Origin of the sequence: Lactobacillus kullabergensis (assembly GCF_000967195.1) — a bacterium.
GTDB classification, from domain to species: Bacteria; Bacillota; Bacilli; order Lactobacillales; family Lactobacillaceae; genus Lactobacillus; species Lactobacillus kullabergensis.
The window spans coordinates 966,138-1,023,808 of sequence record NZ_KQ033871.1; the positions used below are offsets into that span (position 1 = coordinate 966,138).

At 34.1% G+C, this 57,671-nt stretch carries 54 protein-coding genes and 1 pseudogene (1 of these 55 only partly in view); 14 read left to right on the forward strand and 41 right to left on the reverse strand.

What is annotated here, in order from left to right:
- Positions 1–16: 16 nt before the first annotated feature.
- From JF76_RS05050 to JF76_RS05085, 8 genes are all read right to left on the reverse strand, one after another.
- The gene (locus JF76_RS05050; protein WP_045928083.1) at positions 17–226 is read right to left on the reverse strand and encodes a DUF3923 family protein; all 210 of its coding nucleotides are present in this window, start codon (positions 224–226) and stop codon (positions 17–19) included.
- 63 nt (positions 227–289) lie between these two features.
- Positions 290–919 (reverse strand): endonuclease III, encoded by a 630-nt coding sequence (nth, locus tag JF76_RS05055; protein ID WP_045928084.1) that lies wholly within the window; start codon positions 917–919, stop codon positions 290–292.
- Positions 920–1,561 (reverse strand): DnaD domain protein, encoded by a 642-nt coding sequence (locus JF76_RS05060; RefSeq protein WP_045928085.1) that lies wholly within the window; start codon positions 1,559–1,561, stop codon positions 920–922. It abuts the gene before it with no gap.
- Positions 1,562–1,635: 74 nt separating this feature from the next.
- Entirely contained in the window at positions 1,636–2,934 is a 1,299-nt protein-coding gene (gene asnS / locus JF76_RS05065; RefSeq protein ID WP_045928086.1) for an asparagine--tRNA ligase, read from the reverse strand.
- 67 nt (positions 2,935–3,001) lie between these two features.
- Entirely contained in the window at positions 3,002–3,484 is a 483-nt protein-coding gene (locus JF76_RS05070; protein WP_045928087.1) for a hypothetical protein, read from the reverse strand.
- Positions 3,471–6,260, reverse strand: a complete 2,790-nt coding sequence (locus JF76_RS05075) for a helicase C-terminal domain-containing protein (RefSeq protein ID WP_045928088.1) — start codon at positions 6,258–6,260, stop codon at positions 3,471–3,473. The genes JF76_RS05070 and JF76_RS05075 overlap by 14 nt, the downstream gene beginning before the upstream one ends.
- 22 nt (positions 6,261–6,282) lie before the next feature.
- Complete coding sequence (gene addA, locus JF76_RS05080; protein ID WP_045928089.1) at positions 6,283–9,927, reverse strand: helicase-exonuclease AddAB subunit AddA; 3,645 nt, start codon at positions 9,925–9,927, stop codon at positions 6,283–6,285.
- 2 nt (positions 9,928–9,929) lie between these two features.
- Complete coding sequence (locus tag JF76_RS05085; RefSeq protein ID WP_045928090.1) at positions 9,930–13,403, reverse strand: PD-(D/E)XK nuclease family protein; 3,474 nt, start codon at positions 13,401–13,403, stop codon at positions 9,930–9,932.
- 75 nt (positions 13,404–13,478) lie between these two features.
- On the opposite strand from JF76_RS05085, the gene mvk reads away from it, so the two are divergent.
- Genes mvk through fni form a run of 4 tightly spaced genes read left to right on the forward strand, consistent with a single transcriptional unit; the run spans position 13,479 to position 17,497 of the window.
- Entirely contained in the window at positions 13,479–14,387 is a 909-nt protein-coding gene (mvk, locus tag JF76_RS05090; protein ID WP_045928091.1) for a mevalonate kinase, read from the forward strand.
- A gap of 5 nt (positions 14,388–14,392) precedes the next feature.
- On the forward strand, positions 14,393–15,352 hold the full coding sequence (gene mvaD, locus JF76_RS05095; protein ID WP_045928092.1) for a diphosphomevalonate decarboxylase: 960 nt from the start codon (positions 14,393–14,395) through the stop codon (positions 15,350–15,352).
- 36 nt (positions 15,353–15,388) lie between these two features.
- Complete coding sequence (locus JF76_RS05100) at positions 15,389–16,471, forward strand: phosphomevalonate kinase (RefSeq protein WP_045928093.1); 1,083 nt, start codon at positions 15,389–15,391, stop codon at positions 16,469–16,471.
- A gap of 9 nt (positions 16,472–16,480) precedes the next feature.
- The gene (gene fni / locus JF76_RS05105; protein ID WP_045928094.1) at positions 16,481–17,497 is read left to right on the forward strand and encodes a type 2 isopentenyl-diphosphate Delta-isomerase; all 1,017 of its coding nucleotides are present in this window, start codon (positions 16,481–16,483) and stop codon (positions 17,495–17,497) included.
- Between the two features lie 58 nt (positions 17,498–17,555).
- Here the strand turns inward: fni and JF76_RS05110 are convergent, their stop codons facing one another.
- Genes JF76_RS05110 through JF76_RS05125 form a run of 4 tightly spaced genes read right to left on the reverse strand, consistent with a single transcriptional unit; the run spans position 17,556 to position 21,438 of the window.
- Positions 17,556–18,341: a Cof-type HAD-IIB family hydrolase gene (locus tag JF76_RS05110; RefSeq protein WP_034979098.1), complete on the reverse strand. Its 786-nt coding sequence runs from the start codon at positions 18,339–18,341 to the stop codon at positions 17,556–17,558.
- Positions 18,342–18,355: 14 nt separating this feature from the next.
- Positions 18,356–19,738: an RsmB/NOP family class I SAM-dependent RNA methyltransferase gene (locus tag JF76_RS05115; RefSeq protein ID WP_045928095.1), complete on the reverse strand. Its 1,383-nt coding sequence runs from the start codon at positions 19,736–19,738 to the stop codon at positions 18,356–18,358.
- Positions 19,722–20,696: a hypothetical protein gene (locus JF76_RS05120; RefSeq protein WP_045928096.1), complete on the reverse strand. Its 975-nt coding sequence runs from the start codon at positions 20,694–20,696 to the stop codon at positions 19,722–19,724. The genes JF76_RS05115 and JF76_RS05120 overlap by 17 nt, the downstream gene beginning before the upstream one ends.
- On the reverse strand, positions 20,686–21,438 hold the full coding sequence (locus tag JF76_RS05125) for a hypothetical protein (RefSeq protein WP_045928097.1): 753 nt from the start codon (positions 21,436–21,438) through the stop codon (positions 20,686–20,688). Before JF76_RS05125 ends, JF76_RS05120 begins: the two co-directional genes overlap by 11 nt.
- Before the next feature lie 85 nt (positions 21,439–21,523).
- On the opposite strand from JF76_RS05125, the gene lepB reads away from it, so the two are divergent.
- Together lepB and JF76_RS05135 are read left to right on the forward strand one after the other, a co-directional pair.
- Positions 21,524–22,102 carry a signal peptidase I gene (gene lepB, locus JF76_RS05130; protein ID WP_034979074.1) on the forward strand — a complete coding sequence of 193 codons (579 nt, stop codon included), beginning with the start codon at positions 21,524–21,526 and terminating at the stop codon, positions 22,100–22,102.
- A 56-nt stretch (positions 22,103–22,158) separates the two neighbouring features.
- On the forward strand, positions 22,159–22,350 hold the full coding sequence (locus JF76_RS05135) for an LBP_cg2779 family protein (RefSeq protein WP_034979071.1): 192 nt from the start codon (positions 22,159–22,161) through the stop codon (positions 22,348–22,350).
- A gap of 299 nt (positions 22,351–22,649) precedes the next feature.
- Here JF76_RS05135 and JF76_RS05140 read toward each other — a convergent pair whose 3' ends face one another.
- The 15 genes from JF76_RS05140 to JF76_RS05210 all read right to left on the reverse strand — a co-directional run bounded on the left by JF76_RS05140 (position 22,650) and on the right by JF76_RS05210 (position 35,586).
- Positions 22,650–23,489, reverse strand: coding sequence for a hypothetical protein (locus tag JF76_RS05140; protein ID WP_045928098.1), 840 nt, complete (start codon positions 23,487–23,489; stop codon positions 22,650–22,652).
- Positions 23,489–24,196, reverse strand: a complete 708-nt coding sequence (locus JF76_RS05145; RefSeq protein ID WP_045928099.1) for an ATP-binding cassette domain-containing protein — start codon at positions 24,194–24,196, stop codon at positions 23,489–23,491. Before JF76_RS05145 ends, JF76_RS05140 begins: the two co-directional genes overlap by 1 nt.
- Positions 24,196–24,561 (reverse strand): GntR family transcriptional regulator, encoded by a 366-nt coding sequence (locus JF76_RS05150; protein ID WP_045928100.1) that lies wholly within the window; start codon positions 24,559–24,561, stop codon positions 24,196–24,198. The genes JF76_RS05145 and JF76_RS05150 overlap by 1 nt, the downstream gene beginning before the upstream one ends.
- Before the next feature lie 150 nt (positions 24,562–24,711).
- Positions 24,712–25,551, reverse strand: coding sequence for a hypothetical protein (locus tag JF76_RS05155; protein ID WP_045928101.1), 840 nt, complete (start codon positions 25,549–25,551; stop codon positions 24,712–24,714).
- Positions 25,552–25,602: 51 nt separating this feature from the next.
- Entirely contained in the window at positions 25,603–26,439 is an 837-nt protein-coding gene (locus JF76_RS05160) for a hypothetical protein (protein ID WP_045928102.1), read from the reverse strand.
- Positions 26,440–26,484: 45 nt separating this feature from the next.
- On the reverse strand, positions 26,485–27,294 hold the full coding sequence (locus tag JF76_RS05165; RefSeq protein WP_045928103.1) for a hypothetical protein: 810 nt from the start codon (positions 27,292–27,294) through the stop codon (positions 26,485–26,487).
- Positions 27,294–27,998 (reverse strand): ABC transporter ATP-binding protein, encoded by a 705-nt coding sequence (locus JF76_RS05170; RefSeq protein ID WP_045928104.1) that lies wholly within the window; start codon positions 27,996–27,998, stop codon positions 27,294–27,296. The genes JF76_RS05165 and JF76_RS05170 overlap by 1 nt, the downstream gene beginning before the upstream one ends.
- A gap of 11 nt (positions 27,999–28,009) precedes the next feature.
- Positions 28,010–28,363, reverse strand: coding sequence for a GntR family transcriptional regulator (locus JF76_RS05175; RefSeq protein WP_045928105.1), 354 nt, complete (start codon positions 28,361–28,363; stop codon positions 28,010–28,012).
- A gap of 76 nt (positions 28,364–28,439) precedes the next feature.
- Complete coding sequence (locus JF76_RS05180) at positions 28,440–29,204, reverse strand: ABC transporter permease (RefSeq protein WP_045928106.1); 765 nt, start codon at positions 29,202–29,204, stop codon at positions 28,440–28,442.
- An 18-nt stretch (positions 29,205–29,222) separates the two neighbouring features.
- A complete protein-coding gene (locus JF76_RS05185) occupies positions 29,223–29,978 on the reverse strand; it encodes an ABC transporter permease (protein ID WP_045928107.1) in 756 nt (251 codons plus the stop codon).
- 5 nt (positions 29,979–29,983) lie between these two features.
- A complete protein-coding gene (locus tag JF76_RS05190; protein ID WP_045928108.1) occupies positions 29,984–30,871 on the reverse strand; it encodes an ABC transporter ATP-binding protein in 888 nt (295 codons plus the stop codon).
- 330 nt (positions 30,872–31,201) lie between these two features.
- Complete coding sequence (pepT, locus tag JF76_RS05195; protein WP_045928109.1) at positions 31,202–32,443, reverse strand: peptidase T; 1,242 nt, start codon at positions 32,441–32,443, stop codon at positions 31,202–31,204.
- Positions 32,444–32,456: 13 nt separating this feature from the next.
- A complete protein-coding gene (locus JF76_RS05200) occupies positions 32,457–33,254 on the reverse strand; it encodes a Nif3-like dinuclear metal center hexameric protein (protein WP_045928110.1) in 798 nt (265 codons plus the stop codon).
- The gene (locus JF76_RS05205; RefSeq protein ID WP_045928111.1) at positions 33,247–33,930 is read right to left on the reverse strand and encodes a tRNA (adenine(22)-N(1))-methyltransferase; all 684 of its coding nucleotides are present in this window, start codon (positions 33,928–33,930) and stop codon (positions 33,247–33,249) included. The genes JF76_RS05200 and JF76_RS05205 overlap by 8 nt, the downstream gene beginning before the upstream one ends.
- A gap of 72 nt (positions 33,931–34,002) precedes the next feature.
- Positions 34,003–35,586, reverse strand: coding sequence for an ATP-binding cassette domain-containing protein (locus JF76_RS05210; protein ID WP_045928112.1), 1,584 nt, complete (start codon positions 35,584–35,586; stop codon positions 34,003–34,005).
- A gap of 180 nt (positions 35,587–35,766) precedes the next feature.
- Here JF76_RS05210 and JF76_RS05215 point away from each other — a divergent pair, with 180 nt between their 5' ends.
- Positions 35,767–36,207, forward strand: a complete 441-nt coding sequence (locus JF76_RS05215; RefSeq protein ID WP_045928113.1) for an 8-oxo-dGTP diphosphatase — start codon at positions 35,767–35,769, stop codon at positions 36,205–36,207.
- Between the two features lie 11 nt (positions 36,208–36,218).
- Positions 36,219–37,424, forward strand: coding sequence for a CPBP family intramembrane glutamic endopeptidase (locus JF76_RS05220; RefSeq protein ID WP_045928114.1), 1,206 nt, complete (start codon positions 36,219–36,221; stop codon positions 37,422–37,424).
- Between the two features lie 184 nt (positions 37,425–37,608).
- Here the strand turns inward: JF76_RS05220 and JF76_RS05225 are convergent, their stop codons facing one another.
- From JF76_RS05225 to rpsU, 11 genes are all read right to left on the reverse strand, one after another.
- The gene (locus JF76_RS05225; RefSeq protein ID WP_052697073.1) at positions 37,609–38,829 is read right to left on the reverse strand and encodes an oxidoreductase; all 1,221 of its coding nucleotides are present in this window, start codon (positions 38,827–38,829) and stop codon (positions 37,609–37,611) included.
- A gap of 263 nt (positions 38,830–39,092) precedes the next feature.
- The gene (gene rpoD, locus JF76_RS05230; protein ID WP_045928115.1) at positions 39,093–40,214 is read right to left on the reverse strand and encodes an RNA polymerase sigma factor RpoD; all 1,122 of its coding nucleotides are present in this window, start codon (positions 40,212–40,214) and stop codon (positions 39,093–39,095) included.
- 13 nt (positions 40,215–40,227) lie between these two features.
- Positions 40,228–42,033 (reverse strand): DNA primase, encoded by a 1,806-nt coding sequence (gene dnaG, locus JF76_RS05235; protein WP_045928116.1) that lies wholly within the window; start codon positions 42,031–42,033, stop codon positions 40,228–40,230.
- A 14-nt stretch (positions 42,034–42,047) separates the two neighbouring features.
- Positions 42,048–44,114: a glycine--tRNA ligase subunit beta gene (glyS, locus tag JF76_RS05240; protein ID WP_045928117.1), complete on the reverse strand. Its 2,067-nt coding sequence runs from the start codon at positions 44,112–44,114 to the stop codon at positions 42,048–42,050.
- Entirely contained in the window at positions 44,107–45,024 is a 918-nt protein-coding gene (glyQ, locus tag JF76_RS05245; protein WP_045928118.1) for a glycine--tRNA ligase subunit alpha, read from the reverse strand. Before glyQ ends, glyS begins: the two co-directional genes overlap by 8 nt.
- Positions 45,025–45,265: 241 nt before the next feature.
- Positions 45,266–46,021, reverse strand: a complete 756-nt coding sequence (gene recO, locus JF76_RS05250) for a DNA repair protein RecO (protein WP_045928119.1) — start codon at positions 46,019–46,021, stop codon at positions 45,266–45,268.
- A complete protein-coding gene (gene era, locus JF76_RS05255) occupies positions 46,022–46,930 on the reverse strand; it encodes a GTPase Era (protein ID WP_045928120.1) in 909 nt (302 codons plus the stop codon).
- Complete coding sequence (gene ybeY, locus JF76_RS05260) at positions 46,930–47,451, reverse strand: rRNA maturation RNase YbeY (protein WP_045928121.1); 522 nt, start codon at positions 47,449–47,451, stop codon at positions 46,930–46,932. The genes era and ybeY overlap by 1 nt, the downstream gene beginning before the upstream one ends.
- 5 nt (positions 47,452–47,456) lie before the next feature.
- Complete coding sequence (locus JF76_RS05265) at positions 47,457–48,407, reverse strand: PhoH family protein (protein ID WP_045928122.1); 951 nt, start codon at positions 48,405–48,407, stop codon at positions 47,457–47,459.
- A gap of 24 nt (positions 48,408–48,431) precedes the next feature.
- Complete coding sequence (locus JF76_RS05270; RefSeq protein WP_045928123.1) at positions 48,432–48,875, reverse strand: GatB/YqeY domain-containing protein; 444 nt, start codon at positions 48,873–48,875, stop codon at positions 48,432–48,434.
- 140 nt (positions 48,876–49,015) lie between these two features.
- On the reverse strand, positions 49,016–49,192 hold the full coding sequence (gene rpsU, locus JF76_RS05275; protein ID WP_009560161.1) for a 30S ribosomal protein S21: 177 nt from the start codon (positions 49,190–49,192) through the stop codon (positions 49,016–49,018).
- Between the two features lie 175 nt (positions 49,193–49,367).
- Between rpsU and JF76_RS05280 the strand changes: the two genes are divergently transcribed.
- The 4 genes and pseudogenes from JF76_RS05280 to JF76_RS05295 all read left to right on the forward strand — a co-directional run bounded on the left by JF76_RS05280 (position 49,368) and on the right by JF76_RS05295 (position 53,574).
- A complete protein-coding gene (locus tag JF76_RS05280) occupies positions 49,368–50,195 on the forward strand; it encodes a pyruvate, water dikinase regulatory protein (protein WP_034979765.1) in 828 nt (275 codons plus the stop codon).
- Between the two features lie 95 nt (positions 50,196–50,290).
- Positions 50,291–51,886, forward strand: a pseudogene (locus JF76_RS05285) (ATP-binding cassette domain-containing protein).
- Positions 51,887–52,019: 133 nt separating this feature from the next.
- Entirely contained in the window at positions 52,020–52,556 is a 537-nt protein-coding gene (gene msrA, locus JF76_RS05290) for a peptide-methionine (S)-S-oxide reductase MsrA (protein WP_045928124.1), read from the forward strand.
- Between the two features lie 139 nt (positions 52,557–52,695).
- Positions 52,696–53,574 carry a YitT family protein gene (locus JF76_RS05295; protein WP_045928125.1) on the forward strand — a complete coding sequence of 293 codons (879 nt, stop codon included), beginning with the start codon at positions 52,696–52,698 and terminating at the stop codon, positions 53,572–53,574.
- A gap of 57 nt (positions 53,575–53,631) precedes the next feature.
- Here the strand turns inward: JF76_RS05295 and msrB are convergent, their stop codons facing one another.
- Complete coding sequence (gene msrB, locus JF76_RS05300) at positions 53,632–54,063, reverse strand: peptide-methionine (R)-S-oxide reductase MsrB (RefSeq protein ID WP_045928126.1); 432 nt, start codon at positions 54,061–54,063, stop codon at positions 53,632–53,634.
- A 159-nt stretch (positions 54,064–54,222) separates the two neighbouring features.
- On the opposite strand from msrB, the gene JF76_RS05305 reads away from it, so the two are divergent.
- Positions 54,223–55,407, forward strand: a complete 1,185-nt coding sequence (locus JF76_RS05305) for a pyridoxal phosphate-dependent aminotransferase (protein WP_045928127.1) — start codon at positions 54,223–54,225, stop codon at positions 55,405–55,407.
- 90 nt (positions 55,408–55,497) lie between these two features.
- Positions 55,498–55,992: a thiol peroxidase gene (gene tpx / locus JF76_RS05310; protein WP_034979750.1), complete on the forward strand. Its 495-nt coding sequence runs from the start codon at positions 55,498–55,500 to the stop codon at positions 55,990–55,992.
- A gap of 49 nt (positions 55,993–56,041) precedes the next feature.
- Here tpx and JF76_RS05315 read toward each other — a convergent pair whose 3' ends face one another.
- On the reverse strand, positions 56,042–56,542 hold the full coding sequence (locus JF76_RS05315; protein WP_045928128.1) for an NUDIX hydrolase: 501 nt from the start codon (positions 56,540–56,542) through the stop codon (positions 56,042–56,044).
- A 98-nt stretch (positions 56,543–56,640) separates the two neighbouring features.
- On the reverse strand, positions 56,641–57,671 hold the 3' portion of the coding sequence (gene xylB, locus JF76_RS05320; RefSeq protein WP_045928129.1) for a xylulokinase. The gene runs 460 nt beyond the window's last position; only the last 1,031 of its 1,491 coding nucleotides appear in the window; its start codon lies off the right edge, out of view; it ends in the stop codon at positions 56,641–56,643.

Genomic DNA, 57,671 nt, shown 5'->3' on the forward strand with positions numbered 1-57,671 from the left:
AAATCTTTCGACGTTTTTATTTTCTATTGTTTTTCAGTATAAGGTAAAAAATGAATTCTATTGAAAAAATGACGGCAAAAAATATTGCTAAAACAGCTAAGGAAGTCAATTTTACATACATAGTATTAGAAATGCCAGTTCCATCATAGGGACGAAGCCATAAGAATAAAGCAAAACCTACAAATAAAATTGCTAAAATAAAATTAGTCGTTTGCCAACCACTCATAGTATAGTCTCCTTTAATATTATTTTGATAAAGGAATTATACTAAACATTTATTTTTTAAGCACTATTTTTCTTTTAAATAACTGTAGGGATCATTTTTATCACGCGCTGTCATGGAATAGCGACCAAATAAAATCATTGCGTGATGTGTATGAATCCATTCGTCTTTTGGTAAGATTTCTTCTAACCTTTTTTCTACTTCAAGAGGTTTGGCATTTTGAGGCACTATATGAAATCGTTTAGAAATTCGCGATACATGTGTGTCGACTGCTATCGCAGGAATTCCAAATCCCTCTGCTAAAACAACATTAGCAGTTTTTTCACCGACTCCCGGCAAAGAGATTAATTTATTTTTTTCTTGTGGAATTTTACCATCATATTTTGAAACTAGAATTTCCGCTGTTTCTTTTAAGTGCTTAGCTTTTGAATGGTAAAGCCCAATTTGGGAAATATGATTTTCTATTTCTGGAATTGTTGCCACGGCCAAATTCTTAGGTTCAGGATAATCTTTCATAAATTTTGGCATTACTCGATTTACCATCTTGTCTGTTGTTTGAGCACTCATTAAGACAGCACATAACAAATGAAAGTTATTGTCCCAAACTAATTCACTTTTGGCATCAGGATACATGCGGTTGATACACTCTAACACTTTTCTGGCTTCATTTTTACTAAGTAATTTTTCTGCTTTCATTTAGCGATTCCTCCTCAAAAACTTTTGAACTTCACTACTTGTTTTTAAGTTATGTCTTTGCCAATTCAGCAAAATACGGTCAACGTATTTTAGGCTATATGCTTGAGATAAGACAGCTTCGCGCAAAGCTAACTTAATAATAGCTGGATCGTAGTGATCTACATTGAGCCAGGCAGAAATTTCTTCTCGTTCTATTGGACTTAAATAACGACCAAATTCAATTTCAAACTGCCTTACTAATTGATTTAACGGGGTGTTATCAACAGCAGTTTCTGCCTTTTTAGCAGGCATTTTTTTATTGGCAGAAGAAATTTTATTTTCCAACAGTTGGTCCAGTTTATCATATAACTCATTAAGATTATATTTGTTTCCAATCATGCCGCTCTTGTCAGTTATCTGGTCAATTACAATTAAATTTTTTTCAATTAATTTTTGAATTAAAGCAGTGATTTCTGTAACAGAAAAATTAGTATTAGCCGCAATCTGTTCATTGGTAGGAAAAAAATTGTTTTTTTGGGCAAACATTTCCAATTGGATAATGACCATCATTTCTGCATCGTCAATATTAAGTTGTGGATAATAAGCAAGTAACCCGTTTGATAAAGTAGTGAAACCCATGAAGCGGTAATCATTATAGCGCATATTAATCTCTCCCTTTAAAAAAGTTGAACTAAATATTTTTTAGTTCAACTTTTAACTATACTATTAACTTTAATTTAAGGTTCTAGACGATTAATCATTCTCGGGAATGGAATAGCTTCACGGACGTGATCTAATTTGCAAATCCAAGCAATAACACGCTCAAATCCCATACCAAAACCAGAATGCGGTACGCTGCCGTATCTGCGTAAATCTAAATACCAGCTGTAATCATTCTCATTTAAACCAGCCTCATGGATTTGCTTGAGCAAAGTTTCATAATCACTTTCACGTTCAGAACCACCCATGATTTCGCCATAACCTTCTGGTGCTAAAACATCTGCACATAGGTATTCCTTAGGATTATCAGGATTTTTCTTCATGTAAAATGGTTTAATTGTTGTCGGGTAATTAACAATGAAAAATGGCCGATCAAATTTTTCAGAAATGAAAGCTTCGTCAGGAGCACCAAAATCATCGCCCCATTTGAAATCACGGCCATCGTCTTGCAAAATTTTTACTGCATCATCGTATGACAAGCGTGTGTAGTTACCTTGAGCCGCAGGCTCTAATTTTTTGGGATCACGGCCTAAAATTTCTAATTCATATTGACAATGTTTAAGAACCTGTCCGGTCACATATGACAAAAAGCGTTCTTGCAAATCAAGAGATTCATCTTGATGCATCCAGGCCATTTCCGGCTCCATCATCCAAAATTCAGTTAAATGACGACGAGTTTTGGATTCTTCAGCTCTAAAGGTTGGACCGAACGTAAAAATTTTACCGAATGCTTCAGCACCTACTTCACCGTATAATTGCCCAGACTGTGATAGGTAGGCATCCCCACCAAAGTATTCAGTGTGAAACAGCTCGGTAGTTCCTTCAGGAGCAGAATGCATAAAGATAGGAGCATCAAATTTCACAAAGCCTTCATTTTCAAAAAAGTCAACCGTAGCTTTGAAAATGGTATTTCTAATACGCATAATTGCAAAAGGACGTTTGCTTCTAAGCCATAAGTGTCTGTGATCAAGCAAAAATTCAATCCCGTGTTCCTTGTTGCCGATGGGATAGCCTTCATTGTTTGTAATCAGCTTTAAATCGGAAATTTGAATTTCATATCCAAAATGAGAACGCTCGTCTTGGTGAACAGTTCCCTTAATATAAAAACTGGCTTCTTGATGCAGAGATTTTGCTATTTCAAACACTTCATCAGAAACCGCATTTTTACGAACTACACCTTGAAAAAAGGCTGTACCATCACGTAATTGTAAAAACACTATTTTGCCGCTTGAACGTTTGTCAGTTAACCAAACGTGCATTCGCACCTCTTGGTCAACATGCTGGCGACAATCTGCTATTGAAATTAATTCTGTCATAAATTTTTATTCCACTTTCCTTATCATAATCAAATTAATGATACCAAAGTTTGATCATTTTAGCGACTCAACCTATTAATTTTCCGTTTTTAAAATTATAAAGTTGATAATGATATTCACCGACTATATTTTTAGAACTTACTTCCCATACAGGTTTATTCTTATACCAGCCTAGATTAACTTCTGTAATTCTTTCGTTAGGCTCTTTTGCACTATATTTGTTGCGAATGAGTCCTTCATTTACACCTTTATTTGCTGAATAAAGATATGCTTTTTTAGAGCCTGGTAAATAGATAAAATAGTAAGTCCTATGGTTTTTAGTTAAGCCTTTAAGTGCATAACTATTAACACCACGATTTAAATGATAATTTTTTTCCGTATATTTGATAGGTGTTTTTTCGACAGCTATTCTATTAAGCTCACGGATTTCTGAACGTTCGGGATTACCTGCTTTATAAAAAATAACAATGAAGGCAAAGTATAAAAAGATCAGAATTATAAATACCCATGCTAAAAATTTAAATGTTTGCTTTGTATCATCTTGTATCATAGTTTGTTAACTTTTCCTGTAAATTACTTAAAGATGTTTTTTTGACTTTAACTGGAACTGCTGCCAGAAAAACAGAACCGTAATCTTTTGACCAGATTCTTGAATCCAGTATTAGGAACTGCCCCCTGTCCTGTTCTCCACGAATTAGCCTGCCCATCCCCTGCTTAAAGCGAATAATTGCCCGCGGCATTGTATCAGCGTGGAAAACATCTATACCTCTGTCAACAAGTTGTCTTTGGCGCAACTTAACTTCCGGCAAATCCGGTGATTCGAAAGGCAATTTAGTTGCTATTACCAAGTCAACGCCACATTCATGAAAATCAATCCCTTCCCAAAAACTATCTGCTCCTAAAATAAGTGCTTGTTTGGCAATTGCAAATCTTTTAATAATCCGGTTATTTGAACCAGAGACACCTTGTGCCAAAATTTCATAATCACGTAAACTGGGAGAATTTATAATAGCACTAAAAACATTTTTTATTTGTTCGAGATTTGTCATTAGAACTAAAACATGCTTTTTATTTATCAGATCTTTCTCCAAAATCTGGGTTAGACTTTTATCATATTTTGGATCACTGATGTCGGGAAAATCAGTCACAGACAGAACTTCAAGATGCTTTGCCAGCTTGAATGTACTGGTTCCGATATACTTTTGCGGTGCTAAATCAGTTAGGCCAAGAAGTTTAATGATAAAATCAAACCCTTTTCCACTGGTTAAAGTAGCACTAACAAATGATATATGGTCAAAGCGATCATATATTTTATGAAGTTCAGGCGTTGCGTCAAGCATTAACCAACTTAAGTTGGCACTTAAAGGATCTTGCGGATTAGTCAAGGTAATGATAAACCCTTCCGCATCCACATAGGCTTTCTTGTGAAGTAAATCCGATAATTGGTAGCTTTTGGTAATATAGTCATCGAGTTGATCGATTTGATCAGAAACTTCACTTAAAATAGCATCCCTATCAATATTCGAACTGTCAGTTTCATTGTAAAGCTTAAATAAAATTTGATTTGTATTTTGCCTGATTCCTTCTAATTTTCGTTGCAATTCTGCTAGTTTAGTTAAAAATTGACTGTTCTTGGGAAATAGGTCTTTGCCCCTAAAACTGAGAAGCAAGTTGCCATTGGCTAAGCTATTTTGGCTGACTGCTTTCTTCTTCTTAGAACAAAGCAAACGCTGCAAATGATTAATAACTTTGATCAGATCAAGTATTGCTGGATCTAACTTTTCTAAGAGAAAATTAAACTGGACGTCACTGCCATACTGGTTAAATATACTGTCATCAGCGTAATAAAGCAAATTGCGCAGATGATTAAGAAGGCCCCATAATGATTCAAATTGAAACGAGTCATTCCTGGAAGTAATCACATTGTCAACAAAACGATGAGCTTCATCAATAACGAGGTAGGGATTCTGCCCCCAAATTGTATCATTATAATGATTAGCCAAATAGGCATGATTTGTGACTAAAATGTCAGCCTGCTCTTGCCTTTGTCTGGCCAAATTCCAGAAATCAACTTCAGCAAAAATACTGCCAACACGAGCATCTCCAGGGTGAGCAATTTGAGCAAATAAGGGAGCCCGATAATTAGTCAGCTGCAATTCATCTAGATCACCCGTCCGCGTTTCAGTTAACCAAACCAGAATGCGCATTTGCAACACTAAAGTTAACTTATTAGGCGTTCCCTGATACAAACTTTGGTAAAAACCATCTAAATCAAGGTAATGGCTGCTGGCCTTTACTTCCTCAGCTTTCAAATCCAGCTTGGTAACATTCAGCAATTGCGGAATTTCCTGCTCTATTATTTGCCTTTGTAATACTTTGGTAGGAGTAGCAATTACCAGTTTTCTATTTGTGTATAATTGATAGGAATATGAAAACAAGTAGGAAAAGGTTTTACCAGTGCCGTTAGGTGCTTCAATCAATAGTGCTTTTTGCTTGGGAGCATTCAAAAATTGCTCAATGCGATTGATGAGGTCTACTTGAGGCTGGCGGTAATTAATCTTATTTTTAAATAATCTCTTCTTGTCCGTGTCACTTTTAGGAAAAAGACCTGACTGTTGATTCTCAGAATTAATTACTTTTTCCTGTTTTCGTAAAATTATTTGCCGTACTTGCTGATATTGCGCCGGTAAAGGTCGTTTTTCCTTGCGCGCGTCATCAGCAATGCTAGTAAAAATCCAGGAAGTATCACGAATCAAGCCGTGAGCCAAAGAACTGAGCGTATTTAATGTAGCTTGCGGCAGCTTTTCAAGCCGTTCAATTATTTTTATTAATAAAACAGCAGTGCCATAAGCATCAGAATCTGCTTTATGAGGGTTTAAATGTCTTATTTGCAGGCGAGTTGTCAAATCGCTTAACTTGTATGACGGTTCAGTAGGAAATGCAATTTTTGCCAGCTCTACCGTATCTATTGCACGATTAGTTAGTGGTTCATAGCCGTGCTGCACTAATTCAAAATTTAAAAATGGCAAGTCAAAATTAACGTTATGAGCTACAAAGACAGTATCTTTCAAGATTTTGACAATCTTGGGTGCATAATAAGCAAAATCTTTTTCTTGAGCCACATCTTTGTTGTGTATATGGGTCAAATTTTGCACCGCTATCGGAATTTCGCGGTGAGGATTAATCATAAAAGAGTAAGTCTTGACAACTTTCATATTCTTAATAATAGCGCAGCCAAACTGAATGATATGATTATTTTCTTCCCGTTGTGTTCCCGTAGTTTCTAAATCCACTACAGCAAAAACGGTATGCTCGAATGATTTCATTTTGCAATTACCCTCCTTTCTGTTAATTTAATTCAACTATTTTGCATGCATCTAACAAAACCAAGTATTTAGCTTTAACTTTTTTGTCAGCAAAAGAATTAAGAGCTCTTTCATAAAGGCGCAGCTGACCTAAATATTTTTGCTTTATGTTTTTGATAGCTAATTCCAAATGAGTTTGATCAATATGATCAGTTTTATAATCAAATAATATTATGCCATCTTTTTCAGTAAAATAACCGTCTATTGTACCATGAATTAAAATTTTTGCGTCTGCATCACTGAAATTATCAAATAGACTATCGGCTGGCAACAGACTCGAAAATTCAATTTCACGGTGCAAGTTTTCTGGTTTTTGCCAAAATTTCTTTGCAAAATCGCTATGAACAAACCAATTTATTTTTTCTAAATCTAAACTGGAAACAATATTGTTATTAAGTTTATTTTGCTCAACTAGTTCCTGCACTTCTTCTTTAACCTGGTTGATAGCTCCCGATCCATGATAATCGTAGTATTGCAGGATCAGGTGCATTGCAGTACCAATCTCCGCTCCTGTAAACCGTGTTTTAAACAGAAAATCAGGTTTAGTATCTATAGGCTGCAAGTAACGATTAGTTGAAGAAATTAGGTGCGCATTTTCCAGTTCGGTATCAAGAGGATCGTTAAACGCTTTTTTAATTTCAGATACTGATTGATAAGCGGTTGTCTGACTGGCATCTTGAAAAGGATAACTAAAATTAAACAGTTTTTCTGTATATCCTTCTAGTGATGAAATGTCCTCAGTTTTGTTCTCCTCTGGACTAGTATATTCTTGAAGATGAACTTTTTCGCCTTGATATTGGATATAAAGCAATTCCTGACTTGTTTCCAACGCTGAATTTATATCATTAATTTTTTGGCTTAAAAGCTTGTCCCATTTGATTGATGGACCAATCAAACTCATCGGATTTGAAGCGTTAAGCTTGCTGTTTAGAGAAAGACGTCCATTTTGATCGGCCTCATTTTGCCAATTTTTAATTGTCTCAGGCAATTTCTTTAAATCAGCTACCAAAATTAACTTTTGCTTTGCTCGGGTCATCCCCACATATAAAATGCGCGCTTCTTCTTCTAAGAGTTGTCTCTTCTTGGATATATTTGCAATAGCCTTAACAAGGGTATCAGCACGATAATGTTTTAGTTTGATAGTTAAACCTACAGAACCAGAATTTATAATATAATTGCCGCTTAAATCCCGCTTTTGAAATTGGTGTTGCAAGCCTAAGTAAAAAACAACCGGAAATTCCAGGCCCTTGGAACTATGAACAGTCATTAAGCGTACGGAGTTACCGGCCTCTTTAGTTAAAAGGGGTTGCGCCAAGTCTTTTTGGCTGCGTCTCATTCGCTCGATAAAATTGATAAATTGATACAGGCCCTTAAAACCAGCGCTTTCATATGAAGCAGCTCTTTCATATAAAGCCTCTAAGTTGACCCTTCGCTGCTTGCCATTAGGTAGTGAAGTCATAATTTCAAGCAGGCTGGTTTTTTCATAGATGCTCCATATCAATTCTGAAATTCTATGTGTTGCAGCAAATTTACGCAATTCTTCGAGCTGATTCAAAAAATCTTTTACTTTTTGACTAAGTTCGTCACCCACGGCAACATAAGAAGTTAAAGCGTTGTAAAAACTGGCATTCTGCGTATGAATTCTAATCGTACTGAGTTCAGGTTCTGTAAAATTAAAAAGAGGTGACCTTAATACAGCTACAAGAGGAATGTCCTGATCAGGATTGTCAATGATCCTCAAGTAGTTCATGATTATAGTTAATTCTAAAGTTTGAAAATAATTTTTCGCATCGGTAACCATTATCGGAATATGATTTTTGGCAAACTCTTGCATAATTTCAAGATTATTGCTGCGACTTCTGGTTAAAATAACAATGTCACTGTACTTAAAAGGTCTCAAATGACTGCTATTTTGCGAATTTTTGTCATAAATTAACAAATTTTCCTCTGCGAATTTTTGAATACGGTTAATAACCATAGCAATTTCAGCTGAGTCAATATCGTCAGGATCATCTTCTTGAGGGTTAGTTTGGTCACTATTTTTTTCATGAATTAGTATTTCAGTCGCATCAGGAAGGTTTGAAGGATAATATTTGGCACCATAAGTCAGCTGACTCTCATTGTTATAATCAATACCTCCAAAATCATCCGTCAAAATATTTTTAAACACTTGATTAACAATAGAAATAACTGGCTTAGAAGAACGGAAATTGTCCGACAATAAAATTCTTTCTTCTTTTGCTTGATTTTCTTTAAGGGTTGCTTCTTGATATTTGTGCAAAAATAAACTTGGTTCAGCTTGCCTAAAGCCATAAATTGATTGTTTAACGTCACCAACCATAAAAAGATTGTTTTGACCATCTTTTTTAATTAATTGCAAAATATTTTCTTGTAGCGGGTTGATGTCCTGATACTCGTCGACCAAAATCTCATTATATTTGTTTTGATAAAAGGTTCGTGCCATTTGGGATGCAGAAGTGTCTTGACTGAGAATTTGGTATGCTAATTGCTCCATGTCACTAAAATCAAGCAGGTTTTCTGCTCTTTTTAACTGATTAAAACGGTCAATCAGTGCCAGTTCTGCTTTCACAATTGCAGCCATTATTTGCTGACCTTTTTGCATCATAGACAATTGCTCTTTTTCGTCAGTAGCATAAAAAGAAACAAAAGTAGTTAAAATCTGTTCCTTTGCTTCTTTTTTAAAATCACAGCACTCATCATAAAAAGCAACAATATCTTCGTCCCAATTTTTTGATCTGCGCATACCGCTTTTGAAAACACAGGCACGCAATCTTTCTCGTTGCTCATCATATGGACTATCATTTTCCAGATCATGCAAATAGCTGCTAAGACACTTTTCAAACAGGTCAAAAGTTTCTTTTGTTTTGTGCAGATCCTTAGTTTCCATTACCGTACTTTGACAAAAATGCTCTAACTTATCAGCAAGATTTTGGAAAAGATTGACTAAATAAGGTTTAATTTCTTTCTGCCACAAAGAAGATTTGATTACTTCTTCCATTTGATATTTTTGGGTTAGCCCTTGCAGCCATTCTCGATAATCAGGCTTAGCCATTGCGTAATTATATAAGTCTAACAATAAATTTTGCGGTGATGCAGCATCCCTGTCACCTGCAAAATTATCATAAAAAGCTATAAAGTCCCTGTCTTTTTTCTCTAAAAATTCTCCTTCAACTTCTTTTAATGCTCTTTCACGCATTAATTCCGCTTGAGAATCGTCAGTTAGTATACTGAAACTGGGATCAATGTCGATTACATAATAAAAACGATGGATTACATCCAAACAAAAGGCATCAATCGTAGAAATATTAGCAGAATCAATTAAATTTAACTGTTGTCTCAGATATGATTTTTTTGAAGACTTCTGCATTTCATTTGATAATACTTCTTTAATCCGTTTTTTCATTTCAGCTGCAGCTGCTTTTGTAAATGTAACTACTAACAGTTGATCAACACTGACACCAGAAAGAATTTCTTTCATTAAGCGCTGTACAAGAACGGTGGTTTTGCCACTACCTGCCGAAGCCGATACTAGTATGTCGCGGCCATGATCATTAATAGCTTTCTCTTGAACGGCTGTAAATGAGGTTTTTCCTTTTTCTTGAACCATTTTTAATTTCCTTCCTTTAGCCGTTTTTTAATCTTTTCCAGTAGTTCATCCCTTTTCAGGCTTCCTACTTGATGATATTTATTTTCTTTCAACATGGCGTCAAAAAAGAAGATATCACGAAAGTCTGAATAAGTTAATGCATTATTTCCATTCCCATATTTATAGGGATTCAGCTTTATTTTTCCTGCTAAAATTTGACTAGAGGCATCTTTAATAAGCTCTTCGTCGTATTTCAGCAATAATTCAAGTTCATCACTATTGAAATAACTGCCACCAAACTTTAAAGTTCCATCTTTTGTAGAACTGACTCCGGCATAAATGGAAGAAGTACTGCGTGGTTTATTTAAGTCAGGCTCAGCCGCGAGCATTAATAGCTGGTCATCATTAATTAAACCAGTATATTTAAGTTTAATTTGACCGTCTAAGTTGGCATCTCTGATCTGCAAATTATTGTCATACAACTTATTGCTATTTAGCCTTTCAGTTTGTCTGGTAACCGTTTGGTAAAAAGCACCTAAAAGTGAGAGTGGGTCAGAACCAGCAAAGAATTTGTGGTTTTGCATCAACACATCTAGATATGAAACCATTTGTAAAGAAATACCCTGGTAAAATAATCCCAGATCAAATTTTTTAGCGGAGGACTTATAATCAATTACTTGAGCAATAAATCCGTTTTGATCAGGAACCTGAGCCAAATCAACCCGATCTATTTTTCCCCTTAAATTAACGTAATGATTACCTTCTATACCAGGCACTTTAAAGTTAAGTCCTTGCACCTGTTCACCCTTTCCAAAACTTAACTCTGAATATTTAGCACGCAATGGAGTTTTTGCAACTGCATGATGCCAGTTACTTGCTACTTTACTGGTAGTTTTATCAAGACACTTAAATAAAAACTCATTAAATGGGTCATTTAATAATTGCTGATATCTGGCCTCATTTTTCATTTTTGTACGTGCAATTGTAAGTAACTGATTAAGTGTTTCGTCATCAATTTCTTTTAAATCGAGTGAGCGTTCGTTTAGCTCCTTAACTAAGCGATCAAAAGTTTCGTGGAAATAATTGCCAGCTTGTATAGCATCCAATTCATTTTCAAATCTTTTATGAAGGTGTAAACCATATGTCAAAAAATATTCGTATGAATTTTCATAAAAAGTTTCCAGCTGAGAAACAGAAGAATTGAGGTTTGAACCGTATAATTTTTGTGCCAGGTCAGGACCGATATTTTGTGGTTCGTTTATAAAATTGCTTCCTACTATAACTTTAGCTGTTTTTTGCGGTAAAAGCTCAGCCGTTAGCTTTAACAATTCTTTAACATCAATATTATTTTCCGCCCGATTAAGATAGCTTAGATATCCTAAACTTGCCTGTGGATTGGTTATAAAAGATAATAACTGACTAAGTTCTTCAGGTAAATTGTGTTGCGAAAATTCTGGTGCACCCGCAGTTTTAAACCTTTCATAATAAATTGAAGGCTGTACTGTACTACCCTCATCAGTCGCTAAACAATACGACAAATAAACTTTGTCCTGTGCTAAAGCCAAACAATTACCAAATTGGTAGTTTTGATCCCAGTTACTTAGCTGCTGCCTATCTTCAATATAAGAGTCTTCGCCAAAATCTTTTTTTAATTCAGCAAGATTTTCTGTACTTAAAAAGCCTGGGGTATTCTGCATTTGTGGTAAGCCGTTTACTGTTGCTCCCATAATAAAAACCTGTTTGTAGCCACTAACTTGAACAATACCCATTTCGGATAAATTTACAGCGTCCAGAGTAGCTGGAATTTGAGAAAATGTAGCTTCCTTAAAGCCGTTAATCAGTACTGCAAAAAAGCCTCTTAGATCAAAATTATCAGGGTTAATTAATAGATAATCATGTAGCAGATTGATCAAAAGATCCCAAACCTGTTCTGACTGCCTAGCTTCTTGTAAAGCTCCGCTTTCTTGGGCATCAGCCCGCCATTTTTCTAAAACTTCATTGACTCCATTGATAGTTAAAAAATTAAAAAATATTGTAATAGCTTTTTGGCTATCCTTTTCTTCTTTTAAACTGTTAAAAAGCTGCGTAATTTGTTTGATAAAATATTCTTTTAATTTTTCTATTTTATTTACTTCTTCGGGAATTTTGTCTAATCCTATGACTTCGGCTGCCATATAATCCGCAAAGTTTCTCTGCCATAAATTATGGTTTATGCCATGAGCGAGAACAAAATTTTCCAATTGGTCAACATCATATACATAAGCAGTTTCGTCTTGATACCAGTCGGGTATTATTAAACGGGTTTTCATTATGGCCAGCAAATTTTGGGTCTGAAAAGACCTTGACAATAACTGAGCGATGTTTTCAATTAAGACCACTAAAGGATGGTACTTCATTTCTTGTTGTAAATCATTAAAGAAAGGAATTTGATTCTGTCTTAAGATTGGGGTTAAATATGTCTCGTATTCATGCAGATTCGGTGCCAGAACTAAAAAATCGCGGTAGCGGTAGTGTCTTAATGCAACCTGCTGGTAAATGGTGTGAGCTACGTAATATGCCTCTGCATATCTGTTATCTGCACGCACGAGTTGGACTTGATTAAGATCACCAATGTTGCTTACGTCTCCAGTCCAAAATTCATTGAGCAACTCTCTTTTAGTTGGTCTGGGATTAATGTTTGTAGTTAATATTTGATGTGGCAAATTATGAGATTTAATATATTGTAATAGTTTATTGATAGTAGTTTGAATGACATAATCGTAATCTCCTGGTTCAGCTTTTGGATTAATCTCACCCAGTTGCGTTTTAAAAGCCAATGTGACGCTATGGGCTTTGGTCATCAATAATTTGACGGTTAGACATTCCTGAAGAGAAAAATGAGAAAAATCGCTAAAGTAAAAGTCTGCTTGATCTAAATTTTTTTGTGTAGCTAAATATTCATTTAACTGCAGCTGTATCTCGTTTGAGGTAGAAAATTTACCTGTGATGGCTTCAATGAATGCTGAATAAATAATTTTAAGATCAGAGATCTTATTTTTGGTTTCAAGCTCAAGAGCATCTTGATCGATATCATCAAGATTCAAATTGCCTTCGCGGATTTGCAGAATTGTATCATATAATTGCTTTATTAAACCCGGATTCAAGTTAGTAGTCTGAAAAAGGTGCAGCTGATCTTTCTTTTGATCAACAATTTTTGCAAGAAGCATTGCTGCAGCAGCATTATCAAGTTCAGTTGGCAAGCCCTTTTTTGCATCTTTTAAGAAAAACCAGGCCAAACGTGAAAATGATAAAACTTGCAGGTTTTTGACAGATTGCTCAGTACGGTTTTGACTGGTAGCCAACCTATTTATTGCTCTGACTTCTGTGGTAAACTTAATGTGGTTGGGAACGATGACAAAAGTTTTATGATCAGGAAAGTGCTGATAATTTTGTACTGCTTCCTGTAAAATTTTTTCCTGCATGGGATCGGTTTGCCGACCGACTAGAATTTTGATCATCTGTTCTCTTCTCCTTTGTCATTATTTTAGCATAGGAACCAAATTTTTTTACAAACAATAAGGATCTTAAATAAAATGAAATCAAGTTTTTTAGCACACGGAAAAGTTATTCTTATCGGTGAACATTCAGTAGTTTATGGCTATGATGCGTTAGCATTGCCAATCAAATCATTGCATATTAAAACGACTGTTGAACCGGCAGAGCAAATGTGGATGGATACGGCTCATTATCAAGGGCCTTTTTTTATGTCTCCATCTGAATATGATGGACTAAAATATGTTGTTAAAACGATGCTGACAAAAGCTGCCAGTAAAGAAACTCTGAAAATAACTTATACAGGAGAGATTCCAATAGAACGTGGTTTAGGTTCAAGCGCAACAGTTGCTCTTTCTACAACCAGAGCAATGAATGCTTACTTCAAACTTAAATTAACTGAAAAAGAAATAATGGAAATTACTAACCATGCTGAAATGATTAATCACGGTAAAGCATCAGGTCTTGATGCTGCAACTGTTAATTCAGATTATCTGGTTTTTTTTAATCAAAAAGATGGCCCGAAGTCGCTAAAAGCTAAACTAGACGCAACTTTGCTTATAATGGATACTGGTGAATTAGGAAGTACTAAAAAAGCAGTTAGTCAAGTTCAGGATTTGATAGTAAATGTTCCCGTTGTAAAAGAAAATATCAAGGAATTAGGCAAACTGGCTGATGAAACTAAAGCAGCATGGTTAAAAAAAGACGCTGAAAAGGTAGGTTCATATTTTAATCGGGCGCAAGAGATACTCCATTCATTTAGCCTTTCAACCGCAAAAATTGATCATTTGCAAAAAATTGCTCTTGCAAATGGTGCATTAGGTTTTAAATTATCTGGTAGCGGACTCGGTGGAATTGTAATTGCCTTGTGTCAAAATCATGAAGATGCTGTCAAAATAGCAGATAAATGTCAAAAAATAGCTACGAATAGTTGGATTGAGGAAATATAATTTTTATGGAAAAAACAGTTCGTGCCCATACAAATATTGCGTTGATCAAATATTGGGGCAAAGCAGATTCAGGTTTACGTTTACCTTTGATGTCTAGCTTGTCAATGACACTTGATAAATTTTATACTGACACCAAGATTTCAGATAGTTTAGAAAATCAATTTTGGTTAAATGGTGTCAAACAAAATGGACAAAGCAGCAGCCGTGTTTTTTCTTTTTTAAAATTACTGCAAAAAAAATTTGCTGTGACCGGCAAATTAAAAGTTGAATCATATAATCATGTTCCAACAGCTGCAGGATTAGCTTCTTCTAGTTCAGCTTTTGCGGCTTTAGCAGGAGCTTTTTGCCTACATTATGGTTTTAATTTGTCCTCTGTTGAACTTTCCCGTTTGGCTCGTTTAGGTTCAGGATCAGCCAGCAGGTCAATTTATGGTGGTTTTGCTATTTGGCGAAAAGGACACGATGATGAATCATCTTATGCCTATGCTTTAGATGAAAAGCCTGACATAGATTTGCGATTGCTTGTGGTTGAATTGAATAACCAGCAAAAAGATTTGTCTTCCACTCAAGGGATGAAACAGGCCCAAACATCGCCCTTTTTTATGCCTTGGATTGCGCGTAATCAAACAGAATTAAAACAAATGATTAGCGCTATTAAAGCAAATGATTTTTCAACTATTGGCAGTTTGGCAGAATTGAATGCTTGTGAGATGCATGCAGTCAATTTAACTGCTCAACCAGGTTTTACATATTTTGAACCTGCAACTATTAAAGCAATCAAACTTATAGCTGATTTGCGTAGCCAGGGTATAGAATGTTACTTCACAATAGATGCCGGACCTAATATAAAAATCTTAAGTCAATTAAAAAATGTAAAAGATATTACTAATAGGTTTGTATCCGAATTTGATAATGTTAACATAATAAATGCAAGTTTTGGTCCAGGTATTTCATGTCTGAACTAATTAATATAAATTAATTGATTAGGAGATTAAATTCTTTTGATAACAGAACAAGCACCCGGAAAATTATACATTGCTGGCGAATACGCGGTACTGGAACAGGATTGTCCCGCTATCTTAGTCGCAGTTAACCAGTTTATCCGTGTTTCAATTATTAAGTCAAAATCAGGAACTGGATTAATCCATTCTAAACAATATTCTCAAAGTTCGATTCACTGGGTCAGACGGGGAGCCAAAATGGTAATCGACAACCGTGATAATCCTTTTGAATATATTTTGGCCGCCATTTCTTACACGGAACGTTTTTGTTTAGAGCAAAAAGTCAAGATGAAAGTATATGATTTATATGTTAATTCTGATCTAGATTCTTCTGATGGCAAAAAGTATGGTTTAGGTTCAAGTGCTGCTGTAACTGTAGCGACAGTTAAAGCAATACTGCGTTTTTATAATGTGCCTTTCAGTAATGAATTAGTTTATAAACTGTCGGCCATTTCGCATTATTCTGTGCAAGGTAATGGCTCAGCGGGTGATATTGCTGCCAGTGTTTATGGTGGCTGGATTGCTTTTCAAACTTTTGATAAGCAATGGCTTGCTGATGAATTAGCACACAAATCTTTATCTGAAGTACTGAATGAGGCTTGGCCTGGATTGAAAATTCAGCTTTTGACCCCTCCTGCTGGTCTTAAATTAATGATTGGTTGGAGTCAAAAACCTGCATCCACCTCAAGACTAGTTGATGAAACTAATGCCAATAAAGCCGCTTTAAATGGTCAATACCAGGAATTTATCAGGCTTTCGCGTAAATGTGTTCTCAAAATGATTGCCGGATTTGAGCATAATGATATTCAGTTAATCAAAAAACAAATTCGCGTTAACCGTAAGCTTCTGCAGCATTTTGCGCAAATAAATCAAATTGCTATTGAGATACCGCGTCTTTCTAAACTAATTAACATTGCAGAATCATTTGGTGGTGCAGCTAAAACTTCAGGTGCTGGCAACGGAGATTGTGGCATAGTAATTGCAGACAGGAATACTGATACTGCTTTTCTTGAAGATAAATGGCGGCAAAACGGTATAATGCCTTTGGACTTTCGTGTACACCAAATTCGGGTTGTTGATTAGGGGAAAATTATGTCAATTAGATCTAATCGTAAAGAAGAGCATTTGGATTTGGCACAAAAATTTTATCAAAATGAAAAACCAAATAGTTTTGATAAAATGCACTTAGTACGCCCTGCATTACCAGAAACTAAAGTTGATCTCCGAACCATACAAACTACAATGTTTGGTAAAAAGATTGCGGCCCCCTTTTTCATTAATGCTATGACTGGTGGATCTCGCAGATCATATCTGATTAATAAAGAATTAGGTCGAATAGCCAAAAAAACAAATATTGCTTTAGCATTAGGTTCTGCCAGTATTTTAACTAAAGAACCTGATTTACTAGATAGCTTTTTGATTGCAAGACAGCAAGATCCTGATGGCGCTTTAATAGCAAATGTTAATGCAAAGACTTCAGCCGAACAAGCTGAAAAGATTGTGACAGAGCTAAAAGCTGATGCTCTGCAAATACACCTAAATGTGGTACAGGAAATAGCAATGCCTGAAGGAGATCGAGATTTTTATTGGCTTGATAACTTAAAAGAATTGCGACAGAAAGTAACAGTTCCAATTATTATAAAAGAAGTTGGTTTTGGGTTAGACAGAGAAACAATTCGTTCCTTAAAAAAAGAAGGCTTTAGATTTTATGACGTTGCAGGAAGTGGCGGAACCAATTTCGCTCAGATAGAAAATGCACGTAATACTAATAATGTTTCTTATTTAAATAATATTGGCTTACCTACCGTTATTTCGAGTTTAATGGCAGCCAAAGAGCAAGTTGAATTTACTGTTTCCGGTGGTGTACGTAGCCCGTTAGATGTTTTTAAGGGGCTTTGCTTAGGTGGAAAATTTGTCGGCATTTCTAATGTGTTTTTACAGGCATTAATTAAGCATGATGCAGATTACCTGCAAAACCTTATTAAAGAATGGCAATATGAACTTGCCTGTCTTCTTGCAATTTACGGTCAAAACGATCTCTCTGGTCTAACCAAGATTGATAAATATTATGACTTTTCACTAAAAACTATTATCGATCAGTTATTATAAATAAAAATGAGTACGGAAATTTTAAAAATCTTGGTACTCATTTTTATTTGACAATAATTTACTTTAATAAACGCCATATTTCCTTTTGAACAGCACTATCATTACTGGAACCTATGATGTGGTTGGCAGCTTTTTTGGCACTCGGAAGAGCTGTTCCAGTAGCATAACTACTGCCTGCATATTTTAACATTCCCACATCGTTACCACTATCGCCAAAAGAAACCATTTCCTTTGGACTAATCTTGTATTTGCTGCCCAAATATTGCAAACCTCGTGCTTTATTCATGCCTTTTGTCGACATATCTATTGATGTCGCTGAACCGGAAACAAAACCAATTTGTGGATATTTCCGCTTAAGTTCTTCTAAAAGTTTAACCATTCTATTTTCTGGAACGTCAAAAGTGACCTTAAAAACTTGATCATCCAGATGATTAAAATTCTCAACAACTGTCAGTTTTTCATAATATTTTTTCAAATCTTCTGCATATTCAGGACCATCACTTTTTAAAATATATGCACTTGCAAGACCAGAAACCGTTACTTTTTCATCATATTCTTGGATGATTTGTAAAATCGTGAGCCAGTCTTCTTCAGAAAGGCACTCAACATGAATTACTTGCCTGCCTTGAGCTACGAGTGCCCCATTATCAGCAATGTAATAAAGCTGATTAGCCACTTGGGGAAATCGGGAGTACAAATTTTCAAATTGGTTTCCGCTTGCAACTACAAATTTTATTCCTCTTTTTTGCATTATTTGGAATTCTTGCAAAAATAACTCTCGATCATAAGTTTTTTGGTCAGTTAGCCAAGTTCCGTCCATATCAGTAGCGATTAATTTAATCATTCTTTTTTCTTTCTCTAAATTCGTAATCCTTTGGGATAATAGTTTTTAATAATATGATTGCTTACTTTGCCAAAGCCTAAAATAAAATGTTTAAAGCTGACAAGAATAAATCCAGTTTCATCTGAATCAGTTCTGATAGCTTCTCCATGCAAATATTTGAAATAATTACTGCTACTTAAGTCAATTACCCTATTCTGCTCTTGTGCTGCTAAGACCATAGCCAGTTGATGTCCAGGTTCAAAGCGTTTTTTCTTTAGAATACCCAACTCAATACCATTGGATAAAATTTTAAGATGGGAAGCAGAATTAGTGCTTAGTGCGGGAATAAAAACGTGATTATTATGAACTTGACATTTAAACTGCCAGTTCTCAATTGCAGATGGTAAATTAAATCTATCTAGCACGCTTGAAATCAAATGCATATCAGATTTGGTTAAAGCACTTTTAAGTTGCTTCTTATGATCTGACTTCTTACTTGTCGAACCAGGAGATTGGGCATTCTTTTTTCCTTCTAACCTTAACTTTGCTACATACTGTCCCTCTCCAATATTGGCAGTAGGCCAAAATCGTGCAGTTTTAGCCAACTCAATATTATTAGCTGACCATTCTGGATGACCATGGTCAATATATTGTTCATCTATTTTTAGTGGCAATATTGTAAAACCAAAAGTTTTAGTTAGCCAAGAAACTATTTGCTCATTTTCTTCTGGAGCAAAAGTACAAGTTGAATAAATTAGTTCTCCACCTGGCCTAAGCATTTGAACTGCAGCAGACAAGATCTCTTTTTGCCGTTGCTGACAAAAAAGCACGTAATCCTGTGACCAATATTCAATAGCTTTAGGGTCTTTGCGAAACATACCTTCACCACTGCATGGAGCATCAACCAATATTTTATCAAAATACTGTGAAAAATATTTTGTTAATTTTTCTGGTTTTTCACTTGTGACTAGTGCATTTGTTATTCCCCAACGTTCAAGATTTTCACGTAAAATTTTTGCTCGACTAAGCGAAATTTCATTTGCAAGCAAGAATCCTTGGCCTTTTAGTTGTACGCCAATCGCAGTGCTTTTCCCACCAGGGGCAGCACATAAGTCTAAAATCTTTTCCCCAGGCTGGGCTTCAAGAAAAAAAGCAGGAAACATTGCAGCAGGTTCTTGTGAATACACTGTCCCACTCACCCATTCAGGATCTTTTCCACTTATTTTGCCATAATAGGCATTTGGTATTAGCGGAATTTTTTCATTATGATCATAAGAAAGGGTTTGATTTTCTTTTAATGAATTGATTCGATAAGCATTTTTAGAATTTTCATTTATTGCTTTAAAAAGATGGTCAGCTTTACTCTTACCTAATAGCTTTGTATATTTTTTGATGAAATCTTCAGGCAGTTTTGGCATTATTTTTTTCCTTTCGTAATAAGTGCAGAATGCTTAAGGCGTAAAAAATAGAAATTATTACCCAACTTGTCATTAAAAGCCAAATTAAGTGTTGTGGCTTGGAAACGAATTTTCGCGAGATCAAAAAGAAATATGCACCAAAAGTAACTACAAGTTCTACAAGCAAAATTCTAATCCCATGATTGATTAACCAATTGTGTAGTAGACTGCCCTTCAAATTTGTCTGCTGAACTGTTTTCCAATCCATAAATGCCAAAATTATATTACTTGCTGAAGCAATTAACAAAAAAATTAAGATAAATAAAATTTCACGAATAATTGAAAACTGATGTATTTGATGATTTTTGACAAAAACTGGTGTTTTTGCTTTTACTCCATAATGCTTAGCGATTTGTTGAATTACTTTATTTGAACTGTCGATTATGATCTGATAATCACGCAGTTTAAATTTGCCAGTTGGTTGTTTCGGACTAGCAGTCAAATAATAGCCGTTTTGCTTCATTTGACGATAATGCTTTAAAGTTCCTATAACCGTATAATATTTTTTGTTTATGTAAACATACTCGTTTCCTTGCGCCTTTAAAGTCGGAACTTTTGCGTTTAAACCAAGTACAGCAAAAGAAACTTGACCTTTAAAGTCATCTTTTGTGAAGTACCTTCCTGATTCAGTCGGTAGTTTTAGCACATTATGATTTGACCATACGAGAGTTTGATTTTTCTTGGCTTTGGATGTCATATGAACTTGAATTTTATTATGAGGATATCTTTTTTTCAAATAGGTCAAGAAAGTTCTAACTTCTTGATTGTTTTTGACTTCAATATAGCGAGTATTGTTGCTTAAACCATATGCCTCAAGCAGTTGGTTCGCTTCACGAGACTGAACATTTGACAACATACTGCCTATACCTAAAAAAGATAAAAATATTATAATAATTAAAATGATTTTTTTAAATTTCATGTGTTATCTCAAAAATGTGTTCATTAATAAAATCAAAACTTTGAAAAGTTTGATTAATTTGTTTTAATTCTGGGGAATGATGTATTAACCCTTTTTGCCAAAAAGCTGCTGAATTGGTCGCTCCGCCTTTTTCTCCTATGAAGAGCAGACGGCTTGTTGTATTCATTTTTTGCCATGTTGAAACAACATTTGTGTCGCTATTGCCAAAATTGGGAGCCCATGAGCATATTATTAGATCAACATTGTCAAATATCTTAACGGCCTTAGTAGCTTCAAAATTTCTGACTGTCATAAATTGCCTTGAGCCAGTGCTTGAAGTTTTTGACCAATCTAAGTTATCTGTGACTGTCATTTCAACGCCTACATCAGAGAGAGCTTTGCTCCAATATGCATTGCCTGCCATAATTTCCAAACCGGTTTTAATATTTAAACTTTCTTTAATTGCATTAGCTGTCTGCAAATTAGGAAGTGACCAAACACCAAAATTAATTGCCAAAAATTGTCTTAAATTGTTGATTAACTGATTAGCAGACTTAAATTTCTTAATATCAGTTTGCGAAAGACCAGCACATATTTCTTCAGATTTATCTGGCAAAAAGCCCAGTTTCTCTGGAGCTTTCCTTAAAACTTGCTTTTGGCTCACAACAGAAACAATATCGTTAATTTCCTTTACTTGATGATGTATGGGGTCAATATTAAGCTCTTGATCTAACTGGTTAATTTTACTTAAAAAATTTGTCATTATCAAATACCTATAATGATTTTAACATTCAAACTGAAGGATTTCAGTTATAATAAAAGGTAACATAATAAAGGAGAAAAATTTTATGGCGAAAAAAGTAACAAAAAAGCAAGACGAAGAGGAAGAAAGCTTAGGTAAATTTATCCTTGATGTTGTCATAATGATGGCAGTTATTTTAGGTGTGTTCTATGTTTTATTCCATTTTGTACTTTCTAATGATAGAGTTTCTGGACCGTCTATGCAACCGACTTTTGAAGATAATGATCGTTTGATTGCTGTGCGTAATTTTACTCCTAAGCGTAATGATGTTGTTGTTTTGCTCGCACCCAAGGCAGCAAATGATGTCCCAGGGGCATACTACATCAAGCGAATAATTGGTCTTCCTGGTGATAAACTTGTTTCAAAAAATGATAAAATGTATGTTAACGGGAAGCTTTTACCTGAGCCATATCTTGAAAATCATTTCAAAAAGGATAATAATGCTCAAGGACAGACCTATACAACAAATTTCACCTATAAGGTTCCAAAAGGCTATTATTGGGTAATGGGCGATCACCGTGATATTTCTAAGGATTCACATATTTTTGGTCCTGTAAAACGACAAAATTTAATTGGTAAAGTCAAATTCAGATACTGGCCATTTAATAAAATTCAGGGTTTTTAATTTCCTTTGAATTTTAATATTTTTCCGCTAAAATAAATTGTAAAGGAGAATTTATTATGAATCAGCAGTTAGAAGAATTATCCGATGCAATTATCGATTTTCAAGTAAAACATCATGTTACTGATACGGATTTGGCTTTTGCAAGTCACTTATCAGTTGAAAAAATTCACTCAATGAAAACTGGCGATGGTGAATTCACTCCTGAAGAAATTAATCAGTTGTACGATTACCTTGCTGCAAATCATTAAAAAGTTATTTATAAAGTTTAGCCTGCAATGCGTCTCATTTCATTGCAGGCTTTTTATTTTTGGTGATTTTAGAAAATGTTAGTCATAGAAATTATCTTGCTTTTGACCAGTTTAATAACTCTTATCATTTAAAGAAAAAGCAAAAATCTTAAAGCTGAGAAAATTTCTGCTTTGACTTTCATTGCCTTTTGTCTTTTATTTGCATTGGTATTTTTGTTGTTTGTCTCATGGGTCTTTTTTGCCTGTTAAAAAGACGCTAAACATTACTTTTTAGCGTCTTTTAATATGCAAATTTTAATTTATTTTCCTTCTCTTGCTTCAAAAAATTTACTGAAAAGGATTGTATCCAAAAACCAAAAAAGTAAATTGATTACAAGCATTAAAATTAGAGCTAAAGCCAAATCATCATTTGTTCCTGTGGTTTCTCCCATCATAAATCTAAATGGAAATGAAATTATTTGTAGGCCAATGTTACTGGCTTTGATTGCAAGCCAGGCAACTAAAATAATCACAAACACTGCAATTACCCGAAAATAAGCTTTGCTGAGAGCTTGAGGAAGGAAATCCAAAAGGGCGCGACTGGAGTAATTTAAAAAACTGATAATGAAGTAACCAAAAAATGCGCAAAGAATAGCCATCATGATCGCACCAAAGAAGTTAAACATAATTTCCAGGTCAACTTGTTGCAAATGCCTTCCAATATCAGTAAACATTTCGATTGTGACAGTATGAAACTGACTATCAAAAGTAAAAGTAACAACGCCTAAAATTAATGTGCAAATTATTTCGAGTATCACAAAGAAAAGTATTGCACCAAACGAACTTAAAACATTATCGAAATACAGTTTTTTATCATCAATTGGTACTAAACGCCAAGTTTGATTGCCACTGACACGTTCGTTTTGTAAACAGGTGGTTAAATAAAATATCCCGGTAAAAAGCCACGCTGATAACACAAAAATGGTCAGCCATAAGGTGAAGAAATTAGAAAAAATAGTTCTATTAATGTATACATGGCCGTTATTAAAATTGAAAAACGACATCGCAAATGAAGCTACGGTCTGGATAATTAACAAAAGAGAAATCCATTTGGTTTTTAATCTGAAAAGCACCGTAAAATAGCGATTAAAAATAGCCATTATTCATCCTCTTCTCTTTGATAAAAACTCTCATAAAATTCCTCTACACTTTGATTATCAGCCCTAATTGCTTCAGTCGACTTTTGCATACAAACAGTTTTATTTTTAATAATAACAACTTCATCCAAAACCGCAGCTATTTCATTGACGAAATGATCTGAAACTAAAATAGTGGATTTTTCTTGCTTCCATAAAATTATCGATTTAATAATTTTTTTGCGAGCCATAGCATCAATGCCGGAAAAGGGTTCATCCAAAAGATATAAATCTGTTTTTCTGGAAAAAGTTAGAGCAATTACCAGCTTTTCTTTCATTCCTTTAGACATTTCAGATAAGCGCATGTCAGAATCTAAATTCATGAATTTTCTTAACTGCTCAAATTGCTTTAGACTAAAATCATGGTATAAAATTTGGTAAAACTTGACGATATCATTGATTTTAGTTGAATTAGCAAATCCTGTCAGGCCATCAGTAAAAGAAAGATGTGCCTTTCTGTCAGCTTCTTTGGCAAAACCTGCAACTTTAACAGTGCCTCGATAGTTTTTAGCTACGCCACTAATTATTCGCATTAAAGTAGTTTTGCCCGCTCCGTTTTCACCTAAAAGAGCAACAATTATTCCTGGTTTAAGGATTAAATTTAAATCAGAAATAATTTTTTTCTGGTTCTTTTTGTAAACTAAGTCTGTTATTTCTAAGGGATTGCCCATTATTTACGCTCCTCTTTAAGATATTCAGTTAAAGATTTGAGAATTTGTTCATCAGAAACCCCTAAAGAGTTCATACTCTGAACAAATTTGTCTAGTTCAGCGTTAATTAATTCCCTTTTCGTTTTTTCAAGTAAAGTAGTATCTTCAGTGACAAAATTACCTTCTCCCCTCTTGGTATACAAAATGCCTTCAAAGTTCATTTGTTGTAAAGCACGTTGTACCGTATTGACGTTTACAGTGAGTTGCACTGCCAGTTCACGCACGGAAGGAATTTTTTTACCGGACTTCAATTTGCCGGTAATTATTTGTCGATATAGGTATTGCTTAATTTGTAAGTAAATGGGAATGTTATCTTTAAATTCCACAAGTCCACCATCCTTTGGCCGTAATACACCTATAGTACACTATCATAAACCAGATTTATTTTTTCCGCAAACCTTTTAATTGTTGTAATAACTTGCTTTTTTGTGAGAAATTACAAAATTGTAAAAGTAATTTTTTTCTTAATTGCCTACCTACTTACGTTCACTGGCTTCATAAAAATGATTAAATAAGAAAACGTTGCTGCCCAACAAAATAAGATTGCAAATTGTGGTTGACAAAATTGCAAAAGGTAAATCACTAGAATAAGCAAGTCCGTAATTAGCTGGATTAAATACTGACAAAAGAATTTTGTAGACAAATATATGTTGAATTTTAAAAAAGAACCAGATCAGTACAAAAATTATGAATAAATGGAGTATCTTTACAAGTGCTCCATTAACGTTGGCGGGTACAAAATCTATTATGGACTGGCTAGCAAAGTTAAAGAAACTGATAACAAAATATAAAAAGAAACAACTTAAAATGGCTAAGACAATCGTACCAATTACAGTCCAGAAAACATTGTAATCAAAATTAGGATGCAGATCCATTAGGAAATCATGAAGTCCTCGTTGAAAATCTTTATCAACCAAAAAAGATAAGAAACCTAGCATAACTGCAGCAACTACTTCAAGCGCAAGCATGTAAATAAAAGATACAAATGTACTTAAAACATTATCAAGATAAAACTGGCTGTCACTTATTCCAGCTGACCGCCAGGTTTGACTTCGATTAAATTTTTCACTTTGCAAAGGGGTTAAAATGAATACAAATAATATGACAAGAAAGGCTAAGATGACAAAATATAATGTCCATTCTGGTATCAGACCGACATTATTTTTTAGATTTTTTTGAATATGCCAATTTGTAACTTCATAATAAGTAAAAAAGGCACATGCTAATGCTGCGATTAATTGAAAAAAAAGTATAATGTGTAATTTTCTTGTTTTAATTTTAAAAAATCTGTTAAATAACCTGCTAAATTCCGCCATTTTGGACTCCTTATTTTCATTTCTAACTGGTGACAAATATTGTTTTACTAGCTACTTTTTTTCTTCTGCTTCAAAGAAATACTTAAATAAAAAGATATTAATAACGTACATTATTAAATTAACAACTACAACAATTACATTAACATAGGGTAAAGCGTTGTTATAAGCCGGATTGAAGTTTAAAAAATTCAAAAGGCTGCCTAAAACTTGATCGACAAAAAATTTTTCTGCTTTGGTAAAAAGTAGGGCTATTACGATAACAATAAAAATATGTAATAGTTTGACAATTAACCCACTTGAAGCTACAGGAAGATAATCCATGATGGCTTTACTGGAAAAATTTAAGAAGCTGATCAATAACGAAATAAAAAAGCAACATAAAAGTAAGAGTAGCATGATATCAAAAATAAAACGAATTGTATTCGGTTCAAAATTTGGTCTAAATTGCTTAAACATTCTTTCGCACGAATTACGAAAATCCTTGTCCATAAAAAATGAAGCAGTTAGCAAGATACCAGCAACAATAATGTTAAGAATAATGAAATAAACAAATGTTGCAAATGTGCTTAAGCTGTTAGCGATGTAAAATTTTTCGTCACTGATTGCAGTTAAACGCCATGTTTGGTTATGGTTAATCTTTTCATTTTTAACAATAATATAAATGAAAAAGAAAATGACAAAAAAGACACCTAATAGACAAAAGCCCATTAACCAGTCAGGTAAAAGCTCAGTATAAGAATTTAAAAATTCACTTATCTTACCTGTCCCAATTAGCAGACCAAAAACAGAAAATGCAAGAGCACCAACTGTTTGAATTATTAAAAATGAATAAACATTTTTTGCTTTTTCTACAAAGAATCTGCCAAACAAACTTTTAAATGAGGTCATACTCTTTCCTCCCTACTACGAAAATATTGTAAAAAATATTAGGATTTACTTCTCTTCTGCTTCAAAGAAATGATTGATTAAAAAGACGTTGATGCCAAGCATTATTAAATTAGCAACAAACATCATACCTACAACATATTCTAATCCCGCAAGATCAGTCGCTTTTAGTAAAAAAAGATTTACAAAAGAGTTTATCAATACTCTATATAGCTTAACAATCAGTCCCATTAATATGATAATGATGAATATACGAATAAAAGAAATTAAAATATGACTTGACGCTTGTGGTAAAAAACTTAAAATTGCCTGACTGGAAAAGTTAAGGAAACTAACCAAAAAATAAATAAAAAGAGCAGTTAGAATTACCAACAGTATAATACAAATAAAAGTAAGAAATGTGTCAGTATCTAAATTGAGTTCAAACCGCAAATTTTTGCCAAATTTGGGATAGGTAAAAATAGATACAAAGAATAATCCAAGCGCAATGATAAAATCTAAAAAGACAAAATAGATTAGAGAAACAAATGAACTTAAGATATTATCAATATAAAACGTGCCATCGCTGATTGGTGCTAGGCGCCATGTCTTACTTCTATTTAAGCGTTCATTCTGAACGACAGTTAAAATATATAAAATAGGTCCAAACAAGAAAGTAAAAGAAGCAAATAGAGCCATCCATCCTGGAAAAAATTCAAGGTTATTGTTCAAATTTAAGTGAAACCTGCCAGAATAAAAACTAAAATAAGTAAAAAAAGCTGATGCCAGAGAACTAATAAATTGCAGGACAACTAGAAGATGAACATATTTGGCTTTTTTTTCAAAAAGTTTGCCAAATAAATGGTTAAACATGACCATTATTCATCCTCCGCATTGTATAAGCCTTCATAGTAGTCTTCAACACTCTTATGATGTTCTCGTATCTCTTCAGTTGATTTATGAGCATAAATGGTTTTGTCCTTGATAATGACTATTTCGTCCAGCATACTAGCGATCTCATTCACAAAGTGATCTGAAACGAGAATTGTTGATTTTTCTGGTTTCCATAAAATGATTGAGTTAATAATTTTTTTACGAGCCATAGCATCAATACCAGAAAAGGGTTCATCCAATAGGTAAAGGTCAACTTTGCGCGAAAATGCAAGTGCAATAATTAATTTTTCTCGCATTCCTTTTGACATCTCAGATAATCGCATTTCAGAATCTAATTTCATAAACTGACGAAGTTGCTCAAATTGTTTGCCATCAAAATCTTGATAAATGATTTCATAAAATTTAACAATATCTTTGATTTTTGTTGAGTTGTTAAAGCCCGTCAGACTATCAGTGAATGATAGTCGGGCTTTTCGTTGAGCCTCTTTACTTTCACCAGAAAGTTTAACGGTTCCACGATAGTTTTTAGCCATCCCACTAATTACCCTCATTAAGGTCGTTTTACCAGCACCGTTTTCGCCTAAAAGTGCTACTATTTTCCCCGGTTGTAAATTTAAGTTGATATTATTTAAAATTGTCTTCAGATTTTTCTTGTAAGTTAAATCTCTAATTTCTAAAAGATTATCCATTTTTTTACTCCCTACTTTAAATGATTAGCCAAAATAAGATGAGTTTGTTTTGGCGTGATTCCTATGCTTTTCATGTTCTGAACAAACTTACGTTGTTCAGCAACGATCATGTCTCTTTTGATTTTTTCCAATAATTTTTTATCGCTAGTAACATAATTACCCTCTCCCCTTTTAGTAACCAGAAGACCGGAATTAATCATTTGTCTAAGCGCTTTTTGAATAGTATTAACATTCACTGTTAACTGCGTTGCTAAATTACGTACAGAAGGTATCATCTGATTTGGCTCAAGCTTGCCGGTGATTATTTGGCGACATAGATATTCTTTTATTTGTATATATATAGGCAAACTGTCTTTAAAATTCATAATTCTCTTCTAACTGTATTACATTTATAATACACTATAATATTACAATAAACTTAAAAGTTATGCAATTATTTACTTAAAATCTTTTTCTGCGAAAGATTAAATAGCCGGTAATCACAAAAATAAGAATATAGACTAGACTACCCATTAAAAGCTCTTGGTTATTCAGGTGGGTAGTTAAAACATACATGCCATAATTACCATATTGCCTGGTTAAGTCCACCATATTAAAAGGGTTCCATTTCATAATGCTTATAAGCTTGCCCCCGTTCATTAATTCGGAAGAAATGTTTTGACCTATAAATGTCACTAACAGGCTTGCTGCAATTACAATTGCACTACTATTAATTAGGCACGAGAGTAAAAAAACAATAGCAATAATTAACATTGTAGTTACTAAATCTATTAGAGAAGCAGTTACCATGTTTAGCCATACCGGCTGATGGTATAGATAAAGTTCTGACCAATTAACTCGATAATTAAATATGGTATAACGCAGACAAATGGTATAAAAAAGAGCTAGCAAATGCAGAAAAACATCGTATAAGAACAAAACAATATACTTCGATAAGTAGACATATATTTTATTCGAAGACTTATATAAGAGTGTTAAAATCGTATTGTTTTGAAATTCCATTGAAAAACTGGTGGCACCTACTATTACTAGGATAAACATGATAAAATCAGAAGAATCAAAAGTTAATGTTAAAATTAGCTTTTTACTTTCATCTGCTAAAGCGAAACCGGTAATAAGCATTAGAAAAAATAATATGATAGATGCAATCCAAGTAATTTTGCGGTGCACTAATTTATATAATTCCTGCTTAATACTAAAAATCATTTTAGTAATCTCCTCTCTTTATACTCGTCGATGTTTGAATAGATAATACCCTAGAACCATAAAAACTATGCCGTAAACGATATTGGCTATAATTAGTTCAAGACTTGATAAATTCGATTTTAAGCTAAGGCTTGGCTTTGATAATTGCTGGGAAATAAAAATCATATTTAAAAAATTCCATTTAATAGTACTTATAAAATAGGGAAAGGTTTGCATTAATCCTTTGGAAAAGCTGGCACCAAAAAATGCTAGTACAATTCCAAAACAAACTACTACAGCGTTATTTTTAACCAGCATAATGAGCATAAAAGATAAGCCAATGCTAAAAAAAGAATAAATCAATGCTCCTGCCAGGTTAGTTACCAGATCATTTAAAAGATTATTACCATTTTTGTTAACTAACCAATCATATCTGACATTATTAAAGAACATGCTTAAAATCAAGGTAAGTAAAAATGCAATCAATGTTAGGAGAAAACTATAGACTAAGACAACCAAAAACTTGGAAAAGTAAATTTGAAACTTGCTTGAAGTCTTATACTCCAGCATGATAATCGTGTTATTCTTGTATTCCATTGAAAAAATTGCAGATGCTACGGTAATAACTATTAAAGGAATCCACTCATTTGCACCAAATCCGTAGCCAAGGGATTGGCGCGTAATAGGATTAGTAAAAAAGTTGTAAATAATTGTTACAATGAGAATAATCAGACCATACAGAGCAATGTTTTCATGCCTGAATTTATAGATTTCCTGTTTAAAGCTTATAAGCATTCTTTCTATCCCCTTTTCTTTTCCAAGACATCAACTACAATTCGTTCAAGGTTGGCTTCAAGCGGCAAAATTTCTTTTAAGTGAACACCTTCGTTAAAAAGCAGATCTTCTATTTTGTATATGTCGTTTTGACTTACTATCAAATAATTTTCATTTTCTGTAAATGTGATCTGGTAAGCAGCAAAAATCTTTTTTGCAAGTTTATTATTTTCAGTAGTCAAATGGTATTTTTGGTGACTAATTTTTTCAAATTCTTTGACCTCTTTATTCAATATAATTTGTCCTCCGGAGATTAAGACAACTCTCGTCATTACTTTTTGTAATTCACTTAAAATATGACTTGAAATTAAAAAAGCTGTTCCTTGATCAGAATATCTTTTGATTAATTTTCTTACTCGAATCGTTGATTCAATGTCAAGTCCGTTCATTGGTTCATCAAGAATTACAATTTGGGGCTGATTTAATAAGGCGATTGCTATGCCTAATTTTTGCTTCATCCCCAGTGAATATCCTTTAGCCTTATTATTAATATATGAATCCATTTGTAATTCGGAAATTAGGTTTGCCATATCTTTTTGATCATGAGCATAAAGGGTCAAATTCTGCATTCCAGTAAGAAATGGGTAAATTGCCGGATGTTCAATTAATGCTCCAAGCATTGTTAAAGCATGATGGTCATTTTCAGACACATTTTTGCCATTGACCTCTATTTTTCCTTTAAATTTCATTAAGCCTAAAATGGTTTTCATAATAGTTGTTTTCCCAGCACCATTAGGGCCTATCAAACCGATTATTTCACCAGCTTTAACATCAAAAGTAGCATTATTAACTAGCACTGTCTTGCCCACATAAGTACTAACATTATCAACTCGTAGTGCAATCGCACATTGCATAGTCGCTCATCCTTTCTCTTTTATAATAATAGTGAACTAGATAAGTAATACACTAGCATGATAAAATAAATAATTAACTTTTGCAAGTTGTCTTTTACCTTTTGTCTTAGAAAAATTTAAGTGTTCCACAAGTTGTCAATATAAAACTTTAAAAATAAAAAAGGCACATAAAACCATTTTTGATAATGATCCTATGTACCTAGATTTAAATTTCTATTAATTGTGCATAATTTTACTAACTTTTTAGAAGTTAAATTATGTCCATCAGAATAAGATTTAAGCTTTTAATTATTTTAATAAGAAGTATTAAAAACAGTCGTTTTTGTTTCACTATTTGTTGCTATTTGCATTCAACTCTATCATTTTAATCATTACATCTACTGCTTTTGCCATAGATTCAAGCACGGTATATTCAAAGCGTCCGTGCATATTTTCTTGCCCGGAAAAAAGATCTGGACAAGGTAGACCTCTGTAAGTTAAAAGTGAACCATCAGTGCCACCCCTGACCGGGTCCTCATTGATCGTGAGTCCTTCAGCCTTATATGCTTTTCTAGCTAAGTTAACAATTTCCATATGGTCTTTAAGAATATCGGCCATATTGTAATATTGATCTCTCATGTTAAGCTTAATTCTCTCAGTCCCGAATTCTTTGTTCATTTGATTAACAATAGCCTTGACTTTATTTTTACGATCTTCCAGACCATCTCTTTCAAAATCGCGAACGATGTATTCCATTTGAGCATTATCAACCGTACCAGTAAAATTGGTTAGATGATAAAATCCTTCCCAGCCCGCAGTCTTTTCAGGGACTTCGTTTTGCGGAAGCTGATTTTGGAAGTTAATGCCAACTTGGATAGCATTAATCATCTGATCTTTAGCTACAGAAGGGTGCACATTTACCCCTTGAATATCAAGGGTAAAGGTTGCAGCAGAAAAGGTACCCCAATCTAACTTACCCGGAGCACCACCATCAACGGTAAAAGCGAAATCCGCTCCAAATTCATCAATATCAAAATGCTGTGCGCCCATTCCAATCTCTTCATCAGGAGTAAAGCCAAAGCGAATTTTACCGTGTTTTATTTCTGGATGTTCTAATAAGTATTCTGCTACAGTAACAAGCTCTGCTACTCCACATTTATCATCTCCGCCAAGAAGTGTGTCTCCTGAAGCTGTAATAATAGTTTGTCCTGCGTATTTTTTCAAATTAGGAAATTCGGCAGGATCTAAATAAAACTGTGAATCACCTAACTGAATTTTAGATTTCCCATCATAATTCTCGTGAACCTGTGGTCTGATATTTTCAGCATTAAAATCAGCAGTATCACAATGAGCTAAAAGTCCCATTACTGGAACATCATAATCAACATTTGCCGCTATTTCAGCAATGACACAGCCTGATTTTTGATTGTAATGCACATCAGATAAACCCAATTTTTCCAGGTCAGGCAGAATATATTCTTTTTGAAAAATTTCTTGCCGCTTTGTCGAAGGAAAACGATCAGAGTGCTCATCAGAGCGTGAATTAACTTTGACATACTTTAAAAATCTTGGTAATAAATTTGGATACTCCATCTTATCTCCTTAATTAAAATAAATCCTGAAATGGGTTTGTAGAAACTTGTGATTCTGTGACATCAACATCCCATGAATTTTCTTTGTTCCATTTAAGCAACTTTTGAAAAATCTTTTGTTTAAATATTTTTTCAGTATAGTGCCCTGGATCAACTACTGTCAAACCTGCTGAAATCATATCATGTCCCGTATGGTAATATACATCGCCTGTGATAAATGCATCTATTTTTTCTTCTACTGCTTGATGCCAATATTTTCCGCCGTCACCACAAATAAAGCAGACAGAAGAAATCAGTTGCTCATTATCAGCAGTAATTAATCTTACCATTTTTACGTGCATTTTGTCTTTGACATAATAAGCAAATTCTCTAGCAGAAAGAGGCTGGGCTAGTCTACCCTTACGCCCTATAGCTATGCCATCTTCATCAGGACAAAATGGTTCAACATCTTTTAATCCCAGTTCTTCAGCTTGCCAGTCGCTTGAACCATCTATTGCTTTATCAGAATTGGTGTGAATAGAATAGACAGTAATTCCATGAGCAATAATTTTGCCATACATCGCATATTGGGGATTAGCAAAATCAAGATTTTGAGCTGGACGAAACATTAACGGATGATGACTAATAATTAAATTTGCCCCTTTTTGTATTGCTTCGTCAACTACCTGTGGTCTGACATCTAAGGTGGTCATTATTTTAGTGACATTCTGCTGCATCGAGCCTATTTGGATGCCAACCGGATCGCCTTGGCTAGCTATTTCTTCTGGAAAATGTTGCTGTAAAACAGCTATTATATCTGCTACTTTAGTCATTTATTTCTTCCTCGATCATTTTTATTTCTGACTCAATTTTGTGCATATGGACTAAATCTTTTTCTTTAGCCTTATTTAAATTAAGCAGTAATTTCTTGTGATATGCAAGTTGACCTCGCCATTTTTGATAAAAAACTTCATTTTTTTCTTGTAAGATTTCTGGACCAAAAAATAGTTCTTTTTCTGTCAATTTGACAATTTTATTAGTTTTTTCTGCCTTAATTAATTCGTATGTGTGTCCTGCTTCAGTAATAATTTTTTCTCTTTTTATTTGATAATTATGATTCATTAACCAGTTTCGGACACCGGGCTCACCTATATTTGGCTCAAGGATTAAAGTTTCGAAAATAGAATCTTTTAGCCAAGCATCATTTAAAATCTGCGTTATTAACTTGCCGCCCATTCCGGCAATAATTACTGTATCAATTTGATCAGCAGAATTAATAGTATCAAGTCCTGCCCCAAGCCTAGTTTCAATATTCCCATCTAAACCTGCAGCTGCTATGTCTTTTTTCGCATTTTCCAATGGTCCAGCTGCAACATCACTAGCAATAGCAAACTGAATTTTATTTTCTTTCACCAATTGAATCGGTAAATAAGCATGATCAGTACCAATATCTGCAATGCGTGCACCCTGGTCAACCATTTGTGCCAATGAGTTCAATCTTAAGTTCATTTATATCCTACTTTCTTCATAATAAAATTTTAGCATAATGAATTTTTATTAGATAAAGATAAAATAACGATTTTAAATACAATTTTTATTAGCTTCTAAATCGATCTTACGATCAAACATGCTTGCTTCATCTGTAGATATATGATGAGCAACCTCAATTACTGTTCCGGAAAATTCTTTTAAAAAAGTAGCGTGAATTTTTCGAGATAATTTTGTGTCCAATGAGGAAGTAGCTTCGTCTGCTAACAAAATTTGTCTTTTCTTGAGCAGTGCGCGGGCAATTTCTATACGCTGATTTTGTCCTCCTGACAAATTTTTACCTCCAAGGCCAACTTGATAATGATATCCCTTTTTTCTTACCAGTTCTTCTAGGCCAGCTTTAGCAACGACCTTATTCAGTTCTTGTTTGGTAACCTTTTGTCCTAAAGTAATATTGTATTCAATCGTGTCGTTTAAAATAAATGGTTGTTGATTGATCAAAGCAAAGAGTTCATGGTCTTTATTCCAATTGCCACTAGCTTTTTCTCCATTTATCAGGTAAGAGCCTAAATCCAGCTTATATTTTCCTATCAAGACTTTGAGCAAAGTTGATTTTCCCCAACCTGAAGGAGCCTGTAATAATATTTTTTCCCCCTTTTTGATTACTAAATTTACTTTTTGAAAAATAGTTTGTTTATCAAAATAGATTGTGGCATTAATTAAACTCAAATTATTGAAAACAGGGATTGAACTATTATCGCTTGCTTGTCTTTTATACTTTTGTATTTTTATAAATTTAGTCCAAATGGGAGTGGTCATTTTAATATCATTAACGCACATAAAAATATTAACTATCGGATTCACGAAATTATTCGATAGCTGCACAATCATCATAAAAGTACTCAAAGTAATATTTCCTATAGTTATCAAATAAACTCCAACACTAAATGGAATAATCATGCCAAAACAATATGCGGCAAAAGAGGTTAATTCGTTTGCAATGCCCTTGGATAAATTCGTTGATTGTAAGGCGTCCTCCATTTTGCGAGCGCTTTTTATTAAGCGCTTAGCAATAGAATTTTCTGAATTATATAAAGAAAAAATGGTTGTGCCGTTAATCGTTTCCGTAACGGTAGCGGTATAATTACTATTTGCCCTTTCCCATTTTTTAGAATTAGCAGAAATTTTTTTACCGGCAAAATTTTGAACTAAGGCTGGAATTATTGCTGCAATAAAAAAGACCAAAGAAATAAACCAAGATGTAATCACTGCAGTGATAATAGCAGTCAAAAATTTTAAGATGTAATTAAAAATTTTTAATTCGGCAACAACTTTACTAGTCTCAATTTGTTTAAGGTCGTTTGTCATAAATGAAGTATCAAGTTTAGCTTCATCATTAATATTAACGATATGATCAGTTGCTATCTCTTTGATTTTGATGTTAATATCATGGATCAAATTTAAAAAGGAATACTGAAAAAGTATTCCAATTATACTGAAAATAATTAATCCGCTAATGGCGAATAAAGTTAATCCGAGCAAATTTCCCGTAGGCTTTTGAGCAAAGGAAATGAATACTTTTAATAGATAAGCTAAAAATACTGACTGAAATGAATCAAGAATTGAAATAATTAGAAAAAGAAAAAGTTTCCATTTCTTTGCATATTTGATAGCCATGTTATCCTCCTAAAACTTAAAACAGTATTACAAGTATAATGGAACAAATTAATAAAAGCCACAAAATCCCTAGTATAATTTTAATTTGACGGCAAAAAAGTGAGAAAAATTTTCTTTTTCTTTCTAAATTGCTATTTTATAATTGATAATAAGATTTAAAGGAAAGAGATTTTTGACTTAATGGATAGAACTGAACCTGTTACTTTGACAAATATGTGCATGATTAAAAAAAACGATAATATCTTAGTTTTGGATCGTAATGACCCCTATTGGCCAGGATTGACTTTTCCTGGTGGTCATGTGGAAAATCACGAATCTTTTTATGACTCGGTAGTGCGCGAGGTTAAGGAGGAAACGAATTTAGATATTAAAAATCCTCGTCTTTGTGGAATTAAACAATTTTATGATGAAAAAGACCACCGCTATCTTGTCTTTTTTTATATTGCCACTAAATTCACCGGTAAAGTCAAGGCCTCAAGAGAAGGTAAATTAACCTGGATGACTAAAGAAGAGCTTTTCAAACATAAATTGGCATACAATTTTGACAGGGATCTATTAGTTTACTTTAACCCAAATATTGATGAACATATATTAGATGGTGAGCGAGACGAATTATTCTGAGGAGTATACAAATGCTGTCGGAAAAAAGAATTAAGCGTTGGCACCTTGGACAAATAATTGTTCAAGAAATTTTGCTTATTGTGGCACTTGTGCTATTTTTCAAATTCAACCCCCTAACCAAGAGTAGACTTGGAGCAGTAGTAGTTCTGCCGGTTTTATTCATACTGGTTCTATTGCAACTAACCCTTTTATGCGAAAAACATCCTGAAAGAAAGTTAGTTCAATTTAATCATTATTTTCAGTCCGTCAATATATTATTGTGCTTTTTTGCACTACTCAGTTTGGGAGCAGCATTTATCAAAATTTTTAATAATAAGAATGTGATCTTTTTATTAATTCTCTTTACGTTGTACGAACTCATTATGCTAGTTCCTATGGCAGAACTGGCATGGAGCAAAATAAAGAATCCGATTGGGCAGATCATAACTTTATTGTTGTTTGAAATTTTGATTGTTTCAATACCTGAAATTTTAACCATGTATAGCCATTCCTTGCTTCAAGTTCTCAACACCACAGGAATTACAGGTAGCATTTGTTTTATCATTACCTCAATCATCGTTATGAAAAACTGGCATTATCAAAATCCGGGTTTGAGGATAAGCTCAAGAGCAAAGTATTCAATTCTTGCGTTTATATTTATTTTTATTGTTGCTGACTGTTTAATTAATGCTTTTAATGATGCAAATAATTTAGGACAATTGCTAACTCGCTGGGATTTTCATATAACAACTAAACACCCAACTCAATATATTTTTCAGGGTATAGAAGCTGGTGTTGCTGAAGAATGGCTAATGCGTTTTTGTATTTTGAGTATACTACTTAAAAAATTTAAAAATTCTAAAAATCAAGTTTTATGGGCAGTATTACTGGATGGTTTGATTTTCGGATCAATTCATCTTACTAACGCGGTGGTGCAACCACTCTCTGCCACGATTTTACAAATGATTAATGCTTTTGCTGCTGGGATTGCTTTTTCAGCAATTTATTTATATACTGGGTCCTTTTTCGTAAATATTGTTTATCATGCAGTTTATGATATACTAGCCTTTTTAGCAGCTGGCACTACAGTTATGACAGTACCCCATATCTTTGACTGGGAATATCTCTTTATTACCACTTTGATCTATTTGGCTTTTGCTTTCTTCTTATTATCAGGTAAGCGAAAAAGTGTTATCGAATATAATTTGCAGCAATGGGAATTAAGTAACAAATCTTAGATGAGCTATATACTTAGTCACGAAATTAGATATTTTATGCCTCTATTTTCATATTAAATTAAGTTGAATTTGACTTATATTTATAAAATTGTATATAAACTTAAGGGCATAGAACCACTTAAATACTGATTTTATGCCCTATCATTAATTTTAAATTTTACAAACAATTTTTAATTCATATAATCTATTTTGAAGCACCAGAAGTAGTATCAGAATCAGTATTAGAAACTTTTATTTTCTTGTTTCTAATAACAGTTAGATTTTCTCTTCCTTCAACTAAAAATGGTGTATCTTTTTGTAACAATAAATCGACTAATAATGGTGGTAATGCTAATTTTGCAGCATTCTCCTGAGTAATTTCTGTTTCAATTTGATTGGACTCACCACTTTTAATTTTGGCAATAAAGTCAGGCTCGATTAGTGACTCACGTCCAATAGCTATGATATCACCATGGTTCAACGCATCTAAAGCGTCATCTGCAGTATGAACCCCTGAAGAAACAATAGTGGTAGCTTTATCACCTATATTATTTTTTAAGATTTGTCCATAACTTTGCTCATAACCCTGTGGCTTAGCATTGTATTTGCTGAATAAAGAGTAATGAATATAGTCAACACCTAAATCTGCGATTCGATTAGCTAAAGTTAAACCATCTTTAAGAGTATAACCCATTGTGTTGCTTAATTTTCCTGTCATTCTGCTTGGCATATTTTCTTCAGGAGTCAATCTATAACCAATTACAAAATCAGGTTTGTCTTTAGCTGCGTCTATGACAGCATGTACAACAGCAAGTGGTAACCGCATTCTATTTTCTAAACTACCACCCCACTTATCCTCTCTATGATTATACAATGGTGAAAAGAACTCATGGAGTAAATACCAATTAGCGCCGTGAATTTCAACACCATCAAAACCGGCTTTTATTACTCGTTTTGTTGCAGAAGCAAAACTTTTTATCAGCGATTCGATATCATCTTCCGTCATCACTTTATCGATGATATTTCCATCTTTTTGTTCCTGTATTTTGCTTGGTACTTGAACGAAACCATATTTTTCAGCTGTACCTGAAGCCTGTTTACCCGCATGATGAAGTTGAACAATTGCTTTATTCCCGTGTTTTTTCATTACTGAAGCTAATTTACTTAGACCGGGTATGAATCTATCATCGTCTAAACCTAATTCGTTATTATAAAAACCATATTTGGAAACATAAGAAGCACCAGTAATCAGTAAACCCTGACAATCTGATCTTTTTCCAAAGTAATTTAAGGCTGTTTCACCTACTGTGCCATCATTTTCACCATAAAGGGACAACATTGGTGACAAAGCAGTTCGTGAAGGAATCGTCACTCGACTTCTTTTAAACGTGTATGGTGTAATTAATTTGGAATATTTGTTTTTCATAATTCTATCCTTTCTTATGATTGTTATCTACTTCACTAACTTATAATATAAGATATTAATTGAAAGAACAACTTTTTTTGATAAATTAATTTAAATTATAAAAAAGGAGAAAGTCTTAATATGTTAGAGCCAAAATAAAACTAAAAGGACTAACTCCGATTGAATATCGAGAGTTAATCCTTAGTAAAAATAATAAAGTATCCTAATTTTAAGGCTCACATCAGAGATTGGTAACTGTCCATAACTTTAATTTAAAAGGCTAACTAATCTAAGAAATCTCGTAGTTGATTTGACCTACTTGGATGTCTTAATTTCCGTAAAGCTTTAGCTTCAATTTGACGAATACGCTCACGGGTAACTCCAAACACTTTGCCAACTTCCTCAAGTGTTCTAGTTCGACCATCATCAAGTCCAAAACGTAAGCGAAGAACATTTTCTTCTCTGTCTGTTAAGGTATCAAGCACTTCTTCTAATTGCTCTTTCAGCATTTCATAAGAAGCATGTTGTTCAGGACTAGTTGCATCTTTATCCTTAATGAAATCTCCAAGATGAGAATCGTCCTCTTCCCCAATTGGAGTTTCTAAGGATACCGGCTCTTGAGCTATCTTTAAAATGTCACGCACTTTAGAAGTAGGCATGTCCATTTCTGCCCCGATTTCTTCTGGAGTCGGTTCACGACCTAAGTCTTGCAGTAATTGTCTTTGGATTCTGATTAACTTATTAATAGTTTCGACCATGTGAACTGGAATTCTGATAGTTCTAGCTTGGTCGGCGATCGCACGAGTTATTGCCTGCCTGATCCACCAAGTTGCATAAGTTGAGAACTTGAAACCTAGGCTGTAATCAAATTTATCCACGGCCTTCATCAGACCCATATTTCCTTCTTGAATCAAATCAAGAAATGACATACCACGGCCTACATAACGTTTAGCAATAGAAACAACTAAACGCAAGTTGGCTTCTGCCAGCTCCTGTTTAGCTTCTTCATCACCTTTTTCAATCCTTTTTGCCAAAGAAATTTCTTGATCAGCATTCAGTAAGGGTACCCGACCGATTTCTTTCAGATACATTCTGACCGGATCATTCATCCTTACGCTTGAAGGTGCTGACATATCTTTTAATTCAGCTTTTTCAACATCTTTTTGCTTTTTCAAGGCTAACCTCGATGGGTTACCTTTTTCATCAACAATACTGATGCCGTTATCTTCAAATTCCTGAACTAATTGATCGACTGCTTTTCCCTGTAGTTTATAGGGCTTAATCAATTGAGCAACAAATTCCTTTTCCGTAATAGATTTATCTTTTTTAACATCTTTAACAACCTTTTTAACCATCTTGTCTAAAGATAATTTTTCGTTGTTAGCTGCTTGTTCCTTATCTGCCACAATAAGCCCCCCTTTAACCCTGAATTCTTTTTAACTGCAAAATTTTGCGAGTAATATCTAATATTTCGTCTGTGTCAGTTTTGCGTTTTGCGTCTTGTAAATCATTCATTAAATGTTGCAGTTTAATATTAATTTTGCGCATATTTAATGCGTTTATTTGCTCATCAATTTCGCGGTCTGAAAAATCCTGGGGCATGTTTGTCATTTCAGCATTAACTATTATACCTTGAAGTTCGCTGGGAATAAAATCTAAAAAACTATTAACTGTTGGATTTTCTTGATTTTCACTAAAATTTAACCATAATTCCGCTAATCTTTGATATTTTGAATCTGGAAATAAAAATTGATGGGCAAGTAAATATTCTTGAGCATGCCTTGAATGAATAAATAAATATAATAATCGTGTTTGAATAGGATCAATGGCTTCCTGCTTTTGAGCCTTATCTATTGGTGGATCTGAATAATTATAGGACTTACCTTGTTCCTGTGCAGGATAACCTTGGTGTCTCTTTGCTTGATTTTGCTGCCTGCGGTATTTTGTCAAGTTCACTTTAAGTGAATCTTGTGCCACACCTTGTTCCTTGGCGATTTTGTTTAAATATAAATCTTGTTCAACTGGATTAGATAATTGAGCTATTTCCTTCATTGCCTCATCTAAGTATGCTAATTTTTCCCTATCATTTGCCAGATTGTATTTCTGCTTTAGCCTTTTAAGGAAAAAATCCGTCGGTGTCAACGCACCTTTGACTTCGTCTTGGTATTTTTCAGCACCATATTTTTTGACATATTCATCAGGATCAAGTTTTTCAGGCAAAACAACAATTCCTAAGTTAAAGCCTCCAACTTGATTAAACATTCTAGTTGCTCGTTCTTCAGCATGTATCCCAGGATCATCACCATCATAATTTATGATAATATTATTAGTAATTCTACGTAACATATATACTTGCTGATCTGTCAAGCTGGTACCCATCGACGCGATACCAGATTTTATTCCAGCTTTATATGCTGCAATTACATCCATATAGCCTTCATACAAAATCAAGTGTTTTTCGCTGCGAGCTGCTTTTTTTGCTTCTGCAAAATGGAATAGAGTCTTTGATTTAGTAAATACTTCGGTCTCAGGACTATTAATATATTTAGCTTCTGTTTTGTCTTTTGCAAGTCTTCTACCAGAAAAACCAACGACATAGTCTCCTTCGTTACTAAGCGGAAACATTAACCTTTCCCTAAAACGATCGAATAATTCTCCGTTTTGCGATTGAACAAACAAACCACTTTTTATCAGGTCTTCATCTTTAAAATTTTGTCCTCTAAGATAAGTTAGTAGTAAATTATTTTGTTTAGGAGCATAACCGATCCGGAAATGACTAATTATTTCTTGATTAAGGCCACGTTTTTCAGCGTAATTATACCCTGGCTTTCCTGCATTAGTAGAAATTAATACTCTGTGATAAAAGTCGGCTGCTTCTTCATTTATTTTGATGAGTATATTAGAAAATTTTGGTTTTTGACTGGAATATTCACCAATATCAATATGAGCAAAATCAGCTAATTTTTGAACACTTTCCGGAAAAGTTAAATTTTCCTTATACATTAGAAATGAAAAAACGTTGCCACCTTTACCGCAACCAAAGCACTTAAAAAATTGTTTTCCCTCGCTAACAGTAAATGAAGGCGTTTTTTCTTCATGAAAAGGACAGAGACCGACAAAATCCTTGCCCTTCTTTTCAAGTGAAACATACTGACTTATGACATTGACAATATTGACATTATTACGAACTTTAGCAATTGTTTCTTCAGGTATAAGACCAGCCATCTTTTCACCTACTTTTATTTAATAACTAATTTGCTTAGATCACCGAGCCGCTTTGCAAGTTGTGCTATCCCATTAAGCTGTGCTAAACGGTTATTTTTAATAGCTTCATTCTTATCCATAATCATATTTGTCTCAAAGTAAAGATCAATGACAGGTTGTAGTTTTACAAAGCCATCATAAAGTTTTGAGAGATCATTAACCTTGCTTAAGCTGCTAACTCCATCAGCAAGTTCAGTTTCAGTATTATTTTCAAACATTTCTCGTTTTACAACATTTTGCCCCTTGTACTTAGCTTTTTGCAAAATATTGTTTATTCTGATTAAGCTTTCAACAACTGGCTTGAATTTATCATCATCATGGTGTAATTGCAAAACTTTTGCTGCAGCCAAAATTTGGATGGGATCTTGTTGACTTGAAGCTAGAACTGCATCAATGATGTCATATTTATAGTTATTTTTCTGTAAATACTGTTTAATACGATCCCGAATAAAGGATGAAATTTCCTCTTCCTGTTCAGCTTTTTTAGGCAGTTTAGCTGGTGTCTTATTTTCAAGAGCTGAAACAATTTCCGGTAGCATTTCATTAAATGGTAATGACCATTGTTGATTTAACAATATTCGTACAATGCCATAAGCATAACGACGTAGAGCATATGGATCATTTGAAGAACTAGGGATCATACCAGCGGCGAAGAAAGTAATAATAGTATCTAATTTATCAGCAACAGATAATAATGAACCAACCGTTGTTTTAGGTAATTCTCCTTCAGAGGTAGTTGGCATGTAATGCTCTTCAATGGCATCAGCTACATCATCGTTTTCTCCAGCTAATTTGGCATAGTGCCTTCCCATTACTCCTTGAAGTTCAGCGAATTCACCTACCATCTGGGTAACTAAATCAAATTTGTAAAGCTGACTGGCCCGATCAAAATCTTTGACCACTTGATCATTTAGTTGCCATTTGTTAGCCAAGAAGTCACCTATGATCCGAACGCGCTTCATCTTTTCGGACATTGATCCAATTTTATCGTGAAATGAAACATTATCAAGTTTTTGTACAAAATGACTGAGAGGGTATTTACGGTCTTCATCATAAAAGAATTGCGCGTCATCAAGCCGTGCTACTAGCACTTTTTCATTACCTAAAACAACATTTTCTAAGTAATCTTTATTACCATTACGTACAGCTATGAAATGATTGATTAATTTATCATTTTGATCATAAACTTCAAAGTAACGTTGATTATCCTTCATAGAAGTTATTAAAACTTCTTTAGGCATTTCCAAATACTTTTTGTCAAAAGAGCCGGTGAAAACTGTAGGAAATTCAACCAAATTTGTTACCTCTTCAAGTAAACTTTTATCTGGCTTAATTTGCCAATTATTCTTTTTAACCAATTTGTTCATTTGATCAACTATCATTGTGCGACGTTTGGTTGAGTCAACAATTACAAACTGATCTTTTAAAGCATCTTCATAGTCACTACTGTTAGCTAGTACAACACTGTCGCCTAAAAAGCGATGACCTTCAGTTTTTCGGCCAGCTGTGATGTCTAAAATTTTGACTGGTATTACTTCATTACCATAAAGTGAGACCAGCCAATGAATAGGGCGAACAAATTCAAAATCATGAGAATCCCACCGCATCTTGGTTGGAAAAGTCATAGCTTTGACAATGTCGCTCATACCTAAAAGGATATCAGTGGTTTTTTTACCTTCTTTTTGAACATGAACATAAGCATATTCGGTACCTTTTAATTCCTCAAAATAAATATCATCAGTAGTCATTCCTTGACCACGAGCAAATCCTTGAGCAGCTCTAGTCCAATTCTTATCCTGATCCAGTGCAATTTTTTTGGCAGGACCCTTTTTTATTTCGTCAATATCGGCCTGTTTTTCAGAAAGCTGCTCTACTAAAATAGTCAACCTTCGGGGTGTGGAAAATGTTTTAATGCTTTTAAATTTAAGCCCGTTCTCTCTAAGAAACTTGCTGGTCTTTTCAGCTAACTGCTTAACACTCCTTTCAACGACATGGGCTGGCATTTCTTCAGTACCAATTTCAAATAAATAATCTTTAGCCATTTTCTAGTCCTGCCTTCTTATCTTCTGCATTTTTTAACAAAGGAAAACCTCTTTTTTCACGTTCTCTTACAAAACATACAGCTACTTCATGTGCCATGTTTCTAATTCTGGCCAAATATCCTGCTCTTTCAGTAACCGATACGGCTCCACGAGCATCGAGCAAATTGAAAGTATGTGAGCATTTCAAAATATAGTCATAAGCAGGCTGAACTAAATTAAGTCCAATTAATTCCTGGGCCGTTCTTTCATAAACATCAAAAAACTTTAATAGATCTTCCTGGTTTGATTCTTCAAAAGCATATTTAGAATTCTCATACTCAGCTTCTTTAAATATGTCGCGATAAAGAACCCCATCTCCCCATTCGAGGTCAAAAACGGTATTAACATCTTGTATATAAGAAGCCAGTCGTTCAACACCATAAGTTATTTCACTCATTGTTGGCTTAACATCAAGTTCGCCGACGGTTTGAAAGTATGTGAATTGACTTACTTCCATGCCGTCAAGCCAAACTTCCCAACCAACACCAGCGCAGCCCATTGAAGGATTTTCCCAGTTGTCTTCGACAAAGCGAATATCATGTTCCAAAGGATTAATACCAAGTTCCTTCAAACTATCGAGATAATATTGCTGAATATTTTCTGGTGCCGGCTTAATTACTACTTGAAATTGATGATGTTGAAACAAACGATTAGGATTTTCACCATATCTCCCGTCAGCTGGACGTCTTGAGGGCTCAACATAACAAGCTGCCCAGGGCTCCGGACCAACAGCTCGCAAAAAAGTATAAGGACTCATAGTTCCTGCGCCCTTTTCAACATCATAAGAAGGCATTACCATGCATCCTTTTGAGGACCAAAACTTTTCTAATTTAAAAATCATATCTTGAATAGTTAATTTTTTCTTTGCCATTTATATTTCCTTCCTGCATAAGACCATAAAAAAAGCCTATGCAAAACATGCATAGGGACGAGATTTAGTCGCGGTTCCACCCTAATTCAGGAAATAGTTCCTGCTCTTAATTAATTTAGCTAGAGGTGCCTTTTCCCAGGTGCTCTTTCACCCTCAACACTCGCTTAACTGGTACTTTTTTATCCTCATTATAGCCAATACATATTATTATTTTATCATAAAAAGTATTCAATCAGAAGTGCTAGTCAGTTAATTTCAATTCATCCAAAAACTTTTTAGTTTTGAGATTGAGATCAATGGTTTCCTGATAAATACGATCAATAGCTTTGCGTGTCGCTTTTTTGGTAGCAGAATTAATTTTAATATTACCTAATCTGTTAAAAGGAAGTAAAAAGATAGTTCTCAAAACAGCTGTTTCTTTTGGTTTTAAATGCAAACGAGATGGATCAGCATAAAAGTGCTTACTACACAAAATACCACCTTTTCTGATTGAATAGTCAAACTCTCCCTGCTTTTCTCCACAGATCACACAGCTTCTCAGCTCTGGCTCTACTCCGTAAGCTGCTAGCAATTGCATTTGTACTATCTGAGTTATCATTTCAGGATCAGTACCTGAATTAATCTTTTGCAAAGCAAAATTTGCCAAATTGTAATACTTACCAAGGTTTTGGTATTCAATAAATGCATGATCTATCAAATCAAGAACAAAAGAAGCGTAAGCGTTTTTAATTAAATCGTCATATATTCCATCAAATTGCTTTACATTTTTGAATGTCCTCAAAGTACTCAAACCATGTCCAGAAGAATAAATGACATAAGTTCCATAAGAAAAATTAAGCAATGATGCACCTAATTTAGACTTTGCTTTTAGTGCACCACGAGCAAGCAATGTGATTATCCCATTTTTTTCTGTCATTATTTTGGCCAGTAAATCAGCCTCATGATACTTTTGCCTTTTAAAAACTATGCCATTAACTTCCTTGAGCTCACGAACCATTTAGGCCAGATCCTTCGGATTATAACCTATTTTTCTTAAAAATTGCGGGTCAGAACGCCAATTGTGCTGGACTTTTACCCAAAGATGCAAATTAACTTTTTCACCTAGCAAATCCTCAACTTGGCGTCTGGAATTGATCCCAATTTGCTTGAGCATCTTACCGCCTTTACCAATAATAATGCCTTTTTGCCCATTTTTTTCAACATAAATTGTAGCTTCAATCTGCAACTTATTGTTTTCATGCTTATTCATTTGTTCCACCCAAACAGCGGCAGCATGAGGAACTTCTTCAGCTGTAAACTTTAAAATTTGTTCACGAATCAGTTCTGCAACCATAAAATATTCAGGACGATCTGTTATTTGATCTGTGCCATAATACTTAGGTCCTTCAGGTAAATATTGATATAAAACTTGAATTAGATCACTAATTCCAACTCCTTGAGTTGCAGATACCGGCAAAAACTCTTTAAAAATATTTAGCTTACGATATTGATCAATTATTGGTAAAAGCTCATTTGGATTAACTTGATCTACTTTATTAATAAGGAGCACAATGGGAACTGTTGTCTTTTGCAATAGTTCCGCAATATAAGCATCACCTTTGCCCATTTTTTCTGGTTCTACCATAAACAAAATCAGGTCAACATCGTTCAAGCTAGATAAGCTGGCTTTATCCATGTAGTTATCTAAATCAAGGTGTGGCTTAAATATTCCAGGTGTATCAATAAAAATTGCCTGCATTTCATCAGTTGTATAAATTCCAGAAATTTTATTACGCGTAGTTTGTGGCTTACTGGAAGTAATTGCTACTTTTTGCCCTACTAGATAATTCATTAAAGTAGATTTACCAACGTTAGGTCTTCCTAACAAAGCAACAAATCCAGATTTTATTTTCTTGTTTTCAACCATTATTTACCTCTGCCTTCATCCAACTGATCTGGATACAATGGCAAACCATAATCTTCCAACACTTTTCCTTGTATTTTAAACATGGTTTTTGCCTCGTCTGGTTCAATATGATCATATCCGTTAAGATGCAAAAAACCGTGAACTAAAGTATAACCGAATTCACGATCCCAACCTGTACTATATTCCATACTGTGTCGCATAATAACGCTTGGACACATAAATAAATCACCAATATCTTCAATGAATTCAGGATCATCAAACACACTAAAGTCAATTTGATCTGCCCCATCTTCAATAGCAAAAGAAATCACATCAGTTGGTCTGTTTTTACCGCGATATTTTTTATTAATTTCATTACTGCGTTTTTCATCAATGAAATTAATACTCATTTCTAAGTTGTTCTTTTTATTTATTTCCTTTTTAGCAAGCAAAAGGAGATTGGTAATCCACTTTTGCCAATCACGTTTTTCATTTTCAAGAAAACCAACTTCATCATTAAAAGTAATATCTATTGAATCCATTAAATCTATTTTTCTTCCTTTTCGTAGGCATTAATAATTTTAGCAACAACCGGATGACGAACAACATCATTAGCTGAAAACCAGATAAATTTAATTTGTTCAATTTTCTTCAAAATCCGTTCAGCATCTATTAAACCACTGTGTTGTTTACCGGGAAGATCAACCTGCGTCATATCACCATTAACGATCATTTTCGAATTAAAGCCTAACCTGGTTAAAAACATTTTCATCTGCGCATCAGTAGTATTTTGAGCTTCATCAAGAATAACAAATGCATCATCTAACGTACGTCCACGCATATATGCTAATGGAGCCACTTCAATAATTCCTCGTTCCATTAAATGATCAGTAGTATTTGTCCCTAAAATAGCATAAAGCGAATCATAAATAGGTCTCAGGTATGGATCAACTTTTTCTTTAAGATCACCAGGTAAAAATCCCAGTGACTCTCCAGCTTCAACTGCAGGTCTGGTCAAAATAATCCTTGAAACTTCACCCTTTTTAAAAGCTGCAACAGCACAAACCACGGCGATAAACGTCTTACCGGTACCAGCAGGACCGATTCCAAATACTACATCATTTTTTTCAATGGCTTCGACATATTTTTTCTGTCCCATATTTTTGACTCTAATCGGCTTGCCTTTAGCATCCCGAATTAAAATCTTTTTATATAGGTCAGGAAAGTATTCAGTTGTTCCCTTATCAGCCATTTTCATTGCGCTGACAACGTCAGCAGGACCAATATTAATATTGGCACTAACAACGCTATCTAAAGCTTTCAGAACAGCTAAAACTTTTTTGATGTCATTATCATCACCTTGAATAGCTATACTGTTGCCAGTATCAACTACACTGGCATTATATCCAGTTGATAAAAGACTTAAATTCTTATCATTAATACCAACTAATTTTTGGATGTTCTCAGGATTTTTAGGAATAAAATTGGTTTGGGCCAAATAACTCTGCTCCTTTTCTTGTGCTTATTTCAACTGTTTGCGCACCGCATTAGAAGCTGCTTTACCATCAGCTTTACCTTTGATTTTAGGCATTAAAACTTTCATTACTTTACCAAAATCCGATTTACCTTGAGCATTAACTTCTGCAATTGCCGATGAAACGGCTTGATCGAGCTCTTCTTCAGTCATTTGTTTAGGCAGATAGCTTTCAACAATTGCCAATTCCTGTTTTGTTTCATCAGCCAAGTCTCTACGATTAGCCTTGGTAAATTCATCAATTGATTCTTCACGCTGCTTTTTTTCTCGGCTAAGGACCGTCAATTCTTCTTCAGCGGTCAAATCATGACCTGCTTTAATTTTTTCATTCATTAAAGCAGACTTGATCATACGAACAGTGTTCAGTCTAACCTTGTCGCGAGCTTTCATCGCTTCTTTCATGTCTGACATTATTTGCTCAGATAAACTCAAATGAATTCCCTCTTTCTTTACAAAATCTAGGTAAATTATAACAAATTTACACCCTAGTTTAAATTAAATAAAGCATTAAACTTTAATTATTGTTAACAAAAAAAACGACTTCTACCTGCTTGATAAAAGTCGTTTATAAATTAATAATGTCTGCGCTTCCGTGCAGCTTCAGATTTAAGCTTCCTACGAACGCTAGGTTTTTCATAAAACTCGCGCTTGCGGTATTCTTGTAGTGTACCGCTTCTAGAAACGGAACGTTTAAAACGACGAAGAGCATCATCAATAGACTCGTTTTCGTGAACGACTGTCTTTGCCATATGTGATCCCTCCTTCCATTTCTTGACGTTACCGTCATACATTTAACTAAATTATATCAAACATCACCAGTGGGTCAATACAAACGTACAATATTTTTAAAATTTTTCATAGAAAAAACTTAACCTGTTAATGATTTTTGTTAAATTGTATAATTGAAGAAAAAAGGAGTAAATAATGGCTGAAGAAACAACAAAAAAAGAAGTCAACATAATAATAATTTCAGATTCTGCTGGGGATACTGCTTTTAATAATGCTGTTGCCGCAGCTGCCCAGTTTCCTGATGCGCAAATTAATTATAGAAGATATCCGTTTATAATTAATAAGGAAAAATTAGAAGAGACCTTTGAAGAAATAGTTCAATATCCAAATTTATTGCTTATTTACAGTCTGGTAAAGGATGAAATGCAAATACCAGTTATTCGGTTTGTCAGAGAACATCATATTCAAAGTGTTGATATTTTATCTCCTGCGATCGAATCGATTCAAAAATTAACTGGTTTGAAACCGCAACAGAAAATAGGTGCTCAGCATAAAATGAATCAAAAATACTTTGATCGCATTTCAGCTATGGAGTTTGCAGTTATGTATGATGATGGCAAAGACCCTAAGGGTTTTTTAGAAGCTGATGTCGTACTTTTGGGAGTATCGCGTACGTCGAAAACTCCCTTATCATTGTTTTTAGCTAATAAAAATCTCAAAGTCGCAAATCTGCCATTAGTTCCAGATACCCATATCCCGAAAGAAATATATCAAATTGATCCTAAAAAAATTATTGGTTTGACAAATGACCTTTCTGTGTTAAATGAAATCAGACGTGAAAGAATGATTTCCTATGGTTTAAATCCCGATACCTCCTATTCTAATATCGATGCCATAAAAAAAGAATTGGATTCAGCACAAAAGCTTTATGATCAGCTTGGTTGCTTTGTAATAAATGTTGCTCACCGTTCGATCGAAGAGACTGCAGCAATTATCATGAACCACTTAGGAGTTCAAAACTAATTTTTTCTTTGTTTGCCTTGTTTTCATTATTTAACTTCCATATAATTAATTTAATATTAAAAAATTAAACTATTGAAGCCAATTGAGGCAAAATAATGAAAAACAAACAAGCTAATAAATCAATCAGAAAAGTGGTTGTTCTAAGACTGATTTTAATCGCTATTTTTGGCGGAATCACAGCATTAGATGGCATCATTAGCCCAATTCTAATTGGTAAATTAATGGATAATATCAGTAAAAAAGAATTTTCTACTTCGTTCATCCTATTAGTAATATTTTTACTGTGTTTTGTTTTAGTTAACGCTTCCTTTTGGATTTGGCGCTTATTGAGCCTGAATATCAGGAAAATTATTAACAAATGGTTGCGCAGTCAGGCTGTAGCCAGCTACAATAACCATCCGCAACTACAGTCAAGTAAAATTTTAAATTTTATCAATGTCACGATCAAACAATTTGAGAACCAGATCATTGATTCGGTAATAATGTTGATCTATTGCATCGAGCAAGCAGTAATCACTTTATTCTTTGTAATTAAGATTAATCCTATATTAGGTCTGACCTATTTAATATTAGGATTTATACCAGCAGTAGTTCCCTTTGTTTTTAAAAAATGGCTGAGCAAATCAACTGACCGGTGGAACAAGTCATACCAGCTTTATTCACTCCACACCACTGAATATTTTAACGGCTTTTATACCATCAAAAGATTTGAAAGCTTGTTAATCTTTAAGGATAAGCTGAACAATCTCTTAAATGACTCGGAAAATAAATATTATCAAATGGATGCGGACAAGGAACATTCACGTTTTGTTTCTAACTTGCTCTATTCATTATCTACCATTCTTTCTTTGGGTTTGGGCGTTTACTTTGTCAGCATTGGTCAATTGACCGCTGGTGCGTTAATGTCCTTATATTTAGCAGCAGACAGAGTTACAAGTCCTATAATAAGTTCTATTCAATTCACTAATCAGTTACTTTCAAGTCGCCCATTAATTGCTTCATGCCAAAAAATTATTTCTACCAAAGAAAAACAAATTAACAATATCGAGCCCCAAAAATTTACAGATAAGACGGTACTTAAAATTGATGATGGCTCATTTGGTTATGATAAAGCTATTATCCATAATCTTTCTTTTAGTGCCAGTAGTGGTGAAAAAATTTTAATTTCTGGCAGATCCGGCATCGGTAAAACAACGATAGTAAAAACAATGTTGAATGAGCTCAAATTACTGGGTGGAACAATTAAATAAAGCAAGGAGTTATATGCTAAACCAATTTATGACAATATCGGTGTCTTAGCCCAAGAAACTACCATTTTTACCGGTACCCTGCTTTTTAACTTGTGTCTTGGTCAAAATTATCCGACTGCTTCAATTTTACAAGTTTTAAATGAAGTTGGATTAACAAAATTTGCTAATGAGAATGCACTGAATATGAGGCTGGGTGAAGGTGCCAATGCCTTATCTGGAGGAGAAAAGAGAAAGTTAGAATTGGCTAGATTGCTACTGCGCAATAAAAAGTTATTACTGGTTGATGAAGCATTATCGGGTTTAGATAAAGAAAGCTACGGTCAAGTCTTTGACTTGATTCTCAATTTCCCGGGCACAGTAATTGATATTGAACACAATGTTCAACCTGCATTTGCTAAAAAATATGATAAAGTAATAGAACTTGATCAGTATGCTTTATGATAAAGAAACAGATTTAAGTTAATTATTTACTAAGTTTTATAATTTTAAGCTCATCAATTGCAGTAAACTACTAGGCAAAATAAAATGGAGTAGAACAGTAATCTGATCTAGCAATAGAAAGCGTGTAGAGTTTATGTATGAAAATAAAGAAAAATTAGATACAGCTATTTTCGCCGGTGGTTGCTTTTGGTGTATGGTAAAACCTTTCGATTCCCTTCCCGGCATTAAAAAAGTAATTTCGGGTTATACCGGTGGGCATGTGCCAAATCCAACCTATGAAGAAGTGTGTACGGGGGAAACGGGACACACTGAAGCTGTTGAAATCACTTATGATCCTGAGGTTATGCCTTATGAAAAGTTGCTTGAATATTATTGGCAAGTAACTGATCCAACAGACGCATCCGGACAATTTCAGGATCGCGGTGATAACTATCGTCCAGTTATCTTTTATAATTCTTCTGCTCAAAAAGAAGCTGCGGAGATGTCAAAAAGAGCTCTCCAAAATAGTGGCAGGTTTGATGCGCCAATAGTTACAAAAATTGAACCAGCCAAGCCATTTTATCCTGCTGAAGATTATCATCAAGATTTTTACAAAAAAAATCCACTGCGTTATAGTCTTGAAGAATCTGGTGGCAGAGAAGAATTCATCAAAAAACATTGGCAAAACTAATCAAAAATAGATTAAAAACACTTTAAATTTCACGAAAATGTGTTAGTATACTTAAGAAAAATACTAGTTTTTATTTTTATATAGAAACTAGTATTTATTATTTTTATTTAGCATTTTTTCAAAAAGGGATAATTGAATAATGGACCAGCTTGACGCATTCAATCGGCGGTATAATCTACTCTCTAAAATTTCTGCCTCATTTTTCTATTCGCTAGCCGTGGCTGTGGCTCTAAATTTCTTTTGGACACCAGGACACATGTATTCCTCAGGAATAACTGGTTTTGCCCAATTAATTAATACCATGAGCGAACGGTATTTACCCGTTACTCTATCAACTTCTGCTTTGTATTTTGTATTGAACTTGCCTCTGCTTTTGCTTGCCTGGATAAAGATTGGACATAAATTTACGTTTTTTACAATCATTACAGTCATCCTTGGATCAATTATGATGCGAGTAGTACAACCGATTAACATGCACATTGATCCACTTGTCTGTGCGATTTTTGGTGGTATGATCAATGGCCTGGGTACAGGTTTTGCGCTTAAGAACGGTATATCAACAGGTGGACTTGACATTATAGGCATAGTCATTCAGAGGAAAACAGGAACCAGTTACGGTAAAATCAGTATCTTAATTAATTTAATAATTATAGCTGCTGCTGGATTTACTTTCGGTTGGACGCGGGCATTATATTCTGCCCTAACGATTTTTATCAACGGACGCGTAATTGATGCCGTTTATACTCAACACCAAAAGCTGCAGGTAACCATCGTTACAGAACAGCCTCACGCTATTATTGATGGCATTCAGGAAAAAATGCACCGTGGTATCACTATTTTTCATGATGTTGAAGGAGCTTACAGTCATAATGAGAAAAAAGTTTTGATAACTGTGATTGATCGCTATGATATGTACGATGTCTTACACATCGTGAAAAAAAGTGACCCTTATGCGTTTATGAGTGTAACAGAAGTAGAACGTGTTTATGGCAGTTTTAAGGAACAAGAAATAGTTTAATAGTACTCAAAAAGAACATGACTAATAATAGCCATGTTCTTTTTTACATAATTTAGATTATTTAAAAAGCTTTTTATATTCTCCGTAACCTTTTTGTTCTAATTGCTCATAAGGGATGAAGGCTAAAGCTGAAGAATTGATACAATATCTCAAGCCACCTTTATCAGTTGGACCATCATCAAAAACGTGTCCTAAATGGGAGTCACCTTCAGGACTCTTCACCTCTGTTCGTTCCATATTATGAGATTGATCACGGTGATAAACTAACTTTTTTATTGGTCGTGTAAAACTGGGCCAACCACATCCTGCATCATATTTGTCTTCACTTGAAAAGAGTGGTTCACCTGATACAATATCAACATAAATTCCTTTTTGATAAAAATCATCGTATTTGCCTTTGAATGGGTAATCAGTTGCAGCTTGCTGAGTCACTTGGTACTGATCGGGAATTAACTGCTTCAATCTCTTATTTTTCTCATTTTGATCCATAAATCACACACTCCTTACGTGTATATACCCAATATAACAAAAATAACTAGCATACACTAACTATAAACTCACTAAAATAATACTTTTTCTTAATTTTATTTAAGTTCATGCTGGGTTATAATATGGTTTCAAGAAAAATAGGAAGGATCTTATTGTGTTATGCCACATTTAGCAAAAAACTTATCTGCAAAAATAAATTCTAGAATTAGAAACTTACCTAATTCTGAAATCAGATCTTTTAGTCAAAAAATTTCTCAAATTCCTGGGATAATAAAATTAACCATTGGTGAGCCTGATTTAAATACTCCTGAACATATAAAACGAGCGGCCATTAATGATATTAATAGCAATGACTCCCATTATGCGCCAGAAGCTGGTAAAGAAAAATACTTAAGTTCCGTCAGCAAATATTTAAAAAAGAGTTTGGGTGTAAGCTATGATCCTAAAAGTGAAATTTGTGCTATTGTAGGTGTTTCAGAGGGACTGAATATTGCCGCCATGGCTTTGTTAAATCCGGGAGAAAAAATCATTGTCCCTACCCCGGTTTGGGAAGTTTATTTTGGTATTATAAAAATGGCCGGTGGTATACCTGTACAAGTTGATACTTCTGCTGATAATTTTCTTTTAACAGCCAAAAAGCTGACTGAGACGCTTGAAAATGAAGGCAAAGGAGCAAAAGCTGTTATCATTACTGACCCCTCTAACCCAACAGGTCGAGTATACTCAAAGCAAAACTTACAAGAGTTAGCAGACGTTATCACTAAATATGATATATTTGCAGTAAGTGATGAAATTTATGCGGAATTAATTTACGGTGATAGGAAACATTATTCTCTGACACAGATTATTCCGGAAAGAACTGTTTTGTTATCGGGGCTGTCAAAAAGCTTTGCAATGACTGGTTGGAGAATCGGTTATATCGCGGGGCCTGCTGAGTTAATGAAGTCAATGATCAAAATACATTCTTTCATGATTTCTTCTGTAACTGATAATGTTCAAATTGCAGCTTCAGAGGCATTAGAACATGGCGATCAGGACTATATTGAAGCCAGGGAAAAATACCAAAAGCGTTTATATCTTCTTCAGGATGGTCTAAAGAAGAACGGTTATACCATGGCTACACCAGAAGGAGCTTTTTATATTTTCGCTAAAATACCAAGTAAATTCGGCTGTGACGATGTCGCCTTTGCTAAAGATTTAGCTGAAAAAGCCAAAGTTGGGGTTACACCTGGAAGTTATTTTGGTGCTGGAGGTCATGGATACGTTCGCTTTTCATATGCATCTTCTGAAGAAAAGCTCAAAGAGGCTATTAAGCGTATTACTGATTACACTAATAATAACTAAAAAAGCTAATTTCTTGGGATATTCAACTCTAGTAGTTTAAAATTTAAAGTGTAGTCATTTATATTTTTAACAAGAGAAAGGGTTAAGATTATGCAAGTAACAATGAAAAGTCAACCTCTGTCAACAAATGGTGAACCACCAAAAGTGGGAGAAGAATTACCAAGTTTCAAGGTAAAACAGGCAGACGGTTCTATTGTTTCAATGGAAGAATTAGTTGACAAACCTACTTTAATCAGTGTGGTACCTAATATTAATACCAGCGTCTGCAGTATTTCTACTAAACGTTTTAACGGTGAAGTTGATAAGTTTAACGGTATCAATTTTTATACTATTTCTACCAATACTCCAGAAGAGCAGAAAAACTGGTGTGCAGCAGAAGGTGTTTCAAAGATGAAACTCTTGTCTGATGATTCATTTGATTTTGGCAAAAACATGGGCTTATTTATTGAAGCTAATAACTTAGATTCCAGAAGCGTTTGGATCGTTGATGCAGATAAAAAAGTTTTGTACCAAGAACTTATTCAGGAATTAACTAACGAGCCTAATTACGATAAGGCTTTAGATTTTTTACAAAGTTTAAAATAATCTAGTTAAAAGCGGTTAAGGAAATAATTTCCTTAACCGCTTTTTTACTTTAAAAAACAGGTTTATCAAGTACAATCCACTTATCAAAAGTTTGATCTGCTAAATCAAAATTGTCTGGGTTTAATAAAAATTGCTTAGCTTTAACTACTAAAGGCGAAGAATTTGCAATACTTATCTTTGCTAATGGTATCCTGATTGCTCCTAATGAGTCTTGACCGGCAAATTGTTTAACTTCTCCTTGAACTTTACCAATAGTTTTCTTTATTTCATAAAAAACACAAATATGTTGATTAAAATGCCATTGTTCATAATCCCAAGGGTATTTAAATGAAGTAACACCAATTTGCCTGTAATCTTGAACTATTAAGCCTGTTTCTTCATTTACTTCACGCTTAACTGTATGGTTTAATGACTCCCCGTCTTCTAAACTACCTCCTGGTAAGTCGTAGCGATTAATATAAGGACCACCATGTTTTTTTATTACAACTAGATTTTGCTGATCACCAATAATGCCATAACAACCAAAAGCTCGATGAAACTTGTCAGTCATATGATTTCCTCCTAATATCCAAATGAGAATGGATTATAATTTTCTCACTATTTAATATTAAAAGCAAAGCAATTTTAAATTATTCAGTAATAGGCATTTTAAAGTTCTGCTGCTGCTCTGGCTAGAGGTGCCGTGGATGAATATATTTTTTGATAAAGATTATAATATTTATTATAAAGTACAGAATTATGTTGATTGGGTGCGATGATATCATTATATCTCACAAATAAATTAATACAGCTTTCCCAATTTTTAAACCATTGGCATCCCATAGCTGCAATCATAGCGGCTCCAATTCCAGGTCCTTGTTCATTTTTTAATGAAATAATTTTTTTACCGAATACGTCAGCTTGCAGTTTCAGCCAAAATTTACTTTTTGCACCTCCACCAATACAAACGATTTTTTCAATAGTCTTATTATTTTGCTCGTAAATCGATATTAAATCTCGCAAACTGTATGTAATTCCTTCTATCACTGCTCGGCAAAAATCATTTTTCGTCAATATTTTACTAATTCCTGTGAAGCTTCCGCGGATATAAGAATCCGAGTAAGGAGTCCTTTCACCATTAATATAAGGTGTAAAAAAAAGTTTATTTGCACCTAAATTTGAATTCTGAGCCATTAAAAGCAAGTCATTAAAAGATTTTTCGGGAAAGAAAGTATCCTTAAACCAGCTTAAAGATTCTCCTGCTGCTAATGTTACTCCCATAGAGTAAAAATGATGAGCAACCGCGTGATGTTCCATTTGCAACGTCCCCTCATATGGTGTGTGAGGATTTTGCTCATCAGCTAAAACAACTCCTGATGTACCAATACTACACAGTAAATTTTGAGAATTTAAAATACCAGATCCAATTGCTGCAACGGCGTTATCTCCTCCCCCAGCAAAAATCTTTGCATCTTTATTCAGACCAGTTTGCTCACAAACTTCTTGCAAGGGAAATCCAACAAAGTCTGTGGAATTTACAAGAGTGGGACAACAATACTTAGGAATATTAAAAAAATTCAAAATTTTATTACTCCAGCGGTTTTGTGCAATGTCTAAAATTATTGTTCCGGTAGCATCTGAATAATCCATATTTATTTTTCCGGTCATTTTATATCTAACATAGTCTTTAGGCATCATAA

Bases quoted from the DNA above. Each gene is read 5' to 3' on its own strand.
- JF76_RS05050 (WP_045928083.1), bottom strand. From the start codon at position 226: ATGAGTGGTTGGCAAACGACTAATTTTATTTTAGCAATTTTATTTGTA.
- nth (WP_045928084.1), bottom strand. From the start codon at position 919: ATGAAAGCAGAAAAATTACTTAGTAAAAATGAAGCCAGAAAAGTGTTA.
- JF76_RS05060 (WP_045928085.1), bottom strand. From the start codon at position 1,561: ATGCGCTATAATGATTACCGCTTCATGGGTTTCACTACTTTATCAAAC.
- asnS (WP_045928086.1), bottom strand. From the start codon at position 2,934: ATGACAGAATTAATTTCAATAGCAGATTGTCGCCAGCATGTTGACCAA.
- JF76_RS05070 (WP_045928087.1), bottom strand. From the start codon at position 3,484: ATGATACAAGATGATACAAAGCAAACATTTAAATTTTTAGCATGGGTA.
- JF76_RS05075 (WP_045928088.1), bottom strand. From the start codon at position 6,260: ATGAAATCATTCGAGCATACCGTTTTTGCTGTAGTGGATTTAGAAACT.
- addA (WP_045928089.1), bottom strand. From the start codon at position 9,927: ATGGTTCAAGAAAAAGGAAAAACCTCATTTACAGCCGTTCAAGAGAAA.
- JF76_RS05085 (WP_045928090.1), bottom strand. From the start codon at position 13,403: ATGATCAAAATTCTAGTCGGTCGGCAAACCGATCCCATGCAGGAAAAA.
- mvk (WP_045928091.1), top strand. From the start codon at position 13,479: ATGAAATCAAGTTTTTTAGCACACGGAAAAGTTATTCTTATCGGTGAA.
- mvaD (WP_045928092.1), top strand. From the start codon at position 14,393: ATGGAAAAAACAGTTCGTGCCCATACAAATATTGCGTTGATCAAATAT.
- fni (WP_045928094.1), top strand. From the start codon at position 16,481: ATGTCAATTAGATCTAATCGTAAAGAAGAGCATTTGGATTTGGCACAA.
- JF76_RS05110 (WP_034979098.1), bottom strand. From the start codon at position 18,341: ATGATTAAATTAATCGCTACTGATATGGACGGAACTTGGCTAACTGAC.
- JF76_RS05115 (WP_045928095.1), bottom strand. From the start codon at position 19,738: ATGCCAAAACTGCCTGAAGATTTCATCAAAAAATATACAAAGCTATTA.
- JF76_RS05120 (WP_045928096.1), bottom strand. From the start codon at position 20,696: ATGAAATTTAAAAAAATCATTTTAATTATTATAATATTTTTATCTTTT.
- JF76_RS05125 (WP_045928097.1), bottom strand. From the start codon at position 21,438: ATGACAAATTTTTTAAGTAAAATTAACCAGTTAGATCAAGAGCTTAAT.
- lepB (WP_034979074.1), top strand. From the start codon at position 21,524: ATGGCGAAAAAAGTAACAAAAAAGCAAGACGAAGAGGAAGAAAGCTTA.
- JF76_RS05135 (WP_034979071.1), top strand. From the start codon at position 22,159: ATGAATCAGCAGTTAGAAGAATTATCCGATGCAATTATCGATTTTCAA.
- JF76_RS05140 (WP_045928098.1), bottom strand. From the start codon at position 23,489: ATGGCTATTTTTAATCGCTATTTTACGGTGCTTTTCAGATTAAAAACC.
- JF76_RS05145 (WP_045928099.1), bottom strand. From the start codon at position 24,196: ATGGGCAATCCCTTAGAAATAACAGACTTAGTTTACAAAAAGAACCAG.
- JF76_RS05155 (WP_045928101.1), bottom strand. From the start codon at position 25,551: ATGGCGGAATTTAGCAGGTTATTTAACAGATTTTTTAAAATTAAAACA.
- JF76_RS05160 (WP_045928102.1), bottom strand. From the start codon at position 26,439: ATGACCTCATTTAAAAGTTTGTTTGGCAGATTCTTTGTAGAAAAAGCA.
- JF76_RS05165 (WP_045928103.1), bottom strand. From the start codon at position 27,294: ATGGTCATGTTTAACCATTTATTTGGCAAACTTTTTGAAAAAAAAGCC.
- JF76_RS05170 (WP_045928104.1), bottom strand. From the start codon at position 27,998: ATGGATAATCTTTTAGAAATTAGAGATTTAACTTACAAGAAAAATCTG.
- JF76_RS05175 (WP_045928105.1), bottom strand. From the start codon at position 28,363: ATGAATTTTAAAGACAGTTTGCCTATATATATACAAATAAAAGAATAT.
- JF76_RS05180 (WP_045928106.1), bottom strand. From the start codon at position 29,204: ATGATTTTTAGTATTAAGCAGGAATTATATAAATTAGTGCACCGCAAA.
- JF76_RS05185 (WP_045928107.1), bottom strand. From the start codon at position 29,978: ATGCTTATAAGCTTTAAACAGGAAATCTATAAATTCAGGCATGAAAAC.
- JF76_RS05190 (WP_045928108.1), bottom strand. From the start codon at position 30,871: ATGCAATGTGCGATTGCACTACGAGTTGATAATGTTAGTACTTATGTG.
- pepT (WP_045928109.1), bottom strand. From the start codon at position 32,443: ATGGAGTATCCAAATTTATTACCAAGATTTTTAAAGTATGTCAAAGTT.
- JF76_RS05200 (WP_045928110.1), bottom strand. From the start codon at position 33,254: ATGACTAAAGTAGCAGATATAATAGCTGTTTTACAGCAACATTTTCCA.
- JF76_RS05205 (WP_045928111.1), bottom strand. From the start codon at position 33,930: ATGAACTTAAGATTGAACTCATTGGCACAAATGGTTGACCAGGGTGCA.
- JF76_RS05210 (WP_045928112.1), bottom strand. From the start codon at position 35,586: ATGGCTATCAAATATGCAAAGAAATGGAAACTTTTTCTTTTTCTAATT.
- JF76_RS05215 (WP_045928113.1), top strand. From the start codon at position 35,767: ATGGATAGAACTGAACCTGTTACTTTGACAAATATGTGCATGATTAAA.
- JF76_RS05220 (WP_045928114.1), top strand. From the start codon at position 36,219: ATGCTGTCGGAAAAAAGAATTAAGCGTTGGCACCTTGGACAAATAATT.
- JF76_RS05225 (WP_052697073.1), bottom strand. From the start codon at position 38,829: ATGAAAAACAAATATTCCAAATTAATTACACCATACACGTTTAAAAGA.
- dnaG (WP_045928116.1), bottom strand. From the start codon at position 42,033: ATGGCTGGTCTTATACCTGAAGAAACAATTGCTAAAGTTCGTAATAAT.
- glyS (WP_045928117.1), bottom strand. From the start codon at position 44,114: ATGGCTAAAGATTATTTATTTGAAATTGGTACTGAAGAAATGCCAGCC.
- glyQ (WP_045928118.1), bottom strand. From the start codon at position 45,024: ATGGCAAAGAAAAAATTAACTATTCAAGATATGATTTTTAAATTAGAA.
- recO (WP_045928119.1), bottom strand. From the start codon at position 46,021: ATGGTTCGTGAGCTCAAGGAAGTTAATGGCATAGTTTTTAAAAGGCAA.
- era (WP_045928120.1), bottom strand. From the start codon at position 46,930: ATGGTTGAAAACAAGAAAATAAAATCTGGATTTGTTGCTTTGTTAGGA.
- ybeY (WP_045928121.1), bottom strand. From the start codon at position 47,451: ATGGATTCAATAGATATTACTTTTAATGATGAAGTTGGTTTTCTTGAA.
- rpsU (WP_009560161.1), bottom strand. From the start codon at position 49,192: ATGGCAAAGACAGTCGTTCACGAAAACGAGTCTATTGATGATGCTCTT.
- JF76_RS05280 (WP_034979765.1), top strand. From the start codon at position 49,368: ATGGCTGAAGAAACAACAAAAAAAGAAGTCAACATAATAATAATTTCA.
- msrA (WP_045928124.1), top strand. From the start codon at position 52,020: ATGTATGAAAATAAAGAAAAATTAGATACAGCTATTTTCGCCGGTGGT.
- JF76_RS05295 (WP_045928125.1), top strand. From the start codon at position 52,696: ATGGACCAGCTTGACGCATTCAATCGGCGGTATAATCTACTCTCTAAA.
- msrB (WP_045928126.1), bottom strand. From the start codon at position 54,063: ATGGATCAAAATGAGAAAAATAAGAGATTGAAGCAGTTAATTCCCGAT.
- JF76_RS05305 (WP_045928127.1), top strand. From the start codon at position 54,223: ATGCCACATTTAGCAAAAAACTTATCTGCAAAAATAAATTCTAGAATT.
- tpx (WP_034979750.1), top strand. From the start codon at position 55,498: ATGCAAGTAACAATGAAAAGTCAACCTCTGTCAACAAATGGTGAACCA.
- JF76_RS05315 (WP_045928128.1), bottom strand. From the start codon at position 56,542: ATGACTGACAAGTTTCATCGAGCTTTTGGTTGTTATGGCATTATTGGT.